Raw genomic sequence first — 48167 nt, 5'->3', positions numbered from 1 at the left:
CATCATCTGTAAAAGAGTAGCTATTCAACTCTACCTCACGGGTCTCAAACCAACCTGTGTCCTCATTATACACACGTTCAATTCTTGTCTTACGTTTCATTGTCACTTCTGTTTGTTCCTAAGTGACAACCTTTTTCAGGGAAGTACACAAAGCGGACAAACTGGAGAATTACTTCTTTCTGATTGAAGCAGAACAAACATAGCGACACCGTACAGAAACAGATTACGATGAACGATTTGTTTAAAAGAAAGTCTCCCACCAGGTGTCAATAGAAAGTCTCCCACCAGGCGTCCCGGCGGATTTGAAATCGCCGAACGCTTAACGGGATAATCTGCGCTAATGTGCTTTTTTCATACCATTAGCGCAGATTATCCACGAATAATTTGCGCTAATGGGGATTTTTTTATATCTTTGCGCAGAAAATAAGTACACTCGCAATTTGAAAGCAAGCTTTCATTGCGCTCGCTTGCATTATTCTTTGCAAAAAGAAAATAACGAAAGATATGGAACAGAGACTGATAGGAAGAGAAGCAGAACTCAAACTGCTCAATGAATATATAAACTCCGATAGATCAGAGTTTATCGCCGTCTATGGAAGACGACGTGTAGGCAAGACTTTTCTCATCAGAAAAGCCGTAGAGGACCATTTTGCCTTCTTTATGACAGGAATGAACGGAGTTGCCAAAGGCGAACAGCTTGTCAACTTCAGCATTGCCCTACAAAAATATACCCACTCCACCACTCTGCAGACATTCAAGAGCTGGCTGCTGGCATTCTATGCCCTGTCACAATACATAGAAACACTTCCGGAAGGCAAGAAAGTAATATTCATCGATGAATTGCCATGGATGGATACCGCCAAATCGGGATTCATACCTGCACTGGAAAACTTCTGGAACAGCTGGGCTGTACTGCGCAACGACATCAAACTCATCGTTTGCGGATCCGCCACCTCCTGGATGATCAACAACCTGATTCGCAACCGTGGTGGCTTGCACAACCGACTGACCCATCATCTGATTGTAAAACCATTCACCCTGCACGAATGCGAAGAATACTTCAAGGCTTACCACTTCGGCTACAGCCGAAAACAGATAGCAGAATGCTATATGGTTATGGGAGGAATACCTTATTATCTGTCTATGATGGATAAATCGAAAAGTCTGGCACAGAACATCGACCAGCTGTTTTTCGCAGACAATGCAGAACTGAAAGATGAGTTCAACGACTTATACAGAGCTTTGTTTAAGAAATCAGCCGACCATATCGCCGTGGTTACTGCCCTTGCTACCAAAGGAATGGGTATGACCCGACAGGAACTGGTCAAGGCATCGGGAGGAAAAGATAATGGAGCCTTCTCTACTGTACTGGAAGAATTGGAACAATGCGGATTCATCCGTCTGTATGAACCATTCAGTACAGCCAATAAGATGACTTCCGACATTCGCCAAAAGCGAAACACCTTATTCCAATTAGTAGATTTCTATACGCTCTTCTACTTCCGTTTCATCAAGCACAACAAGTATCAGGATTCCAGTTTCTGGTCATCCTCCCAGAACAGTCAGCTATACCATACTTGGGCTGGCTTGTCTTTCGAGATGCTTTGTCTAAACCATATAGACAAAATCAAGCACGCCCTGGGAATTTCGGGAGTACAGACCTTGGTTTGCTCATGGCGAAGCAGCAACACAGAAAAGGGAACTCAAATAGACTTGCTGATAGACCGGAAAGATGAAACCATCAACATCTGTGAGATGAAATTCTACAAGAGCGAATTCGAAATCAGCAAGGAATATGAGGAGAAGTTGCTGGAGAAACTGCGTATCTTCACAGAAGAGACGAAAACATCCAAATCGCTTCTCCTCACATTGATTACTTCTTTCGGATTGAAGCAGAACAAACATAGCGACATCGTACAGAAACAGATTACGATGGATGAATTGTTTATTTAATTGGCAAGCCAATGAATGTTTTTCCATAACCAATCGACCTTTACTACATCCCCACTTATCTATATCGAAAAAAATATAATTTTTATTCAATACAACGATTATATTGAATATTTTTATTACCTTTGCGATGTAGAAAAGGAAGAGACGGCAGGCTCCTAACCACATACCGGTGAAGAGTGGTGAAGAGTGGGTGAAGAGTGAACAAAAACTCTTCACCACGCCAAATGCCTTGTTTATAAGCATTTACAAAGGAAAGGTGAAGAGTGAAGAGTTTCTGGCTCTTCGCCGTAATAAAAAAATATAAGGAATGATGGACATTAAAGGTATTTATCATGCTGACGCCAATCGCTATAGCGATGCAGAAGCGCTCTACAAGAGATGCGGCAAGAGTGGTATCTTGCTGCCTAAAATAAGTTTGGGATTCTGGCACAACTTCGGAGAGGTAGATTCTTACGAAAGAAGTCGTGCCATCACTCACTATGCCTTCGACCATGGTATCACCCACTTCGACCTGGCTAACAACTATGGACCTCCATACGGAAGTGCGGAAGAAACGATGGGCAGACTGATGAAAGATGATTTCAAACCCTATCGCGATGAACTCTTTATCTCAACCAAAGCAGGTTATGATATGTGGGAAGGTCCTTACGGCAACTGGGGTTCCCGTAAGTATCTGATGGCCAGTCTGAATCAGAGTCTCAAGAGAATGAATCTCGAGTATGTTGACCTCTTCTACAGCCACCGCTACGATCCGAACACACCGCTCGAAGAAACCCTTCAAGCCATGGTAGACATCGTGAAGCAAGGCAAGGCTCTTTATCTCGGCATCAGCCGCTGGCCACTGGAAGCCCTGAAGTTTGCTGACCAATATCTGAAGGAGCGCGACTGTCCGCTGCTCATTTTCCAGGACAGACTCAACATGCTCGACCATGCGCCACAAGAGAATGGAACCTTAGATTATTGCGCAGAAAACGGCATCGGTTTCATCTCGTTCTCACCTTTGGCACAGGGACTTCTCACCGACCGATATCTCAACGGAATACCGGCAGACAGCCGTATGGCAAAAGAGCATTTTCTGAAACACTCTGCTCTAACTCCAGAACTGCTGGAACAGCTCAAGATATGGAACGCAGAAGCAGGAGAAAGAGACGAAACACTCGCCGAAATGGCACTTGTCTGGATATTGCAGCAGAAAGGTGTAACCAGCGTATTGGTAGGAGCCAGCTCTACCGCCCAACTGGAAAAGAATATGAAGTGTGTGCATGCTAAGACATTAAATTCATAAAAAACTTGCATTTTATTTTGTTATGTGCCAAAATAAATGTAATTTTGCAGCTTGAATAGGGTTATACCTTATTATATTTAAGAAAAGAAACATAATTATTAGATAAAACAATGGAATACAACTTCAGAGAAATCGAGAAGAAATGGCACCAGAAATGGGTCGAGAACAAGACCTACAAGGTGACAGAGGATGAAAACAAGAAGAAATTCTATGTGCTCAACATGTTCCCTTATCCATCAGGAGCTGGTTTGCACGTAGGTCACCCACTTGGTTATATCGCTAGCGATATCTATGCACGCTACAAGCGTTTGAACGGATTTAACGTACTGAACCCTATGGGTTACGATGCTTACGGTTTGCCTGCAGAGCAGTATGCTATCCAGACAGGTCAGCACCCAGAGGTAACTACCGTGGCTAACATCAACCGTTATCGTGAGCAGCTCGACAAAATCGGCTTCTCTTTCGACTGGGACCGCGAGGTTCGTACCTGCGACCCTAAGTATTACCATTGGACTCAGTGGGCTTTCCAGAAGATGTTCAACTCATTCTTCTGCAACAGCTGCCAGAAGGCTCAGCCTATCGAGAAGCTCATCAAGCGCTTCGAGGAGAAGGGTTCTGCCGACCTGAACGTAGCTCAGAACGAGCAGATTGACTTCACAGCCGAGGAGTGGAACAGCTACGACGACGTGAAGAAGCAGCAGATCCTGATGAACTACCGCATCGCTTACCTCGGTGAAACAATGGTTAACTGGTGCCCAGGCCTGGGTACTGTGCTTGCCAACGACGAGGTAGTAAACGGCGTAAGTGAGCGTGGCGGTTATCCTGTTATCCAGAAGAAGATGCAGCAGTGGTGCCTGAGAACATCTGCTTACTCTCAGCGTCTGCTCGATGGTTTGGAGACCATCCAGTGGAGCGACAGTATCAAAGAAACCCAGAAAAACTGGATTGGCCGTTCTGAGGGCACAGAGGTAGTATTCTCTGTAAAGGACAGCGACGTGAAGTTTACCATCTTCACCACCCGTGCCGATACTATGTTTGGTGTAACCTTCATGGTTCTGGCTCCAGAGAGCGAATATGTTCAGCAGGTAACTACTGCCGAGCAGAAGGAAGAGGTGGAGAAATATCTCGACTACGTGAAGAAGCGTACCGAGCTTGACCGTATGGCTAACCACAGCGTAACCGGTGTATTCTCAGGAAGTTATGCCATCAATCCATTCACTGGCGAGGCAATCCCAGTATGGATTTCAGAATATGTATTGGCTGGATATGGTACAGGTGCCATCATGGCTGTGCCAGCTCACGATAGCCGTGACTACGCCTTTGCCAAGCACTTCAACCTGCCTATCATTCCTCTTATCGAGGGTGCTGATGTTTCAGAGGAGAGCTTCGATGCCAAGGAAGGTATCGTAACCAACTCACCTGTAGCAGGCAAGAGCAGCATGGATGGCTTCTCTCTGAACGGACTCACCGTGAAGGAGGCTATCGCAGCTACCAAGAAGTTTGTTACCGAAAAGGGCATCGGCCGAGTAAAGGTAAACTATCGTCTCCGCGACGCCATCTTCTCTCGCCAGCGCTACTGGGGTGAGCCATTCCCTGTATATTACAAGGACGGAATGCCACAGATGGTTCCAGAGGAGTGCCTGCCACTCGAATTGCCAGAGATTGAGACCTACAAGCCAACAGAGACTGGCGAGCCACCATTGGGCAGAGCCAAGAAGTGGGCTTGGGATACTGAGAAGAAAGAGGTGGTTGACAAGAGCCTCGTAGATAACAAGACTGTATTCCCACTGGAGCTCAACACCATGCCAGGTTTCGCAGGTTCATCTGCTTACTACCTGCGCTACATGGATCCTCACAACGATGAGGCACTCGTAAGCAAGGAGGCTGATGAGTACTGGCAGAATGTAGACCTCTACGTAGGTGGTTGCGAGCATGCTACCGGTCACTTGATTTACTCTCGTTTCTGGAACAAGTTCCTCTTCGACCTCGGCGTAAGCTGCAAGGAAGAGCCATTCCAGAAGCTGGTAAACCAGGGTATGATTCAGGGCCGTTCTAACTTCGTTTACCGCATCAACAGCGATGACCACGACAAGGCTCCTGTATTCGTAAGTTTGAATCTGAAGAAGGATTACGACGTAACTCCTATCCACGTAGATGTAAACATCGTAAGCAACGATGTTTTGGATATCGAGGCATTCAAGGCTTGGCGCCCTGAGTATCAGAACGCTGAGTTCATCCTGGAAGATGGCAAGTACATCTGCGGATGGGCCATCGAGAAGATGTCTAAGAGTATGTTCAACGTGGTAAATCCAGATATGATTGTCGAGAAGTATGGTGCTGATACCCTGCGTCTCTACGAAATGTTCCTGGGTCCTGTAGAGGCAAGCAAGCCTTGGGATACCAACGGTATCGATGGTTGCCACCGCTTCCTGAAGAAGTTCTGGGGTCTGTTCTACGAGAACCGTACTGACAACTTCCTGCCATGCGACGAGGCAGCTAAGCCAGAGAGTCTGAAGAGCGTTCACAAGCTCATCAAAAAGGTAAGTGAGGATATCGAGAAGTTCTCTTACAACACTTCTATCTCAGCCTTCATGATTGCCGTGAACGAACTCGGTCAGCAGAAGTGCCGTAACAAGGAACTGCTCACAGACCTCGTCATCCTCATCGCTCCATTCGCTCCACACATCGCAGAAGAATTGTGGGCAGCACTTGGCGAGCAGGGCAGCGTTTGCGATGCAGCATGGCCAAAGTATGATGAGCAGTATCTGAAAGAGAACGATATGCAGCTCACCATTTCCTTCAATGGTAAAGCTCGTTTCCAGATGACTTTCCCTGTGGATACTCCTAACGAGGAAATCCAGAAGCAGGTATTGGCAGACGAGAAGAGCCAGAAGTACTTGGAAGGATTCAACGTGTTGAAGGTGATCATCGTACCAAAGAAGATTGTCAACGTTGTGTTGAAAAAGTAATTTATAGATAACAGGAAGTTAAGGAGTTAAGGAGTAAAAGGAGTTAAGACAATTGTATATCCTGTCAATAGAAGATATACGAAAACAAAAACTGTTGTCTTAACTTCTTGACTCCCTTTAACTCCTTAACTACTTTTAAAATACGAGGAAAATATTATGCAAATAGCAATCAGTCAAACAATTAAGAATGAGTGCAAGGATTATTTCTACATCACCCTTGGACTCTTGCTTTACACATTTGGATGGACCATTTTCCTGCTTCCATACCAGATAGTAACGGGTGGCGTAACGGGTATCGCAGCCGTGATTTACTACGGCACGGGGATACCTATCTATTTGTCTTATTTTCTCATTAATGCAGCCTTGCTGCTTGCCGCGCTGAAGATTCTGGGATTCAAATTCATGGTGAAGACCATCTATGCCATCATCATGCTCTCCCTATTCCTGGCTCTGGCGCAAGACTGGATGATAGGTGAAGATGGCAAGATGGTACAGATATTGGGAGAGGGACAGGACTTCATGTCGCTCATCATCGGCTGTCTGTTTACGGGTTTATCACTCGCCATCGTCTTTCTGCATAATGGAAGTACAGGTGGAACGGATATCATTGCTGCCATCGTCAACAAATATCACAACATCTCGCTGGGCCGTGTGCTTATCTTCGTGGATCTCCTTATCGTGGGCAGTTCATTCTTCGTCTTCAATGCAAAACCAGAGTTTACCGCGATAGACGCCGTTAGAAAGGTAGTATTCGGTCTCTGTACGATGGTGATAGAAAACCTGGTACTCGACTATGTGATGAATGCCAAGCGAGAGAGTGTACAGTTTATGATATTCAGCAAGAAATATCAGGAGATAGCCAATGCCATCGGTATGCAGATGGATCATGGCGTAACCATTCTCGATGGCCACGGCTGGTACACGGGCAACGAGATGAAGGTGCTCTGTATTCTTGCAAAGAAGAACGAGAGCGTCACCATCTTCCGTATCGTCAAGATTATCGACCCGAATGCCTTTGTAAGTCAGAGTTCCGTCATCGGTGTATATGGCGAGGGATTTGATGAGATGAAGGTGAAAATCAAAGATAAAGACATTAAAACAATTAAAAGTTAAAAGTTTATAGCGGCTTCTCCGTATAGCAAGAAGCACTCTTGCAAGAATGCCCTATAAACTATTAACTATAAATTATAAACTTATGAAAAGGATAGTTTTTGCAACAAATAACCAGCATAAACTCCAGGAGATTCGCGACATCCTGGGCAGCGACTACGAGGTAGTATCGCTGAAGGAGATAGGATGCGACGTAGATATTCCTGAAACAGGCAACACATTGGAAGAGAATGCCTTGCAGAAGGCGCAGTATGTTTATGACCATTACCACGTAAGTTGCTTTGCCGATGATACCGGTCTGGAGGTAGAGGCACTTGATGGTGCCCCTGGCGTTCACAGTGCCCGCTATGCTGAGGGTACCGACCACGACAGTGAGGCTAACATGGCTAAGCTGTTGAGAGAACTGAACGGCAAGAAAAACCGCCAGGCCCGCTTCCGCACCGTTATCTGCTACATCGAGAAGCAGGATGTATGTCCTTGCGGCTGCACCAGCATCAAGAAAATCCACCAGTTCGAGGGTATCGTAAACGGCCATATCGCCACCGAGAAACATGGTACCGAAGGCTTCGGCTACGACCCAGTCTTCGTGCCAGAAGACTATGACCAGAGTTTTGCTGAGCTAGGTGAGGAAATCAAGAACGGCATCAGCCACAGAGCCAGAGCCGTGGCTAAATTGGTAGAGTATTTGAAAAAGAAATAAGATTTATTCTTGTTCAATACAGAATAGAATAACATTATAACAAAGAAAAGGCATCATGATCAGGACACTCAATTCCCTGCGATTCATTCTTATCCTAATGATTGTGATTTCGCATTCCACCCTACCCATATCCCAAGATTTAATCAATTACTTGGGCGAGTTTCCTGTTGCCATTTTCTTTGTTATCAGTGGTTTTGTACTCTCTTTAAGCAAAGGAGAAAAACTACAGAAAGAAGTATTGGGAAACAGAAATTTTTTCCTTTCCCGTATCATCAAACTCTATCCTCTGCATATTCTGATTCTCGCCATTCTCATATTAATGGATTGGCGATTAGGGCGTATATTACCATGGTATCAGATTCTATCCCATTCGCTGTTGATACAAACCTGGTATCCGGCACATGACTTTATGGCTCATCTCAATGCAGCTACATGGTTTATTTCTGATCTTATCTTCTTCTATCTTATATTCAAGTATTTATACACTTGGATGATGCGACATTCCTGGTTATACTTATTAGTAACAATAAGTATATATATGGCAGTTTATATCAGTATCTCGCTCTGTGCACAAGCAGATTATTCAGCCGGCTACATTTATGCCCACCCATTATTCAGAATGATAGATTTCATGATAGGTATCCTTTTATATAAAGTATGCAGATCAGAAAAAGGTAAAAAAATAGCCGATAAGATAACAAACTCAACTTCTTTCTGGCAAGTAAACCTATCGGATATGGGAGTGGTATTGCTGTTTATCGCAATGTATTTCCTATCAATCCATTGCAATCCGAACATTCGCTGTGCCGTTATTTATTGGATACCATCAGCCATAACCGTGTTCTATTTTACAGCGAGAGATCAAGGTAAAGGTTGTTTTATTAGGATATTCCATAATAAACTCTTGCTATGGCTAGGCAGCATCAGTTTTGAAATATTTCTCTGTCATAATCTCTGCTTTCGCATCATACAGAGTATATTTCTTAAACGATATGGAGAAGGAAATCCACATCAAGAATTCCAATTCATCCTATCCCTCGCTTTTATTATCCTCACAGCATGGATAGCAAAGAAAGCCATCGTTTTACCCATCCAGCATCAACTTCAAAAATATCTATAAGTATCTGTTTATAAAAACAATAAATAGTTATATTTGCAGTTAATATAGTATTAGGCTTTTAAATAATAGCCAATGAAGACTATAACAATATTATTATATTCAGAACTTTATGAAGAAAACTTGTATACTTATCATCGTATTCCTATTTTCATACCTATCGAAGTTATCTGCTCAGATAGGTACATGGACTATGTATCGCAGTTATTATAATATTACAGAAATAGCTCCTGCTAAAGAAACTGCTTTTGCATTGGCATCAGGTAGTTTATTTTCATATAATATCAAAGATGGTAGTACAAAAACATATGACAAATCAAACTATTTATCAGACGTAGATATCAGTCATATCAGATATAATCCTACATGCAAAAAGCTAATTATCACATACAGCAATTCTAATATAGATTTGCTTGGGTTAAATTGTAATGTTGACAATATCTCTGACTTCTATCAGTATTCTACGACAGGTAATAAAAATATCAACCATATATACTGTTATGGGCAATATGCCTATCTTTCTACAGGTATAGGAATTATCAAAATAAATGTAAAAGATGAAAGTATCAGCAATAGTTATCTTTTAGGTTTCGAAGTTAACTATTCATATATAGACGGCGATTATCTCTATGCAGCATCAGCGAGTGCTGGATTATTTCGTGGAAAACTGACAGATAATCTGCTAGACAAAAGAAATTGGATCAGAACAGGGGATTATATAAACGTTACGGAAGATTATCTAAACGTATACGACTCAAACTCTAAATACTGGTGGACAACAACATCAGATGGTAAACTGACCTATTATACCATAGATGCAAACCAGGAACGCCAATATAAAACAGAAGGCGTACGTCCTGACGGACCTACATCAAACAGATTCCACAAATTATATTTAAATAATGGTACTATATATGCAGTACCAGGAAGTTGGTCACAAGAAGGTAATTATAACAATCCTGGTGAAGTACATGTATGGAATGGCGATACCTGGAGTGAATTCGAACAGCCTACAAGTCAAATGATAGGTCATAATTACATAGACCTTCTCTGTCTGGATTTTGATCCTAAAAAAGAAGGTCATGTTATGGTTGGTGCAAAAAGTGGACTATATGAATTTCAAGATCAGAAGTTTGTAAAGAGTTACAATCGTAACAATTCTCCATTACAGTCTTGCGTAAATAGCGACGATTATCTACTGATAACAGGTATAAAATATGACAAAGAAGGTAACCTGTGGGTACTGAACAGTTCTTCAGATATAGATATCGATTATCCAATATGGAAATATACACAGAATAGTGATGAATGGACAGCATTCACTCATAATGAAATAACTGATGTATATAATGGAAATATGATTAACTTCTTTGATGTAAGTTATGACAATAGACTATGGTTTATCAACAACTGGTGGGAAAGTTGTAAACTCTATGCATTTGATCCAACTACGGATCAAATCACTCAGTATGGTCCCAACTTCATTAACGAGGATAAAACTGCCCTCAATCCAAGATTTGTACTTTGTGCCACAGAAGATAAAGTTGGTAATATCTGGTTAGGAACAACATTAGGCCCTATCTATCTTTCAAAAATGAACGTAGAAAATGAATCCAGTGAATTTACCCAACATAAAATACCACGTAATGATGGTACAAATTATGCTGACTATTTACTCTCTAATGTAGAAGTAAGATGTATAGCCGTAGATGCAGGTAACAGAAAATGGATGGGTACCACTAATAATGGAGTATATGTTATCAGCGATGATTGTAACACAGAAGTGAAACACTTTACTACTGAGAATTCTCCATTACCATCCAATTTAATAAAAGACATCATCATCATGCCTAATGGTTTGGTTTATTTTGCAACAGATCAGGGATTATGCTCATATATGAGTGATGTTACAGCAACAAACGAAGAAATGACAAAGGATAATGTCTACGCTTATCCTAACCCTGTAAAACCTGATTATACAGGCAGTATTAATATTGTAGGACTAAGCTTTCATGCAGATATTAAGATAGTATCTGTAAATGGTACACTTGTAAACCAAGGTAAAAGTACCGGTGGAAGTTATAGCTGGGATGGTTGCGACCTGAAGGGTAGAAAAGTAGCAAGTGGAATATATATGGTAGAAACTGCTACAGAAGAAGGAGAGAAAGGAACAGTTTGTAAAATAGCCATCATACGATGATAACAGTTTGTATAGCCACCTTTAATGGTGAGAAATATATCAGAGAGCAGTTGAATTCTATCTTATTTCAGCTGTCTCTCCAAGATGAAGTCATCGTTTCTGACGATGGCTCCATTGATGATACAATTTCTATTATCAAGAGTTTTAACGACAACAGAATAAAAATCATAGATGGTGTCCATCGTCACTCACCAACTCTCAATTTTGAAAATGCATTGAAGGAAGCCAAAGGTGACTATATATTTCTAGCAGATCAAGACGATGTTTGGAAAGATGATAAAGTGAAAAACTGTCTGAAATGGCTACAACATTACGACTGCATCATCAGCGATGCAGAAGTAACAGATGATAATCTGAATATTACATCACCATCGCTCTATCAATTAATGAACATAAAAAGTGGAAGAGTATATAATATCCTCTATAAAAACGGATATACAGGGTGTTGCATGGCATTTACAAGACGAGTAAAAGATGCAGCATTACCTTTTCCTAAAGATATTCCCATGCATGATATCTGGATAGGAAATGTGGCAGCCTTTCTATATAAGGTAAAATTCATAGATGATAAACTTATCTATTTCCGCCGTCATTCCTTAACCATTTCTTGTAATGGAAAAGGAAGTAGATATTCATTATACAAACGATTGATGTTCAGAGTATCTATAGTAAAGAACATTATTTTACTTATACACAAAATAAAAGGATTAACAACTCATTAAACATGAATATAGTATACATCATAGAAGACTATTCTGAGAATGGAGGCGTAGAAAAAATCGTTTCTATGAAAGCTAATACATTCTATCAAGAATATCATCATCAGGTTACTGTTATTTCTGTATATGAAGATAAACGGAAACAACAGTATATATTAGACGAAGGTATCCGGCTGATTCATCTTCATGTTCCTTTTGCCAAGAAGACAAGAAATAAAGTATATAAGCTATTAAGCAGAATTATTACACTATTATTAGCAGCTTATAGATTAAATAAAACAATTAAACAGGTTAATCCTGACGTAGTATTCTTTACAACTACATTGGGAGCATTGTTATTACCTCTTTGTCATACCAAGGCTAGAAGAATATACGAATCACATTTGGCACGTTCATTCAATCCTTTTCACTCACTATTCGGATTAATGGAAAGAAAAGCTGATGCCATAGTTTGTCTGACTCATGACGATGCTAAAGAATTTCAATCGGCAAAGAATGTATACGTTATCCCCAACTTTATCAACATACCACACCAAAAGGTAAAAGACTACAGTTGCAAAAAAGCTATTGCTGTAGGAAGATTAGAACAACAGAAAGGTTTTGACAGATTGATTAGCTGTTGGAAAGATGTAGCCAAACAATATCCCGACTGGCAACTCGATATTTATGGAACCGGCTCACTTTACCATATATTACAAGAGCAAATTACAAGTTTAGGATTGGAAAAACAGGTAAAATTGTGTGGCAGAGGAGAAAATATGATGGAAATATATCCTAACTATAGTTTACACGTAATGTCTTCACATTATGAAGGTCAAGGTATTGTAATGTTAGAAGCTCAAGCATGTGGTTTACCTTCTGTTACTTTTGACTTTAAATATGGAGCTAACGAAATTATTAGAGATGAAATAAATGGTATTATCGTAAGACAAAATGATAATGAAGCTTTTATCACAGCCATTTGCAAGATGATAAATTCAGAATCACTACGCCATAATCTGGGTATGAAAGCTCAAACCATGGCTATTCAATATTCTAAATTTAACATCTTTCAAAAATGGCTAGAACTATTGAGATGTTATACTTAATTGTACATCGATTGTGAAACAGAATCTAATGGTACGAAAGAAGGACTCAATAGATCATATTTGTCCCGATAATAAGGTGTATTAAGTTGGGATATGTGAAATACTACATTACAGATTTCATCAGTACGGAAAGAACGATGAAGTGCTTTTTTGATATTATTTATAATCGCTGGATATTTCTTTTTATACTTATCAGAACACCATATCATAAAAGGCACTTCATACTGATACTTATATCCTAAATTCTTCATATTATCATCAAAAACAACTCGTCCATACGAATCTCTATAATCATATATTTCTTCACCATGATCAGAAAAATAGAGGACTACCGTATTTTTATCTCTAAATAAATCAATAATATTTTTCAATACGTAGTCATTATATAGAGTAGCATTATCATATTCTGCTATCATCTGTTTCTTTTCATCATTCAAATAAGGCTGTTTGCTACGAATATCTCTATAAGAAAATACATTAAACTGTGATATATGAGGATAGCGTTTTGTTGCCATAACATGCTGTCCCATCAGATGAAAGATAACAAGATTATGCTTACCAATACCCTTAGCTTCCTTGGAAAAATCTACTACTGCCTGATTATCATATTCGAAAACATTCTTACTTATTTGCGTATAGGATTCCTTCATTAGTAATTGATTATAAACAAAAGAATTCATAGAGAATACAAACGGAGCCTGTAATTCATCATCCTTCTGAACATCCCAGTAATAAACCTGATAACCAGCTTTTTTAAATAGAGCTGGAAAATAAGGACTATCAGACCATTTTTCATGGTTACGCAGACTGTTACAACACAACGTATTTTTCATCGTTAAAGTAGTACGATTAAAAGGACTAACTACATTGTCAAATACAAATAAGTTACCTTTTTTCTTTTCTTGATACAGATTCGGAGTTGTTGGCAAATAATATCCATACAACTGAGAATGGCACTTTATATAAGATTCTCCGATTACATAAACTACATTCAGAGAATCACTATCAACTGAAATATGAGACTGTTTAGCTAAGCGTGTTACATCAACAGCATGTTTCATCTCTAAATTAACTAAATAAATATTATATAAAGAATAAAATAAGGTTGTTATCGAATCACGACAACCATATTCTTCAGGCATATCATCTATTGTACTCACAGAAACAATTTCTTTATAAAAACCAAACTGTAGAAATCCACAAAAAATAAAAGCTGATAACAGTAAATTAATTATCTTCTCATGTTTCAGACTTTTCAAGAAAAGAGTGATTTTATCTTTTTTTCTCTCACATAAAACAACTAATACAACATAAAATATCAAGAAAATCAAAGTAAGTATTCCTCCCTTAGATAAAAGAAAAGAATACAAAAACTCTGATGCTTCTCTTTTATTTGTTTCAACTATCAGAGTAATAATATCTGGCTGTAAAGTTTTATTAAACACCAAATGCAAAAACAAGCATACAGCAAATAATAATAACGCAAAAGTGTAAAGACTTATCTTAATAAATCTGTTTCGGATATAAAAAACAAATAAGGTAAAAAGATAAGAGATCGCTCCAGCTCTAGGAAAATCAATAAAAAAGAAATCGAACACACGATTCATAAAAAAATAATGAACGTGCGAAGGAATAAATCTTATCGGCATAATCGTAATTGCCAATAAGAATAAAAGAAAGAAAGGAAACTCCTTAACAATAGGAGTTTGCAATATCTTTAACCATTTTATAATATATTTTTTCAGACTTACCATAATCTTATTTTTTATGAACATATCACTATAGAAAACTTATTACATTTAATGAAACTTTATATATAACCAACAAAGCATTTCCTATCTCAGAGTTTCTTAACAGACCAAATGTACCCTGACCTGTCCATTCTACAGTACCCACACATAGTAACAGTAACCATATCTTAGTATAAGATGGCGGTAAAATTCGATTGATCCATTTCAAAAAGCGAGCAACATATCCCGTCAAAAGACTTGGTAACAATTCACTATAATCTTCCTCCTTTAGAGTAAATAGCACGATAAAAGAAGATAAAGAAGCATACATGATGGTACGAGTATAGTCCGTTGACAATATAGTAAACATAGGAATTAAACATATCATAATCCCTAAAAATAAAGTACTATAACACAGATTCTCTTGCCATTTTTTATTACTAGAAGAACAATACACTATATTTATCATCGTATTCATATAGATAGCCAAAACTATACTAACCACACCACCTATTATATTAGGAATATGGAATACCTTATCCAAGAAATTATAATGAAGATGGAATATCATAACATATCCTTTATCATATGAAAGAAAATCCATCACATTTGGAAATTTCAAGAAAGGTTCAGTACTTTTACGTATCAAAAGATATTGTTCCATACTTCCTGAAAAATGAAGACAGAGTAAAAATACTAGCATAGATGGTATCCAACAACAGATAGTTTTCCACAAACAACGAACTTTTAAACGAGTTATCAACAACAGGAATGGAAAAGCCCAAAATGCAAAGGGTTCGTGGCATAACACAGCTAAAATTGCCAATATATTACCACACAACACCCACCAACGAAAAGGTAAAGACTTCCAAAGTTTTACGATTAGAAGAAATATACACATTATGATAAAATCTCTTCTAAAGAAAGCTAAACCAAAAATACCTACCCCACCCAATAAGAAGGAAACTGGTAAAAACTCTAAAGCATAACCATGCTTATGAAAGTTACGTATCATATAAACAACAATAACAATATATGATAGTAAACTAATTATATAAGCTAAATAGATAGGATTAATTCCCTTGAGATAAAACTGATAGAATACTTCTCCGAGCAACCCTCTACGGATAAATCCACCTTGATAATTGATAAATAAATCGGAAAAATCATAAAACTGAAAAGTATAGATACTATTATAGATTACTGAAACTATCAGTAATCCAACATAAAAGACTGTCCAACGAGACAAAGCCTTCCTTGTATTCATATATCTCAGAATGTATTTAAAAATCTGCATTTCAATATATTATAAATGTTGTAAATATATTTGTTCATACTCTTTTGCCACCTTCCTATAATCGTGGTATTTCATAACGAAAGAGATACTTTGGTGCGAGAGAGAGGTTAGATTTCCAGGAAGGAAAAAAGCCTGCTCGATGATTGCCACATTCTGAGATTCTGAATACTCAGGACTCACATTGATAATAGGACGTAATTCTGTTTCGCCAATAAACTCATAATATTCTTCCTCTCCTCCACCGATAACCACCGTACCACGTGCCATGGCTGCCAACGAATTCATGGATGGAGTATAACTGTAAAACTGATCTACCAGAACATCTGCTTCATCCAGCATCCGGCAATATTCATCATAGTCTACTCCTTCTACATATTTGAGTTCTATCTTACCAGGATATTTCTTTGCCAAGATTTCTACAAAATGAGCTATCTTTAAAGCACCTTTCAGATACTCGCGCTTGGGTTGTAAACCTACAAGCACTTTAATAACCTCACCATTCCCTTTCTGACGTTTTTTATCCACTACAGGAATTATCATCGGAAGAGGAATATAGTAAAGCTTCTTATGGAAATCAGGAACATCGTAGCAGAGATAATATTCATAAAGACAGGCTATCAAAGCATCAGAATGATAAGATACAGTATGCCAGCACTTATCAAACTGAGACATGAAATGAAAAGCCATACGCTCTTTATTCTCCTCGATATTCTGTAATTTACCATTCCAAAAAGTATCAGAATAAGCTGGAATACCCTTGGCCTGTTGTCTGAACAGATGTGGGTCATCGGCAAAACAGCCTTTAATGATTCGCTTATTGGTAAACTTGAGAAACCAGAATATCAGCATGTTCCACCAACCCATCAAAGGCACAAATTGATAGTTATGTACCTGAACAATATCATTTCCACATATCTTATGAAGATTGCAGACAATTTTCCACAATACCATAAGCCCACTCCATCTTCCATAACGCTCCATATTACGGCGCAAGTCGATGTCACGAGGAGAGTTGTGCCAATCATTGCCGTCGGACATCAGCGTTACCTGATGTCCAAGTTCTACTAATCCCTTCTTGAGAGTATTATGTAGCAAACTGGACTCACCAACCAACAGAATCTTCATAACTTTATATGATACTTATTTATAAGATACTTGAATATCAGAAATCTTAAGACAATTCAATATACCTATTTTCTACAATATAATCAGACTTGCGCAGTCCCATGCTTACCACCAGTTTTATGGCCATTTTCTCCAGGCAGAACTTCAATGGCATCCAGCGCTTTTCTTTTTCATCACGCCAAGGACTCATCGCTTTATACTTATCAAATTCTTTTTTCCATGGATGCTGGCAGTTCTTATACCATGGTTTAGGAATACCCGTAAAATGGATGATGGCCGGATGAGCCTGAGCTTCCAATATCTGTTCATCAAATTCCCAGGAGATAAGAGAATAACGCAAATCAAACCAATACTCATTCAGTACATTATATCTGATAGGTAATACCAACTTAGAATTCTTAAACAGATAGTTCAGTACATCCTGATCATGACATCTCAACCTTTCCTTATTAGATTTCACATAATCAAAGAATTTGAGAAGCACCTGCTTTTCACGCCAATATTTCAGATTGACAACTAACATACCTGCATTAAAATATCCCAAAGTTTGGGGATAACGCAAGCGATTATAGTGTTCTATCTTATTATTATAACTATCTGGAACAGCAGCAATTGCATAGTTTTCAACAGAAGTATTCCACAATTCAACAAGTTTATCCACAACCAGAATATCGCCATCCAGATAGATAACCTTATCAATATCAGCAGGCAGAATTTCCGTAAGATATAAACGATAATAAGTAGCAAACGAAGTTCCTACATGATCTACTTGAAAATCTAGACCAATTGGAAAATGTTTGAAGATATCATCATTAATTAGATAGAAATGAATATTTTGCTGATAACGGGCAGCTATGGTTCTGATAGAATCCAATAATGCAGCAGAATCCTGATCATGCAAGAGATGTACATTGACAACTTCTCCTCTGTTGCTCTCAAACAAAGAGGTCAACATGATACCGGTCGGCATGATATATTTACTATCAGTAGAACAAACTATTTCCATTTTTATGTTTTTTGTACTACTATTAATACGTAAATTAAATCTTTTTATTATCTTTGCAGTCATAAAAAAGAATAACTTATGCAGAAAGAATTAATATCAGAGATATCTTCACCATTAGTGAGTTTCATCATTACTACAAGCAACCATCAAAAGGAATATCTTGTAGAATGCATCAATAGTATCCTTCAGCTTTCGCTCAATGCCAAAGAGAGGGAAATAATTCTCGTTGATGATGATAGCGAAGAATTGGTAGCCAGCCAGATAAAAGAGTTGCTGGATAACCTGCTCTATTTAAGAATACCCGGCTTAGGCAGCAGTATGGCACGCAACTATGGCATGTACTTAGCCAAAGGGAAATACATCCAGTTTATAGAAGGAGATGATTATCTTCTTCAGCCAACCTACGAACATTGCCTTGACATCGTGAGATTCCACGAACCAGATATCGTTACATTCTGTTTCAGCAAGGATGATACAGGAGAACCATCTTACGAACTCCCTACCCCAATCAGCGGCACAGAATATCTCAACAACAATACCCTTTTAGGCTCAGCCTGTTCCTATATATTCCGCCGCGCCATTGTGGGTAGCCTGTTATTCTCACCAAACATCAGTTTCGGCGAGGACGAGGAATTCACACCACAACTCTTCTTACGGGCAGAACGAATATTCAAGACTCAGACCTCACCTTATTATAATAGAGTGGACAAATACGCACCTGGTGAATTAGAAAATAAGGATAAGATAGATATTCACATGGACAATAAACTGGAGATAATTCTACATCTTCAGAAGTTGCTCGATACGGTTCCTGTAGCAGAGCGCCAGGCACTCAACCGCCGTATTGCCCAGCTCTCGATGGATTATCTGGTTAACAATATCCGCTTGAAACATTCGTTGATATCCTTGAATCATGCCATCAGAAAATTAAGGAAACATGGGTTATATCCTCTTCCGAACAAAGAATATACCAAGAAATATATGATGTTCAGAAAGATGATAAGTACATACGTAGGACGAATTGCACTTCTCTTTCTTATCAAGAAATAAATGAATGAAGGCATAAAGATTTCTCCTATCCGGATTAGTATGCAGAGAGATAAGAGAAAATCCTATATAAAAAAAATAGAGCATTCAAATCACTTGAACGCTCTATCTTTATAATTAGATTAAATTTTCTAATATTATTTGTATAAGTAAAAGATGATGAAATGACGTTTCACAACGTCCGTTTGTTTTAACTGATGCAAAGATACGACTTTTTTTGTCTATAAAGTCGTAAATTATGCATTTTATGGTAGCGAAATATGATTTTTTACCCATAAAAAACAATTTTTACCCCTAATCTTATATTTTTTACCACATCATTCTACGATAGTTATAATATTCTTTCTGGTTCGTAGATCGAGATATTATTCTATAATAGCTGTCCATCCACCACCTGGTGCAAGATGTATCTGAAGTTTATCACCAGCGTTTATCTGCTGATAAGTATGCTTATAATCTGTAGCCTCACGATCTGCATTGATACCATCGGCAAAGATATTAGCCTTGCCATTAAGTTTTTCCAATTTATTAGTTTGAGTATTCCATTTCACTAATCGGGAAAGATCAACAGTAAGATCACGAGCCTGCCAATTGTTCATCGCAGCAATATACCACTTAGCGCCCTTTCTCTTGGCTACTACCACATATTCACCCAATTTACCATCCAATGGAACCACCTGATCATAAACTGTTGGTATCTGAGCTATGAAATCAGTACACTTCTGATTCTGCATATACTTAGTAGGACTGTCGGCAAGCATCTGCAAAGGAGCATCAAAGATTGTATACATTGCCATCTGGTGTACTCTGGTACCCTGGCTCATCGGATGGTCGTTATTGCCGAAGAACTGCGAGCGAACGGCATTCACCATAGCTCCAGGAGTATAGTCGAAACTTCCTGGCAAGGCGCGGAGATAAGGAATCGTCACATCATAGCGAGGCTGATCGTGCATAGGTCCATCACCAACACGAGGCTCCCATTTAGAATTCTCCAAGCCTTTTACACCCTCAAAATTCACAATATTAGGATAAGCAAACTGCACGCCAAACGGACGCATGCCATGAAGATCGAGCAAAAGATGATGCTTTGCAGCACATTCAGCCACCTCATATACTGAGTTGATGGCCTTCTGGTCGTCTCTATCAAAGAAATCCACTTTGAATCCCTTCACGCCCATATCTCCGTAATGCTTCATGATTTTCTCCATCTTTTCATGACCACGCTGAATCAAATTGCGCCATGAAGACCAGAGAATCACTCCCACACCATTCTGTTTGGCGTAATTGATGATATCCGTCATATCCATCTTATCTGAGAATATGAGCAAATTTTCCGGATCACTCCACCCTTCGTCGATGATGATATATTCAAGTCCGTTCTTCTTAGCAAAATCTACATAATACTTATAAGTCTCGGTATTGATACCAGCACGGAAATCCACACCTGTGATATTAGTGTTGTTCCACCAATCCCAAGCCACTTTTCCCGGCTTTATCCACGATGTATCCTTGATTCTGCACTGAGGACCCAGCAATTTGGCTATATCGTTACCAACCAATTGTTTGTCTTCATCAGTTACCAATACAATACGCCAAGGCAGCTTGGTAACTTTTTCTGCAATATAATTAGCACGCTCTGTGGGAACCAGATTCAACTGATTGAATCCACCCACCATCTCTTTTAATGGATAAGGAGGAAAGGCTGCATATATAGAATAATCAGAGACTGCAGAAGATGAAGCAGTTGAAGAAAACGTACCCTTCAGGAGATACATGCCGGGATAATTTTCCACATCAGCTTCCATTACAACAGCCTTCTTTCCCTCAGGCAGGCAAACGGCAAGAGGAGTGATGGCAAGCGAATCCTTATACATCTTAGACAATGGAGCCTCGTCATAATATGACTCGAAAGAATAACACCAGCGCTCTCCTCCCCGATTATCATTTACATAGGGTACGAAACTCTGATAGTCACCGGCAAAGCGATATTCAGAAGTTTCATTAATAACCTTGTTAATCATCTTTTTAGGAATAATGCGATAAGCAGCAGCATTCTGAAAAACCCGAAATACTACATCATATCCATTGCAGGAAAGGAGCAATTGCTGGTAGCCACCATTATCATCGTTTTTCAAGTTGGCTATAAATGCTTTACGCACTTTTGGATTCACGCCAAAAGTCTGTTTATCAGTCTGTAAGGAGATAACAGAAGGTTTTAATATCTGAGTTTTACCCTTGGTTATTTCCCAGGTTATCGACTTATCCACATCGATGTTAACAACCAGATTACCCGACAAGGATTTAACAGTATACACTTTTGCCGACAATGGCAGGCAGCATAAAGCCAGGATGGGAGTGATTAATTTTGTATTCATAACTAAGTTTTTTTGGTTTATCTAATGGTTATTAAACAAGCAAGAGTTCCATTCAAGAACGAGCAGAAAGCCACAAAGCCCCTAACCCAGGTATAAAAGCTTTTGCCCTTACATGGCGACAGGTTTGCGCCCATAATAACCCAGGGTGTTACCCTGGGCTAAGAGTTTCTGCCCTTTCAGGGCATGTGGAGCTTTACTTGAGGAACTTCCCGGTCTTTTTTATGAAAGAGAAAGCATCTTTTCGATAGGCTTCACAGCATCCTTGGCAATATCCTCTGCCACTTCCACTGTTGGCCAACCAAATTTCAATGCATTGTATATCTTCTTGAGTGTATTCATCTTCATATACTCACACTCGTTGCAGCTGCAGCCTATTCCACCCTCGCTTACCTCTGGAGGTACAGGATAGAAAATAACGTTAGGACAATTACGCTCCAGTTCATGCAGGATACCAGCCTCTGTAGCGATAATATACTCCTTGATTTCCGGGTGCTCCTGGGCATAGTGCAACATGGTGGCTGTAGAGCCCTTTACGTCGGCTACAGCAAGTACAGGTGCCTTACACTCCAGGTGAGCCATAACAACAGCCTCAGGATGCTCTTGCTTCAGTTTAACAATAGCCTCTACAGAGAATTTCTCATGAACATGGCAACCACCATTCCAAAGCAACATATTGCGGCCTGTAACGCTGTTTATATAGTTACCAAGATTATAGTCTGGACCAAAGATGATTTTTTCTTCCTGTGGGAAACTGTCAATCACCTTCTTGGCATTACCGCTTGTCACTACACAATCAGTCAGCGCCTTTACAGCAGCCGTGGTGTTTACATAGCTCACTACCTTATATCCCGGGTGCTCTTCCTTGTACTTTTTCAAATCCTCAGCCTTACAGCTGTCAGCAAGCGAGCAACCTGCATTCAAGTCAGGACAGATCACAGTTTTGTCAGGACTCAAGAGTTTGCATGTCTCAGCCATGAAATGTACACCACACATCACCATTACCTGGGCATCGGTTTCTGCAGCTTTACGAGCCAAAGCCAGAGAATCGCCCACGAAGTCGGCGATGTCCTGAATCTCACCTACCGTATAGTAGTGGGCGAGGATAATAGCATCTTTCTCCTTGCAAAGCTTTCTTATTTCAGCTTTCAAGTCCAAGGCTTCGTCAACAGGTTCGTCAACGTATCCCTTCTCAATCCATTCTTTTTTCACCATAACATTCATATTATATTTCTTATTTTATTTTTTTTTTAAAAGAGAATATAGAGATGATAATATGCCGTGGATAAGTGGATAACATTCTGCATAAAAACTTGCGTATTTCGTTATACAAGTCTTAATCCAGGTTATCCGCAGAGACATTTTATATCTTGTTCTTGTCTCTTAATGTTTTAACCGGTTTATCAACATTTCCCCAATTCGGTGCAAAGTTAATAAGTTTATATCTTTTTTCGGTAAAAAACTGCGAAAAAGTTTCTAAAAACTTAATAATATCTATGTGGATATACTCTTTTCATGGGTTTGAGATAGATATGTGTGGATATTTACAAACTTATTAAAAGGTTATTATTGGGGTTTTCCGTATACTTATCCACGCTTTTGTGGAAAACAAAAAAGAGCAGAAATCCATCAGGATATTCTGCTCTCTAGTCTGAGTTATTTATATGGTTGTTTTTGATTATAGGATTCTCATCTGTTCCATTCTATTCTATACCTATTTTTATATTGTTTTCTGATACCTTATTATATATAGGAGTTCTTATTTTCTATCTTTTGTTCAAAACAGAATCTATTTTTTCTAGTACCAGTTCTGGAGAGATATTCTTCATACATGCGAAGTCTCCCCTGGCGCAAGGCTTGTTACCATAGATGCTGCAAGGTCGGCAAGGTAAGTCTAACTGTACGGCATTGGCAGGATCCTGATGCCACCCCATGAAGCCTGCGTATGGATGGGTAGCTCCCCAAATGCTTACTACAGGGGTGTTGACAAGCGATGCCAAGTGCATGTTTGCACTATCCATGCTCACCATGACGTGTAGATGACTCATCAGGATGAGTTCCTGTTTCAGGCCATGAAGGTGAGAAGAAGCGTTAATGACCTGTGGATACTTCTCTGCCCAATCGTTCATCACTGGCGTTTCGTCTTTGCCTCCACCGAAAAGGAAGATATGAGCGTGTGGATGATTGTGGATAAGTCGCAGTATAACTTTTTCCATCAGTTGTATCGGATATATTTTTCCTTCGTGTGCAGCGAAGGGAGCTATACCGATCCATGGCTCTGTTATATGCTTGTCTTCTAGCGAGATAGCATTCTCTCCTATTCCGAATACCTCTTTTGGTAAGATATTCAAATCTCCTAGTTTTCCATCCCCATAGATAGATGTAAAATCCATGTGGATAGGATATCCAAGTTGTGCAAAAACATCGGCATAGTTTTGGAATGATGTAGGTTGCTGTACCAGTTTTTTGCCATTAGATGCTACCAGCTTGCGTTTTCCCTTGCGATGTTTGTCGATATGTGCAACCTTGAAGTTATCCAGGTTGAAACGCATACGCAGATAATCGGAACGCAGCACGCTATGCAAGTCGGCAATTGCTGTAAACTGTTTGGCAATCAATCGGCGATAGAGTGCATTGAGTCCTGTAACACCTTTATACTCTCCTTTTATGTCGGCTTCCATGAAACCGACGTTTGGAGCTAAGTCTTCAAAGAAAGGACGGGCAAAGGGACGACTGAGCACAGTAATTCTTACTTTCGGATATTGTTTTGCCAAAGATTGAATTACAGGTACGGTCATGGCTACATCGCCCATGGCAGAAAATCTAATTACCAGGATATGCTCAGTTTTCATCGTTTTTTCTTCTATATATATTATATAAGGTAAAAAAGAGAGCCATACCTCATTATTATTATATAATAAGGTATATGCGCTCTCCTATTCTGTTTCTTTTTATTTCTTGTAGAGTACAGGATTGGTTGAAGGATCGTTGTACATCTTCATCTGTCTGTAAACCTTCATGTATTTGCGTCCAGCCTCGATATCTTCCAAGAGTTGGTCGATGGCAGTAGAAAGGTCTACCTGCTGTTCCAGGAGCACATCCAGTTTGGCTTGGCATTTCGCTTTGTGCTCAGCCGATGCTTCCGGCCGTTCCACCTGCTCCTTCATGTGGTAAATCTTGAGGGCAAGAATACTCAGGCGGTCAACAGCCCATGCAGGACTCTCTGTGTTGATGCGTGCATCATCCAGAACCTTCACGTCTTTGTATGTTTCGCGGAAGTAAGTATCGATTTGCTCAACGAGGTCGGTTCTGTCTTGGTTGCTCTTGTCGATTCTGCGCTTTAGTACGAGTGCTTCAGTCGGATCGATTTGAGGATCACGGATGATATCCTCAAAATGCCACTGTACGGTGTCGATCCAGCACTTCAGGTAAAGGCGGTTCTCTATGCTACCTTCCTGGTATGAATTATTGATTGGTGTATCAATGTTGTCTTTGATATGATAATCGGCTATCGCCTGATTAAATATCTTATTGGCTTTTTCTGTAAATGTCATATGGATTTAAATGTTTAATTAATACCGTACAAAAGTAACAAAATAATCTGAAACGACCAACAAAAAAGGGAAAAATTGCTAAAAATATGCACAATTGGGGGGTATTTGTGCACCATAATGCACTTTTTTCGCCAAAATATTTGTTTATCTCAAAAAAAAAGTGTTCCTTTGCACTCAGATTTTTAATTAGAAATTAATTTATAAACATTTTAAAAGTTACAATTATGTCAGAAATTGAAAGCAAAGTAAAGGCAATTATCGTTGATAAACTCGGTGTTGATGAGGCAGAAGTTAAGCCAGAGGCAAGCTTCACAAATGATCTTGGTGCAGATTCTTTGGATACTGTAGAGTTGATCATGGAGTTCGAGAAGGAGTTCTCTATCTCTATCCCAGACGATAAGGCTGAGAAGATTGCTACTGTAGGTGACGCTATCTCTTATATTGAGGAGAACGCTAAGTAATTTAGCAACTAAATTATATTAAATGGAATTAAAGAGAGTTGTTGTAACAGGTCTCGGTGCTGTAACACCAGTTGGTAATACTCCTGAGGAAACTTGGGAGAGCCTCCTTGCTGGTAAGAGCGGTGCTGCGCCTATTACTCATTTCGATACAACCCTTTTCAAGACCAAGTTCGCTTGCGAGGTTAAAAACCTGAACATCAATGATTGGATTGATCGTAAGGAAGCTCGCAAGCTTGACCGTTATACCCAGTTGGCTATGATTGCTGCCATGCAGGGCGTAAAGGATGCTAATATCGATCTTGAGAAGGAAGACTTGAACAACGTTGGCGTTGTATTCGGTGTAGGTATCGGTGGTATCAAGACTTTCGAGGATGAGGTGAAGTACTATGGTACTCACGAGGAGAATGGTCCTAAGTTTAACCCATTCTTTATCCCTAAGATGATTGCAGATATCGCTTCTGGTCAGATTTCAATCCACTTCGGATTCCACGGACCAAACTACACTACAACATCTGCATGTGCTTCTTCAAGCAATGCATTGGCTGATGCCTTTAACCTGATTCGTTTGGGTAAGGCAAACATCATCGTTAGCGGTGGTGCAGAGGCTGCTATCTGCGCTTGTGGCGTAGGTGGTTTCAATGCTATGCATGCATTGTCAACACGTAATGATGACCCAGAGCATGCTTCACGTCCGTTCAGCGCAAGCCGTGATGGATTTATCATGGGCGAGGGTGCAGGTTGCTTGATTCTCGAGGAACTTGAGCACGCTAAGGCTCGTGGTGCGAAGATTTATGCTGAGATGGTAGGTGAAGGCGAGAGCGCTGACGCTTATCATATCACAGCTTCTCATCCAGAAGGTCTCGGTGCTAAGCTCGTGATGGAGCGCGCACTTGCTGATGCTAACCTCAAGCCAGAGGACATTGACTACATCAATGTTCACGGTACATCTACCCACGTAGGTGATATCTCTGAGGCTAAGGCTATCAAGGCTGTCTTCGGTGATGCAGCTTACAAGCTCAACATTAGTTCTACCAAGTCAATGACTGGTCACCTCCTCGGTGCTGCTGGTGCAGTAGAGGCTATGGCTTGTGTTCTTAGTGTGAAGAGCGATATCGTTCCTCCTACTATCAACCACGAAGAGGGCGACAATGATCCAGAGCTCGATTACAACTTGAACTTTACCTTCAACAAAGCTCAGAAACGTGAGGTTCGTGCTGCATTGAGCAATACTTTCGGATTCGGCGGTCACAACTGCTGTGTAGTATTCAAGAAGTATGCTGAATAATTTTATAGATAGGATAAAGCTCTCTTTCCGTAAGGATAAAGAGCTTTATTTGTCTTTATACGAAATCCTCGGTTTTTATCCTCACGACATCAACTACTACAAGATGGCTCTGTTGCACAAGAGCATCATGCATCGTAATTCTAAGGGAAAACCTGTGAACAACGAGCGGTTAGAGTTCTTGGGTGATGCGGTTTTGGATGCTGTAGTAGGAGATATCGTGTACCAGCATTTTCCTGGCAAGCGTGAGGGATTCCTGACCAATACACGAAGCAAGCTAGTGCAGCGTGATACGCTGAATAAGCTGGCACAGGAAATGGGCATCAACCAGCTGATTCTTTCTAATGGACACAGTTCTTCTCATAACAGTTATATGGGAGGAAATGCGTTTGAAGCTTTGGTAGGTGCCATTTATCTAGACCGTGGTTATGATGCCTGCATGCATTTCATGCAGAAACGTATCCTGGCACAAATGATAAACATCGATAAGGTGGCTTATAAGGAGGTTAACTTCAAGAGCAAACTCATCGAATGGAGCCAGAAAAACCGCGTAAAACTGGATTTCGTTATGCTAGACCAGCAAAAAGACAAGAATGGTAGTCCTATTTTCACCTATCAGATTGTACTCGAAGGTGTTGAGGGTGGAGTAGGTAAGGGTTATTCTAAGAAGGAGAGCCAGCAGGTGGCTTCTAAGGCTAGCTTGGAAAAACTGCGCAAGGAACCACAGTATATTGATGCCGTATTCTCGGCTAAAGCTAATCGCACCAAGATGGAAGAGGAACCTGTTGAAAACGTACCTAGCACAGAAGTGAAAGACGATTTCATCATCTCGCAGGATGCTGATTCGCAAAACGTACCGGTAGAGGAGAAGCACATCAATGTTTTCAAAGAGGAGGTTTTCACAGAGATATCTGCTGAAACAGCCCAGGAAACTGAAGTGCAGGTCGAGGTGAAGAATGAGAAGAAGGAGAGTGATGAGTTCGATTTGAGCGACATCACGGCTCAGCCTAAGGAATTATCAAGAGAAGAGATTATTGCGGCTGCTGAAGCGGCTGCTTTCGACAATGAAGAGTAAGCAGTATCTCTTTCTGGATAGAAAATATGATTTAACAGAAGACTCCCATAAGATGGTAAATATCGCCACTTATGGGAGTCTTTTGTGTTGTATATTTCCTTTTTCTATAGTTTATCTTCTCCTTTTGTATTAAAAAATAGTAAAAACTTTCTCTATATCAAAAGTTTGATTTACTTTTGCATCTACTTAAATGATATATATATCTAGATATGAGTTTAACAACGATAGTAAGTAACGTCTTCAAACCTCGGCAGAAGGAGTTGGAGAAGTATGTCTATGATGCAGAACATTTGCAGCATAAAGTGCTTATGCACCTCATAAATAAAGGAAAAAATACTGAATATGGTGTCAAGCATTTATTAAATACCAGCAACAATTATGATAAATTTGTACAGAATGTTCCTGTCAATACCTACGAGGAGTTGAAGGGTGACATCGATCGTATGCGTCATGGTGAAAAGGATGTTCTATGGCCGGGACTGATAAAATGGTACGCCAAGTCATCTGGCACCACCAACGATAAGAGCAAGTTCATCCCGGTTTCTCATGATGGCTTGCATGGCATTCATTATGCAGGAGGCTTTGATGCCGTAGCCTATTATCTGCGCAATAATCCGAAGAGCAGACTCTTTGATGGCAAGAGCCTTATCCTGGGTGGAAGCCATTCGCCTAACTATAATGTGTCGGATAGTCTGGTGGGCGACCTGAGCGCTATCCTCATCGAAAATATCAATCCGCTTGCCAATCTGGTGCGTGTTCCTAAGAAGTCAACCGCTCTCCTGAGCGATTTCGAAGTGAAACGCGACCTTATTGCCCGCGAAACGATGAATAAGAACGTAACCAATATCTCGGGTGTTCCTAGCTGGATGCTTAGTGTGCTGGTGCGTGTCATGGAACTTTCCGGCAAGAAGCATCTGGAAGAGGTATGGCCTAATCTGGAGGTATTCTTCCATGGCGGTATTGCCTTTACTCCTTACCGCAAGCAGTATGAACAGCTCATCACTTCGCCGAACATGCATTATATGGAGACTTATAATGCCAGCGAGGGATTCTTCGGGCTGCAGGATGATCCGGCAGACCCAGCCATGTCGCTTATGATAGATTATGATGTATTCTACGAGTTTATCCCTATGGACGAATTCGGCAGCGAAAATCCTACCGTTGTGCCTCTCTGGGGTGTTGAGGTAGGCAAGAACTACGCTATGGTCATCACCACTTCCTGTGGTTTGTGGCGCTATCTCATCGGCGATACGGTTCAGTTTACCAGCAAGAATCCTTATAAGTTTGTCATTACCGGCCGTACCAAGTACTTTATTAATGCATTTGGCGAGGAACTGATTATGGATAATGCCGAGAAGGGATTGGCTTATGCCTGCGAGAAGACGGGTGCTCAGGTTTCTGATTATACCGCTGCGCCGGTTTATATGGACAGTAATGCCAAGTGCCGCCACCAGTGGCTCATAGAGTTCTCTCAGGAGCCAGCCAGCCTCGAAGAGTTTGCCAGTCTGTTAGACCAGAAGTTGCAGGAAATCAACAGCGATTACGAGGCCAAGCGCTTCCACGACGTTACCCTTCAGCATCTGGAGATTGTGAAGGCCAAGCCGGGACTCTTCAATGAATGGCTGAAGAGCAAGGGCAAGTTGGGCGGACAGCATAAGATTCCACGCTTGAGCAACAGCCGCAAGAACATTGATGAGATGCTCATGATGAACAAATAAAACAGGCCGCATGCTTCTTCCGCCTGGGAGATGATGCTGCAATACTAAGAAGATATAAAGAATGATTCAATTGAACGACATAAAGAGCAAGTTGAAGGCAAATTCTCTGTTTCTGCCTTTCTACGTCTTAGCTTTCCTCATGTTGGCATCCTGTGCCAAGATGGGACAGCCGGATGGTGGCTGGTTCGACGAAACTCCTCCTAAGGTGATTGGAGCTTCGCCAGCCGACAAGGGCGTAAATGTGAAGCAGAAGAAGGTGAATATCTATTTCGACGAATATATTAAGGTAGATAATCCTACCGAGAAAGTGGTGGTTTCGCCTCCGCAGCTCGAAGTGCCTGAAATCAAGGCTTCGGGCAAGCATATTCAGATTTCTCTGGTAGATTCGCTCAAGCCGAATACTACCTATACCATCGACTTCTCCGATGCCATCAGCGATAATAACGAGGGCAATCCGATGGGAAACTATACCTACAGTTTCGCTACCGGCGAAGTTATCGATACGATGGAGGTGTCGGGATATGTGCTCGAATCGGAGAATCTGGAGCCTATCAAGGGTATTCTGGTAGGTCTTTACGCAGATCATGCCGATTCTGCCTTCAAGACCAAGCCTATGCTGCGTGTAAGCCGTACCGATAGCCGTGGCCGCTTTGTCATCAAGGGCGTGGCTCCGGGCTCTTACCGCATCTATGCCTTGCAGGATATGGATGGTAACTATATGTTCAGCCAGAAGAGCGAAAAACTCGCTTTCTCTCATGATATCATCGTGCCGTCAAGCAAGCCGGATGTACGTCAGGATACTACATGGATTGATTCCCTGCATATCAAGTCGATAGATCAGGTTAATTATACTCATTTCCTACCGGATAATGTAGTGCTCCGTGCCTTTACCGAACTGGTCTCCGACCGCTTCTTCCTCAAGGCAGAACGTCAGAAGGCCAATTGCTTCTCGCTTTATTACAGTTATGGCGATTCTATCCTGCCACAGATCAAGGGCTTGAATTTCAACGAGAAAAATGCTTTTATCCTGGAGAAATCGGAGAAGAACGATACGCTTACCTATTGGCTCAAGGATACAGCACTGGTCAACCAGGATACGCTGAATATAGAACTTACTTACCGTATGACAGACAGTACGGGCGTGCTCCGCAACCAGACTGATACGCTCGAAATTCTTTCGAAGGAACCTTACGAAAAGCGTATGAAGGCGCAGGCTAAGGAACTGGAGAAATGGACCAAGAAGCAGGAAAAACTGAAGAAGAAGGGTGAACCTTATGATAGCGTGATGGCTGTAAAACCGCTTGATGTTCAGATGAGTGTCTCTTCTCAGCTCGATCCTGACAAGAATGTTATCTTCACCTTCAATACGCCGCTTGCCAAGGCCGATACGGCAGGCATTCATCTCTATGCCAAGCATGATACGCTATGGTATAGGGCGCCGATGGAGTTTAAGCCGCTGGGCAACCGCAAGTATATTCTGAGAGGCGAGTGGCGTCCGGACATAGAATATAGTCTGGAGGTTGATTCTGCCGCGTTCCAAGACATCTACGGACTTGTATCCAAACCTGTGAAACAGGGTTTCAAGGTCAATTCCCTGGATACTTACGGCACGCTGCTCATTAATGTAACGCACGATTTCGACAATCATCCGCTCCTCGTTCAGCTACTCAATGCGCAGGATCAGGTGGTGAAAGAAGTGAAGGCTGTGAACGGAGTAGCCGAATTCTATTATCTCAAGCCGGAGAAGTATTACATGCGTCTGATAGTAGACCGTAACGGCAACGGCAAGTGGGATACAGGCTGCTATGATAAGGATGAACAGGCAGAAGAGGTATATTACTATCCAGACGTGATAGAATGCAAGGCTAAATGGGATTTAACCGAGAGTTGGGATCCTACGGCCCGTGAACTTTCCCGTCAGAAGCCTGGTGCCATTACCAAGCAGAAGCCTGATAAAGAAAAGAAAGTTAAGAACCAGAATGCGCAACGTGCCAAGAAACTTGGCATCGAGTACATTCCTAAATTATAAAGAGTTATGAAAACAATCAAATCATTCTGGATAGCATTATTGCTACTTCTGGTCAGCACTACGATGTCTGCCCAGTGTACTTTCCGTAATACAGCCTTCAAGTCAGGTGAGTTCCTTACTTACAATCTGTATTATAACTGGAAGTTTGTTTGGGTAAAAGCTGGTAATGCCAGTATGTCTATCATCCAAACCACCCGTCATGGTAAGCCTGCTTATCGCGGTTCTCTTGTTACAAGAGGCAATAAGCGTGTAGATGATATCTTTGTGCTTCGCGACACTCTGCTCTGTTACAGCGGCACCGATTTGGCGCCTATGTATTTCCGTAAGGGAGCTCACGAGGGCAAGCGCTATACGGTAGATGAGGTATTCTACAGCTATTCTGGCGGTAAGTGTCATCTCAAACAGCACCGTCAGCAGCATGATGGTAAGCATGTATGGAAGAATGCCACCTACGATGATTGTGTTTTTGACATGATGAACATCTTCCTGCGTGCCCGCAGTTTCAATCCTGCCAACTGGAAGAAGGGTTATACCGTAAAATTCCCTATTGCTGATGGAAAGAACCGCACTCCAGCTCAGATAAAGTTCGACGGTAAGGTTACCATCAAGGCAGATAATGGTGTGAAGTACCGTTGCCTGCGCCTTGCCTATATGGAGTATGAGGATCGCAAGTATAAGAGAATCGTAGATTTCTATGTAACCGATGATGAGAATCATATTCCTATCCGTCTGGATATGTTCCTCAAGTTTGGTGCTGCCAAGGCATTCCTCGTAGGAATGAAGGGTGTGAGAAATCCGGTTTCTTCAATCGTGAAATAAGATAAAATAAAGCTCTCGGTGCATGATGCATCGGGAGCTTTGTTATTAATATGGCTGTGCAAGTTGATTATTTCGGTAGCGATATGGTGAACTCCGACCATTTGCCTTTTTCGCTCTTAACGCTTACTTTGCCACCATGGGCATTAATAACCTGCAGCACATAGTTCAGACCGATACCGAAGCCGCCACGGGTCTTCCGGGCATCTCTTTCGTGCTCAGCAGCACGCTCAAAGCGGTTGAAGATGGTTTTCATCTCACTTCTGGCTATGCCGATACCCTCATCGTATATCTTGATATATACATTTCTGTCATTCTCGGAGGTGGAAATCTGAATGTTGATTTCTTCCTTCGAGTATTTGGTGGCGTTATCTACTATATTGCTGATAGCCTCCTTCAGATATTCCTCATCTGCCAGTGCCGAAGTGGCTCCGAATAGGGTGGTGATATGAATCGGTTTCGCCGATTTCGCCTTGTATTTATCCACCACATCCTCTATCATCGCCTCCAGATCTATTTCAGCCTTCTGGATGCTCAGTTTACCATGTTCCAGTTTCGAGATGGTAAGCAGGCGGTTGATGAGAGCCAGCAGATGCTGTGCCTCCTCTTCTACGATACAAAAGTATTTCTCCTTTATTTCCGGTTTCTTCTCCAGTACGCCGCTGTGCAGATATTTGGTTCCCATGATGATGGAGGTGAGCGGCGACTTCATGTCGTGAACCATGGCATAGGAGAAGTCCTCGCGTAGCAGGCGAACCCTTTCCTGCTCATCGATGTAGTTGATCTGGTCGATAAGGCTCAGAATGATGACCACCATGGTGAGTAGGGAAGTGAGCAGCGTGATGCGACTCTGGTAGAGTGCCGAGAAAAAGGCATGCGCCCTCACATCGGCTGCCAGACTCCAAGGATCGTCGTAGCCCATCTGGTGAACGCTCATCTGGAATGAGTTGTATATCCAGAAAAGTTGCATGCACAGTACGGCTACCAGCGCCATCGTACCGAGCATTTTGGTTCTGTTTGCCTTCATAATCAGGTGGTTTTAGTATTCTTTTTCTTCCTCATCCTCTTGTATCAGCAATGGTTCAATATTCTTCTTGAGAAGATAAAATCCATAGCCCATCACGCCCAGTCCCAGGATGCACAGCAAGATGGTAACCCAGTTGCTGCCCAGGTTGAACGGAATCATGTTGGATATGAGATAAACCGCTAATATCACAATGGAACTACGGGTTTTGCAATAAAGCCAGAAGCCGTATAATGTGCATGGGAGGGCTGCCAGGACGTAAAATATCCAAAGTGTCATTCCCTCGCCCGAACCTGCTGTCAGCGTAGTTGGCATAATCATGAGCAAGTATACAAGTAGAACGACCCATTTCTTCTTTCCGCTCTTCAGAAGTTCTTCCAGAATGGCACCATAAAATACGTAGGCAGACATAAACGAGCCTACCAACATCAGTGGGAGAAACTGGAAAAAGCTGAACTGGCTCATTTCCTTAGGTATAAAATGGATGTCGAAGTAGCTCATTAGGGCATAATAGGCGAGAGTGAAGCCCATCATTGGCATAGAACTGTAGAGCATGAGTTGCCATTTGCTCTTTGGTTTCACCTTGCCTAGTGTAAAACTCGAAAACTTGCCTTTATGAAAGGTAAACCAGATGATGAGTGTAGCTATCAGGGCGAAAGCTATGATGAAAGGAAATGCTTCTGTTGTAGTCATATCTCCCTTGCTGTTGCCTGGCATGTGATCACTACCTATATAGGCATAATACAGGCCAAAGCTGAAACCGCTTATCAGGATAGTGATGAAAAATTCAGCTATCAGGAGAAAGAAGTATAGTATCGCTTTTAACATATATGTTTGTCTTTAATAATCTGTTTTCTTTTCTATCATTCCGTATAGAGATGATTCGTTTTACTGATTTTCTGAGGGTTGAGATGCGCCTATTCTGCGATGAGCTTGAATCCCACACCTCTGATGGTCTTCAGTTCTACGCCCGGTTCGTCTTCCAGCGCTGTGCGGATTTTCTTGATGAATACATCCAGACTTCTGGAAGCAAAATAGTCTTTGTCTTCCACTCCCCAGAACCGGCTCAATACGGCTTCGCGGCGCACCACCTCGTTTTTGTTTACTGCCAGCAGTTCCAGAATCTTTGCCTCTCGTGCGGTGAGCATTTTCTGTTTACCATCCTGCTTATCTTTCAGAGTAGCATGGTCGGCATCTAGAATGTATTTACCCAGTTTTATCTGGTTGCTGGCGTTTTCACTGCGGGCTCCGGCTTTCAGTTGGAGTAGGCTATGTATATGAGCATCAAGCTCTTCTGGAACAAACGGCTTCTTCACATAGTTGTTGGCTCCGGCAGCATAACCTGCCTTCAGGTCCTTCGGCGAGGTGAGTCCGGTGGTAAACAGAATAATGGTTTTTCCATCAACCTCGCGCATTTTCTTCACCATTTCTATTCCGTCCATGATGGGCATGTCGATATCAGATACGATGACATCGGGCTGAAAGTCTTGCCACACCTTCAGTCCTTCCTTGCCGTTTACGGCAGTTTTCACCTCATATCCTCCGATGATATCTTCGAAGCAACTTTTCTCCATATAGGCGAGATTTTCATCATCCTCTACCAGGAGCAGTTTAGTATTTGCCATAATCTTTTCAGTTTTTGATGATTACAGTTGCAAAGATACATTTTTTTTGTGAAAGAGCCATATAAAGAGGTGGAGATTAACTTAAAGATAACATTCATTCCTGAACTTTTGAAGGCACTATGGATTAGGAACGGGGAGTGATTAGGGGCGGGTATAAATTAGGCACGGATTACGTGGATTACACGGATTTATGGCGCAACTGCTAATAAACCATATCATAATTTCTAATAAAGAGTCGTGTAATCTGTGTAATCCGTGCCCAAATAATTATTGCTTATCCGAGTCGATGAGAGCGAGCAGATGCTCTACTGCCACCTCTTGCGGGATATTCTTTTCTACGCAAACCTGCTTGCGGTAGAGGCTTACTCGGTTAGGACCGGCGCCTACGTAGCCGTAATCGGCATCCGCCATTTCGCCAGGACCATTCACGATACAGCCCATGATACCAATCTTCAGGCCCTTAAGATGCTTGGTTGCCTCCTTGATCTTGGCGATGGTTTCACGGAGATCGTAGAGGGTTCTGCCGCAACCAGGACAACTGATATACTCGGTTTTGCTGGTGCGCAGACGGGCTGCCTGGAGAATGCCGAAGGCGGTTTCATCTACAGTCTGGGTAGGGATATCGCCATTGTTCATCAGCCAGATACCATCGGTCAGACCATCAATCATCAGGGCTCCCATATCGGCTGCAGCCTCTAGCTGGAAGTCGCTCTTCTCCTCCTTGCTGTGCTGGTACATCTCTGCGAAAACCACAGGGTTCTTCAAGCCGGCATTCATCATCTCGTGAACCAATGCACGCTGGTCGCCCAGGCGGTTCTGGTGATTGCTGACGCAGATAACCACCACCTCTGGATGAGCCTTCAGGCAGGCGATGTATTCCTCGGCTGGAGTACCAAACTGCAGGGTGAGGAACTTCACGTCGGCCTTGATGCTGGCGATGAGCGGCATTGCCATGGCTGGGAAGATAGGGTAGAGCTTGGCACCAGTAGTCTCTGGCTTGCTGTTCAGCGTCTCGTAAACATTGTAATCTACGATGTAGCTCTGACCTGGCACAAACTGCTTAGGCATCTTGCCGCCTATATAGATATAATCAGGCGTAGCATCCTTGTTCTCACAAGCGGTGCTCTCGCCGTTGATTCGGTTGCTGATGACCACAGGCACATTATTGCCGCCGATATTGCCAACAGCCACGGTTTCGCGGCGGGTAGGGTGTAGCCAGTCGAATGAAGGACAAGCTGCGGCAGGAATCATCAGATGCCCCTTCTTCTTGCCGATATAATCTACCAGATGACGTGCCACTGGAATCTCTGCAGCAGGTTCCTCGCTCAGACTCACGCGAACCGTATCGCCGATGCCATCAGCCAAGAGGGCACCGATGCCTACGGCACTCTTGATTCTGCCATCCTCGCCTTCGCCGGCTTCGGTTACACCGAGGTGGAGCGGATAATTCATACCTTCCTTCTCCATTTCTTCAACCAGGAGGCGCATAGAGCGGACCATGACAACGGTATTGGATGACTTGATACTGATAACCACATCGTGGAAATTCTCCTTCTTGCAGATGCGCAGGAATTCGAGACAGCTCTCTACGATGCCCTCAGGGGTATCGCCGTAGCGATTACGGATGCGGTCGGAGAGTGAACCATGGTTCACACCGATGCGGATGGCAGTATGGTTCTCCTTACAGATGTTGAGGAAAGGTACGAAACGCTCCTCAATCTTCTGAAGTTCGTGAGCATACTCCTCATCAGTATATTCCTGCTTGATGAACTTGCGGGCAGGATCCACGTAGTTGCCAGGGTTTATGCGTACTTTTTCACAATAGAGAGCAGCCACATCGGCAACGTTAGGATTGAAGTGAACATCGGCTACGAGCGGAGTCTGATAGCCGTCGGCACGGATGCCGGCATTGATGTTTTTCATGTTCTCTGCCTCGCGGGAACCCTGAGTGGTGAAGCGCACCAGCTCGCCACCAGCCTTGATGATTTCCTCAGCCTGTTGAACGCAAGCCTCGGTATCATTGGTGTTGGTGGTGGTCATCGACTGGATGCGGATAGGATTATCGCCACCCAGGTCGATGGCTCCGATATGTGCCACAGAAGAGGCACGGCGGGTATAATTGAATAAATCTACCATAATATATAAGATAAGATATGCCCCAAAAGAATGGGGCATATCACATATTAGATTAATTACACTTGAAGTCGTATTTCACCTCAGCCAGATCCTTGTTGGCCTTCTCGATCTTGGCACCGAGACCCGCCTTCCAAGCCTCTACCTTCTTTGCCACTTCCTCATCGGCAAGGGCAATCATTTCGGCAGCGAGGATGGCAGCGTTCTGAGCCGCATTCACACCAACAGTAGCTACAGGAATGCCAGGAGGCATCTGGATGATGCTGAGCATGGCATCAAGACCATCGAGCATACCCTTGATAGGCACACCGATAACTGGCAGAGGAGTAGATGCTGCGATAACACCAGGAAGGGCGGCAGCCATACCGGCAGCGGCGATGATTACCTTCACGCCACGCTCCTTAGCTCCCTTGGCGAATGACTCTACTGCATCTGGAGTGCGGTGAGCAGAGAGGGCATTAACCTCGAAAGGAATCTGGTTGTCGTTCAACCACTTACATGCTTTTTCCATAACAGGCAGATCGCTAGTGCTGCCCATAATAATGCTTACTAATGGTTTCATTTCTTCTTATATTTTATTATAAACTTTATATTACCAATATAGCACAGGCGGTGCCTATCAGAAATCCTGCAACTACCTGTGACAGCGTATGTTGTCGGAGTATCATACGGGCACTTCCTACTGAGCCTGCCATCAGCAGTACGATGCAGAGCCACCACAGCGGATTGAAATCGAAGGCTACAGAATAGGACACCAGGGCTCCTGCCACACCTCCGATGGCTGCCGTATGGGTGCTGATCTTCCACCATACATTGATGAAGGCACAAATCATCTGTATTGCCAGCGCTACCACTACGATGATACTGATGACACGAGGCGTATTGCGGTATTCCATCCAGAAGAAACAGCCGAAGTAGCATACGATAGAGAGGATGTAAGGCACGATACGGCGCTCCTTCTTGCCCAACTCACGCGAGGTCCAGCCCTGAACCATACGGTAGAGGTGGATGAGTAGCGATGGAGCTACGACGGTCAGGAGATAGACCATGCCCAGCATCACCAGTTTGTATCCTATCGGTAACAGCGACATATAACTGAAGATGAACAGAGCAATCAGTCCTACCATCGGCAGATAGAAGGGCGTGAAGATCATGCTCATGATGCGTGCTGTCAATATGATATTCTTCTCTTTCATAACACTAATAACGTATATATTCTTTTTATCTCTCAAATATTTTGTGGTGGGCACCGGCTTATTTCCTGAGTCGTGCCACCGGAATGCCCAGTTGCTCCCTATATTTTGCCACGGTTCGTCGGGCGATAGGGAATCCCTTTTCCTTCAGCAGTTTGGCGAGAGCATCATCGCTGAGCGGCTTTTTCTTATCTTCTTTCTCGATGATGTCGTGCAGGGCAATCTTGATTTTGCGGGTAGACATCTCTTCGCCGTCTTCAGTAGTGTAGCTGTCTGTGAAGAAGAACTTCAGCGGGAAGGTGCCCCATTTGGTTTGGGCATACTTCACGTTGCTCACTCTCGAGATGGTACTGATGTCCAGTCCCGTGCGGTCTGCCACATCCTTCAGGATCATCGGTTTCAGGTCAGCCTCGTCTCCATCCAAGAAGAACTGCCGCTGTATGTCGATGATCGCCTTCATGGTGACGATGAGGGTATGTCTTCTCTGCTTGATGGCTTCGATGAATCCCTGTGCCTTGTCCACCTTTTCCTTGGCGTAGAGCAGTGCTTCCTTATCGCTTCTGCTCATCTTGTCTTTATGCTTCCTGTAGGTGTCAATCATGTCGGTGAATGATGGCGAAACTGTCAGTTGCGGAATGTTGCCGCGGTTCAGCGAGAATGTTATCGTTCCGTCGTCATTGGTGTCGATGATGAAGTCGGGGGTAATCTGCTGCATGTTTCTGCCCTCGGTTTCGCCCATCGATGCGCCCGGTTTCGGATTCAGTTTCCTGATTTCTTCCTGTAGGGTTTCTACCTGTGTATCGTTCAGTTCCAATCCTGCCTTGATCTTGTCCCAATGTTTCTTGGTAAACTCTTCAAAATAGTCGGTAAACACCTCTTCCATCGTTTTGCGGAGCACACCTCTCGGTAGTCGCTTAACCTGCAGCAGGAGGCATTCCTGCAGACTTCTTCCTCCTACACCGGCTGGGTCGAAGGTCTGTAGGATGTGGAGTACATGCTCTATGTCTTTTTCCGTAACATCGATGTTGTGATAGATAGCGAGTTCATCGCAGATGCTGTCTAGATCCTTGCGGAGCAGTCCGTCGTCATCCAGTGAACCGATGAGATATTCCATCACTTTCTTTTCCTTGTCGCTGAGCGGCTGCATGTCCATCTGTTCCTTCAGCTTATCATAGAAAGAGGTGGTGTCGCCGTAAACCATTTCTTCGTAGTCGGCGCTGTCCTGGTTGTTGTATCTGTCTGTATTGTAATCAGGCATCTGGTCATCTTTTCCGATGCTTTCCAGCGCCTGGTCCAGTTCGTCTTTTCTTGCTTCTTTTTCAGATTCAGCCTCGTAGGCATCCTCATCGTTGCTGTTGTCGTACTCATCATCAGCGGGCGAATCATCATTGGCGACATTCTCGTTGAGCATATCGTCTGGGTTCTCGCTTTCCAAAGCGGGATTATCGTCCAGTTCTGCATTGATACTGTCTTCCAGTTCCGTGAGCGGCATTTCCAACAGTTTCACCTGCAGCATTTGCTGGGCTGAAAGTCTTTGAAGTTGCTGTAACTTCTGTGCCTGTGTCTGTATGAGTTTTTGAGCCATAATTACTTAAAGTATTCTTTTAGTTCGTTGGCAAGCTGGTAAAGCTTGTCTGGATTTCCGTTTCCGTATTGGTGCCAGATGTCGCTGCATGCTTCTAGCAGCGGGTGTATCAGTACATCTTCGCGGTTGAGATAAGGATCGCAGTACATGAATACGCCCATCGCCTCGGCAATGACCTTCGGTGATGTTTTGATGAGTTTGCCCAGGTCGATGATTTCCGGTGTTTCCGGCACCATGGTGATTGGTGTGAGCTGGAAGTAGAGGTCGAGGATGATGATGAGTTTTACGGGTGTGAGCGATGGTTCGCCTTCCAGTGGTTCCCAGTTTTTCTCGAATGTTTCCTTCACTTCCACTCCCTCGAAGAACTGCATGGCGTTTCCGCAGCCGTTCATCTGCCTGATGCGCTGTATGTCGCGCTTCAGCAGCTGTGGTTTATCGGCATACTTCTCCCATAGTCGCTTGATTCTCGGAGTCACCATTCTGAGTTTAAACATCTGTTCGTGCAGAAATTCAGGAGGAATGTGCAGTTCCAGACTCAAGTCGACCATCCCTTTCGAGTAGAGAGGTTTCACGCCCATAGGCTTCTTCTGGTACAGCTGCAGCAGCAGGAGCCAGTTTTCTTCGTTCCAGAGAGGATGTCTTGCCATAATTTCTTATCTTTATATATCTTCTGCAAAATTACGATTTTTCGTTGGTAAAACAAAATAATTTAGCGGTTATTTTTTCTTAAATTGAACTTTCTCCAGTCTAGGAGTAAAGGAGTTAAGAATTAATAGGTGTAAAGAAGTCAAAAAACAAAGAGCGCAACTTCGAATATTTCGAAATTGCGCTCTTTAAATTCGATATTCCCAAATTTCTCATAACTCAAGGGTTTTGTTTCCCTTTCCATTACGAAGCCCGAAGCAGCAATTCTGCTCAGGCGTCATCTTTGGTTATCCCATACATTTGATCTTTTTACCTTCAACTCACCTGTTGAAATTATCCTGTTATTCCTTGAATAAACAATCTTTAAATTTACCTTTAAACTAAAACCTAATAAAAAAACAACTAACAATCTTAAACCTAAAAACCTAATAACCTAAACTTTTTGTCGTCCTTGAATAAACAATCTTTTCTTTACCTTAACTAATACCGTTTCTCTGAATAAACAATCTTAAATTTACCTATAAACTAACTAATAACCTAAAACAACTAACAATCTTAACCTAAAAACCTAATAACCTTTTTGTCTTATTGACGATGCAAAGGTACGACGATTTTCCGAACCCACCAAATGTTTTAAGAGAAAATCACATAAAAAAGCCTCTTTTTTGATATAAATCAACTGTGTGTGTGCGCACACACGTGCTATTTAACAGCTATTTGATGTATGTCAACCATTTTAACACTTTCTTCATACCAAGAGCCTGTTCTGTGACTTATACCTTATTATATATAGAGAGGAGGATTATGCTGCCTCATGGAACCGTTCATCGTCCTGACCGGTCGTACAGATACGCCTCTTCGCTCATAGATACGGCGATGGTCTTGAGGCGCAGATAGTCTTCCGACAGGTAGATGAGTCCCTTGTTGCCCCAGTTTTTACCCCATGAATTGCGGCAGACGTAGAATCTCTGCTTGCCTTTCATGAAGGTACCTATGATTTCCATCACATGATCGTCGGTGGTGCGGAGCTGTTCAAACTCCTTCTGTCGCGAAGCCTGGGTCACGGGGCGTTCCATCTGCTGTATGTCGACACAGTTCTTTCGGGGTGCTTTGAATCCCGGTTCGCTGATGTCGCCTTCCCAGCATACCGGATGCCCTTTTTCTACTGCCTTCTGTATGTGGAGCATCAGCTCGTCGAGCGGAAGGTTCAGGTAAGCATTGTGCATCCGGTTATCAGGAACCTCGAGTGCAAAGTATTCTCTGTAAGGATGATGAGAGAAACTGGTGAGTGATACATACTCCTCAGGATAACATACGCTGTGGGCAAACTCCTGAGGGGTATATTCGGCGCCCAGCATGTGTACGGCTTTGGCAGGCATGTAGCCTATTTCTGCGTCAAACAGGTCGTTCAGTTCCTCCTTGAGCTGACCGATGCCCGTCTTTTTCGAGATGGCACCGTCGCACAGTTTCTGCACTTTGCGGCAGAGCACCTTGTAGTTCACGTGCTTCGGGTCTTCATAGCTGTCGTATGGCTGCGCACCATACTTATCTATATAATGTATCAGCATCGGGGCAGTACCGCGCAGGCTGATATTCTTCTTTCCCTGTGCAAAGTAATATTCCAGCGCCTGTTCTTCCAGCATCATGCGGGCTACGTAGGCGATGGAGAGATTCACGGAATCTCCCTTCATGATATGCTCGCTTTCGATGGTGGCAAGCATGCCGTATGCCCAGCAGAGTTCGCTGTTGCCCTGGTCCTTGACGGGTGTAGTACTGATCAGGTGGATATGCTCCGGCAGATAGTCTTCCCCTCCATCAGTCTCAGCGATACCGACCCGCTGCTGCCTGTATCCGCACCCGGCGAATACAAGCAGAGCGAGTCCTATAGTTATGATTTTCTTTCTTTCCATGCCGCAAAAATACAAAAAAGATTTTAATCTGTGGCATTAATCTTTCTTAATTCTCCTTAGTGTCATTGAAATACCTTGCCATAATCCGATTTCGGCATCGTCGGTTCGCTGATACTGAACGACATACCATTTTTATAGGTGTACAGCGGACCCGTATAGATGGTCTTTTTTCCGATTACCAGATGCACGTTGTCAAAACTGCAGGTTTTGATGGCTTTTCCCTCCTTATCTTTACTTTCGGCTGTTACTTGGAGGTTGGTCACGTCATCAGCACCCAGAAGGACAAACACATCAAAACCGAGGTGTTTGGTCTGGTATTTTTTAGGATCGAATGTCCAGCTTCGGGCGATATTAGCTTTCTCCTTACAGAATCCGGTAGAAGGGTCGAATACGGTACCGCAGTTTCCGCTTACTGTGATATCATACGAGTTGCCATTTAGGGTAGGCTTGTCGTTGGCGTTGAGTACAAAGCAGCTCACACCACGTTTGAGCGAAACATTCTGGCTTACCGCCTTGCTACCCGATTCCACCTTGATATCCTGATAGCAATATGCCATATCGCGCACGATATTGTTGGCAAAAGTCATTTCGCTTCTGTTTTTGATGTTCATTCGCTCTTCCAGTTCCATATTCGTATTGACGGCAGCGGCAACGAGAGTGTATTCGCCTGGTGGAACATTGAGGCTTACGTTGCCGAAATTGTCTTCCGTGCTTTCCTGTCTTACAGTGTAGCCGGCAGTGGTATTGTCCCCTTTTGGAATGAGGCATACCTCCAGTTCCGTGTAGAGCTGTGCATCCTTGAGCGATTTTGCTTCCTCTCCGGCTCTCGTTCTCGCCAGATTACTCCCTTCTCCTTGGCCAATAGGCACAATGGAACTTTCGAAGAAGCTGAATCTAACTTCTTGGTTCTTTACTTGTGGTGTTGTTTCAAGCATCACGTTTTCTTGAGTGCAACTAACCATTGCGGCCATTGCGAGGAATAGAAACATTCCTGAGAGCAATGTTTTCTTCATGCGCTTTTTCATTTAATGTTATGCCAGCTGTAAACTGAACCTGATTAAAAAACGAATATCCTGATGGAATATTCTTATTTGTATGCAAATATAGGCAAATAATTTTATTCGATTTGTCAAGATAATCGAATTTCTTTCATTTTTTCTCTATTTTTCTGTGTTTTGTCTTCATTTTGGTGTAACTTTGCACCTGAAATTAGAAAATTGCATTCATGAATACAAAGATAAACGAATTTGAAGTGATGGCACCAGTGGGCTCACGCGAGTCTTTGGCTGCTGCCATACAGGCTGGCGCTGACTCCGTATACTTCGGAATCGGTAAGTTGAACATGCGTTCCCATTCTGCCAACCATTTTACCATCGATGATTTGCGAGAGATAGCTGCCACCTGCAATGAGCATGGCATCAAGACCTATCTCACCGTCAATACAGTCATCTACGACAACGATATCCCAACGATGAAGGAAATTATTGATGCTGCCAAGGAGGCAGGCATCTCTGCCGTCATCGCCAGCGATGTGGCTGTGATGAGCTATTGCAACGAAGTGGGCGAAGAGGTTCACTTATCCACACAGTTAAATATCTCAAACACAGAGGCTTTGAAGTTTTATGCACGCTTTGCAGATGTTTCCGTACTGGCACGTGAATTGAACATGGATCAGGTGAAGTACATCCACGAGCAGATAGAGCAGCAGAACATCTGCGGCCCGATGGGCAAGCAGATTCGTATCGAAATGTTCTGTCATGGTGCTCTGTGCATGGCTGTATCGGGCAAGTGCTACATGAGTCTCGCCAATGCCAACCGCTCTGCCAACCGTGGCGAGTGTGTGCAGATCTGCCGCCGCAGCTATACTGTTACAGATAACGAAACTGGCAACCAACTCGAAATCGACAACAAGTATGTGATGAGTCCGAAGGACCTGAAGACCATCCGCTTCATCGACCGCATGATGGATGCCGGTGTGCGCGTCTTCAAGATTGAAGGCCGTGCCCGTGGTCCTGAATATGTATATACCGTAGTGAAATGTTATAAGGAGGCGATAGCTGCCGTGCTCGACGGCACCTTTACCGAGGAGAAGAAGGATGAGTGGGATAAGAAACTCGCTACCGTATTCAACCGTGGTTTCTGGGATGGCTATTACCAGGGTCAGACTCTCGGTGAATGGAACAAGCATTACGGTTCCGTAGCTACCGAGAAGAAGGTGCTCGTGGGTAAGGTGATGAAATACTTCTCTAAGTTGGGCGTGGCAGAAGTAGCCGTAGAGGCATCTACCTTCGACAAGGGCGAGAAACTGCTGATTACAGGTAACACCACCGGTGTGATGTATCTCCATGCCGATGAAATCCGCTACGACCTGAAACCGGTAGAAACAGCGCAGCAGGGCTGGAGAGTTTCCATCCCTGTACCAGATAAGGTACGCCCTAACGACAAGCTCTATAAGTTGATTACAGTAAATGAAATTAAAGAAATAAAATAATGGCAACAATTAATGAATTGCAGGATGAAGTAGTAGAGGAGTTCCAGGATTTCACCGACTGGATGGACAAGTATCAGATGCTCATTGACTTGGGCAACGAATTGGCTCCTCTCGACGAGAAATACAAGAACGAGCAGAACCTTATCGACGGCTGCCAGAGCCGCGTATGGTTGCAATGCGATTACGTAGATGGCAAGCTCGTATTCACTGCCGACAGCGATGCGCTCATCGTAAAGGGCATCATCGCCCTCCTCATCCGTGTGTTGAGCGGTCATACCCCAACCGAGATTATGGATGCCGATCTCTATTTCGTAGAGAAGATTGGTCTGAAAGACCATTTGAGTCCAACCCGCAGCAACGGTCTTCTGGCGATGATCAAGCAGATTCGCATGTACGCCCTTGCCTACAAGACCAAGGAGGCAGAGGCTTAACCGCCTCTGGTCACATTATATATAAAAGGTATATTATAATGCGTAAATTAAGAACGATAGAGATGAATCGCCTTACCCTGGAGGAATTCAAGGAAGCCGAGAAACTGCCCCTGATAGTAGTCCTGGATGATGTGCGTTCATTATATAATGTAGGAAGTGTGTTCCGTTCCTGTGATGCCTTCCGTGTAGAGGCGGTGTATCTTTGCGGAATCACCGCCACCCCTCCCAATGCCGAGATTCACAAGACGGCGTTGGGTGGCGAAGATAGCGTGGATTGGGAATACTTCAAGACTACCGAAGAGGCGGTAGAGAAGTTGAAGCAGAAAGGCTACTTTGTATATAGCATCGAGCAGGTAGAAGGCTCCACCAAGCTCCAGAACCTGCCTGAGGCTCACCCTTCACTTCCCAAAGGCTACGCCGTTATTTTCGGCAATGAGGTGAAGGGTGTGAAGCAGAACATCGTAGATATGAGCGATGGCTGTCTGGAGATTCCTCAGTTCGGCACCAAGCATTCCCTGAATGTCAGCGTTACCGCCGGTATTGTAGTCTGGGAGTTTGCCAAACTTTTGAAGCTATAAGTTGAGTTCATGCCAAACTTGCGTTTTTTGCGAAGTTTGGCATGAACTCATTTGTTAATAACAATGTGCAAAAATCCCTCAATGAGGGATAAAAATGATTAAATTCATCCCTCATTGAGGGAACTTTTCGAAAGAATTCATCCCTCATTGAGGGATTATTTGTATCTTTGCTGCAGTTTTAAACGATATTCATCTAAAAGAGCAAGATATGATAGACGGGGCATGGAATCATCATCCCTCTCTGGTACTTCGGAATGAATTATTAGAGTCCTGAGCTTTCGCATGTGGTTTAAGTACGGGCTGAAGGTCCAAAAGCTCCTAGCCCAGGGCGTGTGGGGACATGATGCTCTTCTGATGCCTGGGGCATGTGGGGATACCATGGTGTTCTGATACCTGGAGCGTGTGGAGCTTACATGCGAAACTTGAGTTTTTTGAATTGCTCAGATTCTTAATGATTTCCAAAGGTAGCTGGGTAGCTTTGGCTACCTGTTCGGCAGAAAGTCCCATCGCCAGTAAACGTTGTGCTGTTTCAGTGTTGGCCTCATGTTTGCCTTCAACTCTGCCTTCTTCCATACTTCCGGGAAAAGTTGCTGAAAAAGTTTTATGGTTGCATGCAAGCACATGAAGAAGAATACTCAAGTGGTTCAGTCAGCTAACTCAAGTGGTTCAATCAAGCAACTCAAGTAGTTCAGTCAGCGAGTTCAGACGTCTCTGTTAGCTGATGCAGACGTCTCGATAAGCTTACAGATACGTCTCCGTTAGCCTACGCAGCCATATTCGTAACCCGATGCAGCCATATTTGTAACCCGATGCAGCCGTATTCTTGAATAGTAAGCGGCTCCGCATTTATACCATTGTAGTCTTCTCATTTGTTCGTACCTTTGCACCATAATTTTAAAATCACATGAATTATGACAGCAAACGAACGTTATGAGAAGGCTTGGGATTCCTTCTTGGTCTATCTGAGCCGAAATCCCAAGGCCCAACTTACCCCTTTCTTGAAGGAAAGACATGTAAATCATCGCACCATGATGAACTGGATGTGCGAAAAAGGATATTCTGTTTTGCGTGCCAAAAAGGAAATCCGCCAAGCCCAGGAGGCAGCCCGCAGAGAAAAAGCAGAAGCATCTGCATCAAGTACAGGCATGATGTTCGTGCCTATGGAACCTCCTACCATAGATCTGCCTATGGAAGACCTCCTTTATGGCATAAACATAACCTTTCCAAATGGAACTTTGGTTTCCGTTAAAAAAGGATGTGCCAAGTCTGTTATGGCGTTGATGAAACTTTATGAGAAGGAGGATGCAGGATGTTTGGATTGAATGAGAGTACCCAGTACTATGTCTGCCAGAGATACGTACGAATGAACATGGGCATAAATGGCTTGTATCAGATAGTGAGAACCGAGATGGAACTTCCGCCACTTGGTGGTGCGGTATTCATCTTCTTCTCCAAGAACCGCCAGCAGGTAAAAATGCTCAAGTGGGATGGCGATGGTTTCTTGCTGTACCAGAAGCGATTGGAGCGAGGAACCTTTGAATTACCATTCTTTGACCCCAAGAACAAACAATGCAAAATGCCGTACAGGACACTATCGGCCATCATGAGCGGAATTTGCCTAAAAAGCATGAAATATAGAAAGAGACTCAATCTATAGTAGCAGCAAGATAACTCTAACATGTTGTGTGTCAACAAAATAACTAAAAATAATATATAAGAATATTTGCATATCTCGATATTTTTTCGTACCTTTGCACTATGAAAAAGGACGAAATTATAGAACTTCTAAAGGAGCAACTAAGAGTTGCTAATGATACAGTGAGTTCGCTGACTACACAGGTCAACGAACTCATTGAACGTATAAAGTCATTAGAAGAACTGCTCGTCCAGAAAGGAATC

39 protein-coding genes and 1 pseudogene are annotated in these 48167 nt (G+C 42.6%); 21 read left to right on the top strand and 19 right to left on the bottom strand.

From position 1 onward, the window contains the following. The first annotated feature begins 504 nt into the window (after positions 1-504). The 9 genes from KSW37_RS09455 to KSW37_RS09415 all read left to right on the top strand — a co-directional run bounded on the left by KSW37_RS09455 (position 505) and on the right by KSW37_RS09415 (position 13141). Positions 505-1953: an AAA family ATPase gene (locus tag KSW37_RS09455; RefSeq protein ID WP_153092826.1), complete on the top strand. Its 1449-nt coding sequence runs from the start codon at positions 505-507 to the stop codon at positions 1951-1953. Between the two features lie 310 nt (positions 1954-2263). Next, positions 2264-3238, top strand: a complete 975-nt coding sequence (locus KSW37_RS09450; RefSeq protein ID WP_217314280.1) for an aldo/keto reductase — start codon at positions 2264-2266, stop codon at positions 3236-3238. 110 nt (positions 3239-3348) lie between these two features. Then, on the top strand, positions 3349-6207 hold the full coding sequence (gene leuS / locus KSW37_RS09445) for a leucine--tRNA ligase (protein WP_217314279.1): 2859 nt from the start codon (positions 3349-3351) through the stop codon (positions 6205-6207). Positions 6208-6363: 156 nt separating this feature from the next. Continuing rightward, positions 6364-7320, top strand: a complete 957-nt coding sequence (locus KSW37_RS09440; protein WP_022120493.1) for a YitT family protein — start codon at positions 6364-6366, stop codon at positions 7318-7320. Between the two features lie 82 nt (positions 7321-7402). Next, positions 7403-8017: a non-canonical purine NTP diphosphatase gene (locus KSW37_RS09435; protein WP_254368610.1), complete on the top strand. Its 615-nt coding sequence runs from the start codon at positions 7403-7405 to the stop codon at positions 8015-8017. A gap of 55 nt (positions 8018-8072) precedes the next feature. Continuing rightward, complete coding sequence (locus tag KSW37_RS09430) at positions 8073-9137, top strand: acyltransferase family protein (protein WP_217314277.1); 1065 nt, start codon at positions 8073-8075, stop codon at positions 9135-9137. 109 nt (positions 9138-9246) lie between these two features. Continuing rightward, the gene (locus KSW37_RS09425; protein ID WP_217314276.1) at positions 9247-11334 is read left to right on the top strand and encodes a Por secretion system protein; all 2088 of its coding nucleotides are present in this window, start codon (positions 9247-9249) and stop codon (positions 11332-11334) included. Beyond that, positions 11331-12056 carry a glycosyltransferase family 2 protein gene (locus tag KSW37_RS09420; protein ID WP_153083571.1) on the top strand — a complete coding sequence of 242 codons (726 nt, stop codon included), beginning with the start codon at positions 11331-11333 and terminating at the stop codon, positions 12054-12056. Before KSW37_RS09425 ends, KSW37_RS09420 begins: the two co-directional genes overlap by 4 nt. 2 nt (positions 12057-12058) lie before the next feature. After that, entirely contained in the window at positions 12059-13141 is a 1083-nt protein-coding gene (locus KSW37_RS09415; protein ID WP_153083570.1) for a glycosyltransferase family 4 protein, read from the top strand. Here KSW37_RS09415 and KSW37_RS09410 read toward each other — a convergent pair. The 4 genes from KSW37_RS09410 to KSW37_RS09395 are packed head-to-tail and all read right to left on the bottom strand — an operon-like array spanning position 13138 to position 18362. Continuing rightward, positions 13138-14895 carry a phosphoethanolamine transferase gene (locus KSW37_RS09410; protein ID WP_217314275.1) on the bottom strand — a complete coding sequence of 586 codons (1758 nt, stop codon included), beginning with the start codon at positions 14893-14895 and terminating at the stop codon, positions 13138-13140. The two genes, KSW37_RS09415 and KSW37_RS09410, sit on opposite strands and share 4 nt — an antisense overlap. A 25-nt stretch (positions 14896-14920) precedes the next feature. Then, positions 14921-16138 carry a hypothetical protein gene (locus KSW37_RS09405; protein ID WP_217314274.1) on the bottom strand — a complete coding sequence of 406 codons (1218 nt, stop codon included), beginning with the start codon at positions 16136-16138 and terminating at the stop codon, positions 14921-14923. Positions 16139-16177: 39 nt separating this feature from the next. Further along, positions 16178-17293 (bottom strand): glycosyltransferase, encoded by a 1116-nt coding sequence (locus KSW37_RS09400; RefSeq protein WP_217314273.1) that lies wholly within the window; start codon positions 17291-17293, stop codon positions 16178-16180. 46 nt (positions 17294-17339) lie between these two features. Next, positions 17340-18362 (bottom strand): glycosyltransferase family 8 protein, encoded by a 1023-nt coding sequence (locus tag KSW37_RS09395; protein ID WP_217743444.1) that lies wholly within the window; start codon positions 18360-18362, stop codon positions 17340-17342. Positions 18363-18377: 15 nt separating this feature from the next. Here KSW37_RS09395 and KSW37_RS09390 point away from each other — a divergent pair, with 15 nt between their 5' ends. Then, positions 18378-19349 (top strand): glycosyltransferase family 2 protein, encoded by a 972-nt coding sequence (locus KSW37_RS09390; RefSeq protein ID WP_217314271.1) that lies wholly within the window; start codon positions 18378-18380, stop codon positions 19347-19349. 362 nt (positions 19350-19711) lie between these two features. Here the strand turns inward: KSW37_RS09390 and KSW37_RS09385 are convergent, their stop codons facing one another. The 4 genes from KSW37_RS09385 to KSW37_RS09370 form a co-directional block, all read right to left on the bottom strand. Beyond that, positions 19712-21721, bottom strand: a complete 2010-nt coding sequence (locus KSW37_RS09385; RefSeq protein ID WP_217314270.1) for a glycoside hydrolase family 97 protein — start codon at positions 21719-21721, stop codon at positions 19712-19714. Positions 21722-21940: 219 nt separating this feature from the next. Continuing rightward, positions 21941-22933, bottom strand: a complete 993-nt coding sequence (nadA, locus tag KSW37_RS09380) for a quinolinate synthase NadA (RefSeq protein WP_217314269.1) — start codon at positions 22931-22933, stop codon at positions 21941-21943. Positions 22934-23484: 551 nt separating this feature from the next. After that, positions 23485-24570: a glycosyltransferase family 9 protein gene (locus tag KSW37_RS09375; RefSeq protein ID WP_217314268.1), complete on the bottom strand. Its 1086-nt coding sequence runs from the start codon at positions 24568-24570 to the stop codon at positions 23485-23487. Positions 24571-24669: 99 nt separating this feature from the next. Further along, positions 24670-25272 (bottom strand): DUF4254 domain-containing protein, encoded by a 603-nt coding sequence (locus KSW37_RS09370; protein ID WP_217314267.1) that lies wholly within the window; start codon positions 25270-25272, stop codon positions 24670-24672. 224 nt (positions 25273-25496) lie between these two features. On the opposite strand from KSW37_RS09370, the gene KSW37_RS09365 reads away from it, so the two are divergent. The 6 genes from KSW37_RS09365 to KSW37_RS09340 all read left to right on the top strand — a co-directional run bounded on the left by KSW37_RS09365 (position 25497) and on the right by KSW37_RS09340 (position 32656). Beyond that, positions 25497-25733, top strand: coding sequence for an acyl carrier protein (locus KSW37_RS09365; protein WP_006848240.1), 237 nt, complete (start codon positions 25497-25499; stop codon positions 25731-25733). Positions 25734-25755: 22 nt separating this feature from the next. Beyond that, positions 25756-27018 (top strand): beta-ketoacyl-ACP synthase II, encoded by a 1263-nt coding sequence (gene fabF, locus KSW37_RS09360; RefSeq protein WP_217314266.1) that lies wholly within the window; start codon positions 25756-25758, stop codon positions 27016-27018. Continuing rightward, positions 27008-28090 carry a ribonuclease III gene (rnc, locus tag KSW37_RS09355; RefSeq protein ID WP_217314265.1) on the top strand — a complete coding sequence of 361 codons (1083 nt, stop codon included), beginning with the start codon at positions 27008-27010 and terminating at the stop codon, positions 28088-28090. The genes fabF and rnc overlap by 11 nt, the downstream gene beginning before the upstream one ends. Before the next feature lie 209 nt (positions 28091-28299). Then, positions 28300-29808 (top strand): GH3 auxin-responsive promoter family protein, encoded by a 1509-nt coding sequence (locus KSW37_RS09350; protein ID WP_217314264.1) that lies wholly within the window; start codon positions 28300-28302, stop codon positions 29806-29808. A 61-nt stretch (positions 29809-29869) separates the two neighbouring features. Beyond that, a complete protein-coding gene (locus tag KSW37_RS09345) occupies positions 29870-31837 on the top strand; it encodes an Ig-like domain-containing domain (protein ID WP_217314263.1) in 1968 nt (655 codons plus the stop codon). A gap of 6 nt (positions 31838-31843) precedes the next feature. Next, positions 31844-32656 (top strand): DUF3108 domain-containing protein, encoded by an 813-nt coding sequence (locus tag KSW37_RS09340; RefSeq protein ID WP_217314262.1) that lies wholly within the window; start codon positions 31844-31846, stop codon positions 32654-32656. Positions 32657-32723: 67 nt separating this feature from the next. On the opposite strand, the gene KSW37_RS09335 is transcribed toward KSW37_RS09340, so the two are convergent. From KSW37_RS09335 to KSW37_RS09290, 10 genes are all read right to left on the bottom strand, one after another. Next, positions 32724-33680: a sensor histidine kinase gene (locus KSW37_RS09335; protein WP_217314261.1), complete on the bottom strand. Its 957-nt coding sequence runs from the start codon at positions 33678-33680 to the stop codon at positions 32724-32726. 12 nt (positions 33681-33692) lie between these two features. Next, positions 33693-34505, bottom strand: a complete 813-nt coding sequence (locus KSW37_RS09330; RefSeq protein WP_217314260.1) for a hypothetical protein — start codon at positions 34503-34505, stop codon at positions 33693-33695. Between the two features lie 89 nt (positions 34506-34594). Further along, on the bottom strand, positions 34595-35302 hold the full coding sequence (locus KSW37_RS09325) for a response regulator transcription factor (RefSeq protein ID WP_217314259.1): 708 nt from the start codon (positions 35300-35302) through the stop codon (positions 34595-34597). Positions 35303-35569: 267 nt separating this feature from the next. Then, complete coding sequence (locus tag KSW37_RS09320; protein ID WP_217314258.1) at positions 35570-37438, bottom strand: 4-hydroxy-3-methylbut-2-en-1-yl diphosphate synthase; 1869 nt, start codon at positions 37436-37438, stop codon at positions 35570-35572. Between the two features lie 52 nt (positions 37439-37490). Next, positions 37491-37997, bottom strand: coding sequence for a 5-(carboxyamino)imidazole ribonucleotide mutase (gene purE, locus KSW37_RS09315; protein WP_153082413.1), 507 nt, complete (start codon positions 37995-37997; stop codon positions 37491-37493). A 25-nt stretch (positions 37998-38022) separates the two neighbouring features. After that, positions 38023-38631, bottom strand: a complete 609-nt coding sequence (locus KSW37_RS09310) for a phosphatase PAP2 family protein (protein ID WP_217314257.1) — start codon at positions 38629-38631, stop codon at positions 38023-38025. Between the two features lie 58 nt (positions 38632-38689). Next, positions 38690-40213 (bottom strand): RNA polymerase factor sigma-54, encoded by a 1524-nt coding sequence (gene rpoN, locus KSW37_RS09305; RefSeq protein ID WP_217314256.1) that lies wholly within the window; start codon positions 40211-40213, stop codon positions 38690-38692. Positions 40214-40215: 2 nt separating this feature from the next. Continuing rightward, positions 40216-40860, bottom strand: coding sequence for a hypothetical protein (locus KSW37_RS09300; protein WP_217314255.1), 645 nt, complete (start codon positions 40858-40860; stop codon positions 40216-40218). Positions 40861-41682: 822 nt separating this feature from the next. Further along, entirely contained in the window at positions 41683-42768 is a 1086-nt protein-coding gene (locus tag KSW37_RS09295; protein ID WP_217314254.1) for a C1 family peptidase, read from the bottom strand. A 62-nt stretch (positions 42769-42830) separates the two neighbouring features. Next, positions 42831-43781 (bottom strand): FimB/Mfa2 family fimbrial subunit, encoded by a 951-nt coding sequence (locus tag KSW37_RS09290; protein WP_217314253.1) that lies wholly within the window; start codon positions 43779-43781, stop codon positions 42831-42833. Positions 43782-43993: 212 nt separating this feature from the next. Here KSW37_RS09290 and KSW37_RS09285 point away from each other — a divergent pair, with 212 nt between their 5' ends. Genes KSW37_RS09285 through KSW37_RS09275 form a run of 3 tightly spaced genes read left to right on the top strand, consistent with a single transcriptional unit; the run spans position 43994 to position 46268 of the window. Further along, positions 43994-45259 carry a peptidase U32 family protein gene (locus KSW37_RS09285; RefSeq protein ID WP_217314252.1) on the top strand — a complete coding sequence of 422 codons (1266 nt, stop codon included), beginning with the start codon at positions 43994-43996 and terminating at the stop codon, positions 45257-45259. After that, positions 45259-45690, top strand: coding sequence for a SufE family protein (locus KSW37_RS09280; protein WP_006848257.1), 432 nt, complete (start codon positions 45259-45261; stop codon positions 45688-45690). The genes KSW37_RS09285 and KSW37_RS09280 overlap by 1 nt, the downstream gene beginning before the upstream one ends. 38 nt (positions 45691-45728) lie before the next feature. Continuing rightward, the gene (locus tag KSW37_RS09275) at positions 45729-46268 is read left to right on the top strand and encodes an RNA methyltransferase (protein ID WP_217314251.1); all 540 of its coding nucleotides are present in this window, start codon (positions 45729-45731) and stop codon (positions 46266-46268) included. A 432-nt stretch (positions 46269-46700) separates the two neighbouring features. Here the strand turns inward: KSW37_RS09275 and KSW37_RS16235 are convergent. Further along, a pseudogene (locus KSW37_RS16235) lies at positions 46701-46841 on the bottom strand (Rpn family recombination-promoting nuclease/putative transposase); the annotation flags it as partial. A gap of 338 nt (positions 46842-47179) precedes the next feature. Here KSW37_RS16235 and KSW37_RS09265 point away from each other — a divergent pair. Both KSW37_RS09265 and tnpB read left to right on the top strand, forming a co-directional pair. Next, complete coding sequence (locus KSW37_RS09265) at positions 47180-47590, top strand: hypothetical protein (protein ID WP_217314250.1); 411 nt, start codon at positions 47180-47182, stop codon at positions 47588-47590. After that, positions 47578-47925, top strand: coding sequence for an IS66 family insertion sequence element accessory protein TnpB (gene tnpB, locus KSW37_RS09260; RefSeq protein WP_118189835.1), 348 nt, complete (start codon positions 47578-47580; stop codon positions 47923-47925). The genes KSW37_RS09265 and tnpB overlap by 13 nt, the downstream gene beginning before the upstream one ends. Positions 47926-48167: the final 242 nt, after the last annotated feature.

Origin of the sequence: Segatella copri, assembly GCF_019127135.1 — a bacterium.
GTDB lineage: Bacteria > Bacteroidota > Bacteroidia > Bacteroidales > Bacteroidaceae > Prevotella.
Note: the sequence above shows the minus strand (reverse complement) of the source record. Positions and strands in the feature narration are given on the sequence as shown.

Excerpts from the sequence above, each read along its gene's own strand:
- KSW37_RS09455 (WP_153092826.1), top strand. The coding sequence starts at position 505 with ATGGAACAGAGACTGATAGGAAGAGAAGCAGAACTCAAACTGCTCAAT.
- KSW37_RS09450 (WP_217314280.1), top strand. The coding sequence starts at position 2,264 with ATGGACATTAAAGGTATTTATCATGCTGACGCCAATCGCTATAGCGAT.
- leuS (WP_217314279.1), top strand. The coding sequence starts at position 3,349 with ATGGAATACAACTTCAGAGAAATCGAGAAGAAATGGCACCAGAAATGG.
- KSW37_RS09440 (WP_022120493.1), top strand. The coding sequence starts at position 6,364 with ATGCAAATAGCAATCAGTCAAACAATTAAGAATGAGTGCAAGGATTAT.
- KSW37_RS09435 (WP_254368610.1), top strand. The coding sequence starts at position 7,403 with ATGAAAAGGATAGTTTTTGCAACAAATAACCAGCATAAACTCCAGGAG.
- KSW37_RS09430 (WP_217314277.1), top strand. The coding sequence starts at position 8,073 with ATGATCAGGACACTCAATTCCCTGCGATTCATTCTTATCCTAATGATT.
- KSW37_RS09425 (WP_217314276.1), top strand. The coding sequence starts at position 9,247 with ATGAAGAAAACTTGTATACTTATCATCGTATTCCTATTTTCATACCTA.
- KSW37_RS09420 (WP_153083571.1), top strand. The coding sequence starts at position 11,331 with ATGATAACAGTTTGTATAGCCACCTTTAATGGTGAGAAATATATCAGA.
- KSW37_RS09415 (WP_153083570.1), top strand. The coding sequence starts at position 12,059 with ATGAATATAGTATACATCATAGAAGACTATTCTGAGAATGGAGGCGTA.
- KSW37_RS09410 (WP_217314275.1), bottom strand. The coding sequence starts at position 14,895 with ATGGTAAGTCTGAAAAAATATATTATAAAATGGTTAAAGATATTGCAA.
- KSW37_RS09405 (WP_217314274.1), bottom strand. The coding sequence starts at position 16,138 with ATGAATACAAGGAAGGCTTTGTCTCGTTGGACAGTCTTTTATGTTGGA.
- KSW37_RS09400 (WP_217314273.1), bottom strand. The coding sequence starts at position 17,293 with ATGAAGATTCTGTTGGTTGGTGAGTCCAGTTTGCTACATAATACTCTC.
- KSW37_RS09395 (WP_217743444.1), bottom strand. The coding sequence starts at position 18,362 with ATGACTGCAAAGATAATAAAAAGATTTAATTTACGTATTAATAGTAGT.
- KSW37_RS09390 (WP_217314271.1), top strand. The coding sequence starts at position 18,378 with ATGCAGAAAGAATTAATATCAGAGATATCTTCACCATTAGTGAGTTTC.
- KSW37_RS09385 (WP_217314270.1), bottom strand. The coding sequence starts at position 21,721 with ATGAATACAAAATTAATCACTCCCATCCTGGCTTTATGCTGCCTGCCA.
- nadA (WP_217314269.1), bottom strand. The coding sequence starts at position 22,933 with ATGGTGAAAAAAGAATGGATTGAGAAGGGATACGTTGACGAACCTGTT.
- KSW37_RS09375 (WP_217314268.1), bottom strand. The coding sequence starts at position 24,570 with ATGAAAACTGAGCATATCCTGGTAATTAGATTTTCTGCCATGGGCGAT.
- KSW37_RS09370 (WP_217314267.1), bottom strand. The coding sequence starts at position 25,272 with ATGACATTTACAGAAAAAGCCAATAAGATATTTAATCAGGCGATAGCC.
- KSW37_RS09365 (WP_006848240.1), top strand. The coding sequence starts at position 25,497 with ATGTCAGAAATTGAAAGCAAAGTAAAGGCAATTATCGTTGATAAACTC.
- fabF (WP_217314266.1), top strand. The coding sequence starts at position 25,756 with ATGGAATTAAAGAGAGTTGTTGTAACAGGTCTCGGTGCTGTAACACCA.
- rnc (WP_217314265.1), top strand. The coding sequence starts at position 27,008 with ATGCTGAATAATTTTATAGATAGGATAAAGCTCTCTTTCCGTAAGGAT.
- KSW37_RS09350 (WP_217314264.1), top strand. The coding sequence starts at position 28,300 with ATGAGTTTAACAACGATAGTAAGTAACGTCTTCAAACCTCGGCAGAAG.
- KSW37_RS09345 (WP_217314263.1), top strand. The coding sequence starts at position 29,870 with ATGATTCAATTGAACGACATAAAGAGCAAGTTGAAGGCAAATTCTCTG.
- KSW37_RS09340 (WP_217314262.1), top strand. The coding sequence starts at position 31,844 with ATGAAAACAATCAAATCATTCTGGATAGCATTATTGCTACTTCTGGTC.
- KSW37_RS09335 (WP_217314261.1), bottom strand. The coding sequence starts at position 33,680 with ATGAAGGCAAACAGAACCAAAATGCTCGGTACGATGGCGCTGGTAGCC.
- KSW37_RS09330 (WP_217314260.1), bottom strand. The coding sequence starts at position 34,505 with ATGTTAAAAGCGATACTATACTTCTTTCTCCTGATAGCTGAATTTTTC.
- KSW37_RS09325 (WP_217314259.1), bottom strand. The coding sequence starts at position 35,302 with ATGGCAAATACTAAACTGCTCCTGGTAGAGGATGATGAAAATCTCGCC.
- KSW37_RS09320 (WP_217314258.1), bottom strand. The coding sequence starts at position 37,438 with ATGGTAGATTTATTCAATTATACCCGCCGTGCCTCTTCTGTGGCACAT.
- purE (WP_153082413.1), bottom strand. The coding sequence starts at position 37,997 with ATGAAACCATTAGTAAGCATTATTATGGGCAGCACTAGCGATCTGCCT.
- KSW37_RS09310 (WP_217314257.1), bottom strand. The coding sequence starts at position 38,631 with ATGAAAGAGAAGAATATCATATTGACAGCACGCATCATGAGCATGATC.
- rpoN (WP_217314256.1), bottom strand. The coding sequence starts at position 40,213 with ATGGCTCAAAAACTCATACAGACACAGGCACAGAAGTTACAGCAACTT.
- KSW37_RS09300 (WP_217314255.1), bottom strand. The coding sequence starts at position 40,860 with ATGGCAAGACATCCTCTCTGGAACGAAGAAAACTGGCTCCTGCTGCTG.
- KSW37_RS09295 (WP_217314254.1), bottom strand. The coding sequence starts at position 42,768 with ATGGAAAGAAAGAAAATCATAACTATAGGACTCGCTCTGCTTGTATTC.
- KSW37_RS09290 (WP_217314253.1), bottom strand. The coding sequence starts at position 43,781 with ATGAAGAAAACATTGCTCTCAGGAATGTTTCTATTCCTCGCAATGGCC.
- KSW37_RS09285 (WP_217314252.1), top strand. The coding sequence starts at position 43,994 with ATGAATACAAAGATAAACGAATTTGAAGTGATGGCACCAGTGGGCTCA.
- KSW37_RS09280 (WP_006848257.1), top strand. The coding sequence starts at position 45,259 with ATGGCAACAATTAATGAATTGCAGGATGAAGTAGTAGAGGAGTTCCAG.
- KSW37_RS09275 (WP_217314251.1), top strand. The coding sequence starts at position 45,729 with ATGCGTAAATTAAGAACGATAGAGATGAATCGCCTTACCCTGGAGGAA.
- KSW37_RS09265 (WP_217314250.1), top strand. The coding sequence starts at position 47,180 with ATGACAGCAAACGAACGTTATGAGAAGGCTTGGGATTCCTTCTTGGTC.
- tnpB (WP_118189835.1), top strand. The coding sequence starts at position 47,578 with ATGTTTGGATTGAATGAGAGTACCCAGTACTATGTCTGCCAGAGATAC.